General features: G+C 56.0%; 50 protein-coding genes and 1 tRNA gene. 24 read left to right on the top strand and 27 right to left on the bottom strand.

The window, feature by feature from the left end:
• Positions 1 to 132: 132 nt before the first annotated feature.
• Positions 133 to 207, bottom strand: a tRNA-Gly gene (locus tag ACEW72_RS12110).
• A gap of 191 nt (positions 208 to 398) precedes the next feature.
• Between ACEW72_RS12110 and ACEW72_RS12105 the strand changes: the two genes are divergently transcribed.
• Entirely contained in the window at positions 399 to 1,307 is a 909-nt protein-coding gene (locus tag ACEW72_RS12105) for a tetratricopeptide repeat protein (RefSeq protein ID WP_373476644.1), read from the top strand.
• Entirely contained in the window at positions 1,304 to 1,915 is a 612-nt protein-coding gene (locus tag ACEW72_RS12100) for an LON peptidase substrate-binding domain-containing protein (RefSeq protein ID WP_373476643.1), read from the top strand. Before ACEW72_RS12105 ends, ACEW72_RS12100 begins: the two co-directional genes overlap by 4 nt.
• 17 nt (positions 1,916 to 1,932) lie before the next feature.
• Here ACEW72_RS12100 and ACEW72_RS12095 read toward each other — a convergent pair whose 3' ends face one another.
• The 6 genes from ACEW72_RS12095 to ACEW72_RS12070 all read right to left on the bottom strand — a co-directional run bounded on the left by ACEW72_RS12095 (position 1,933) and on the right by ACEW72_RS12070 (position 6,056).
• On the bottom strand, positions 1,933 to 2,553 hold the full coding sequence (locus tag ACEW72_RS12095) for a MarC family protein (protein WP_373476642.1): 621 nt from the start codon (positions 2,551 to 2,553) through the stop codon (positions 1,933 to 1,935).
• Positions 2,550 to 3,236: a hypothetical protein gene (locus ACEW72_RS12090; RefSeq protein ID WP_373476641.1), complete on the bottom strand. Its 687-nt coding sequence runs from the start codon at positions 3,234 to 3,236 to the stop codon at positions 2,550 to 2,552. The genes ACEW72_RS12095 and ACEW72_RS12090 overlap by 4 nt, the downstream gene beginning before the upstream one ends.
• A gap of 4 nt (positions 3,237 to 3,240) precedes the next feature.
• Positions 3,241 to 4,137: a bifunctional methylenetetrahydrofolate dehydrogenase/methenyltetrahydrofolate cyclohydrolase FolD gene (gene folD / locus ACEW72_RS12085; RefSeq protein ID WP_373476640.1), complete on the bottom strand. Its 897-nt coding sequence runs from the start codon at positions 4,135 to 4,137 to the stop codon at positions 3,241 to 3,243.
• The gene (locus tag ACEW72_RS12080) at positions 4,134 to 4,436 is read right to left on the bottom strand and encodes a YggT family protein (RefSeq protein ID WP_373476639.1); all 303 of its coding nucleotides are present in this window, start codon (positions 4,434 to 4,436) and stop codon (positions 4,134 to 4,136) included. Before ACEW72_RS12080 ends, folD begins: the two co-directional genes overlap by 4 nt.
• Positions 4,437 to 4,506: 70 nt before the next feature.
• Positions 4,507 to 5,397, bottom strand: a complete 891-nt coding sequence (gene argB / locus ACEW72_RS12075) for an acetylglutamate kinase (RefSeq protein WP_373476638.1) — start codon at positions 5,395 to 5,397, stop codon at positions 4,507 to 4,509.
• Positions 5,398 to 5,399: 2 nt separating this feature from the next.
• Complete coding sequence (locus ACEW72_RS12070) at positions 5,400 to 6,056, bottom strand: queuosine precursor transporter (protein ID WP_373476637.1); 657 nt, start codon at positions 6,054 to 6,056, stop codon at positions 5,400 to 5,402.
• 85 nt (positions 6,057 to 6,141) lie between these two features.
• On the opposite strand from ACEW72_RS12070, the gene ACEW72_RS12065 reads away from it, so the two are divergent.
• Positions 6,142 to 7,404 carry a NupC/NupG family nucleoside CNT transporter gene (locus ACEW72_RS12065; protein ID WP_373476636.1) on the top strand — a complete coding sequence of 421 codons (1,263 nt, stop codon included), beginning with the start codon at positions 6,142 to 6,144 and terminating at the stop codon, positions 7,402 to 7,404.
• 36 nt (positions 7,405 to 7,440) lie between these two features.
• Here ACEW72_RS12065 and mutS read toward each other — a convergent pair whose 3' ends face one another.
• Positions 7,441 to 10,047: a DNA mismatch repair protein MutS gene (mutS, locus tag ACEW72_RS12060; RefSeq protein WP_373476635.1), complete on the bottom strand. Its 2,607-nt coding sequence runs from the start codon at positions 10,045 to 10,047 to the stop codon at positions 7,441 to 7,443.
• 104 nt (positions 10,048 to 10,151) lie between these two features.
• Between mutS and ACEW72_RS12055 the strand changes: the two genes are divergently transcribed.
• Positions 10,152 to 12,413: an NADP-dependent malic enzyme gene (locus tag ACEW72_RS12055; RefSeq protein ID WP_373476634.1), complete on the top strand. Its 2,262-nt coding sequence runs from the start codon at positions 10,152 to 10,154 to the stop codon at positions 12,411 to 12,413.
• 26 nt (positions 12,414 to 12,439) lie between these two features.
• On the opposite strand, the gene ACEW72_RS12050 is transcribed toward ACEW72_RS12055, so the two are convergent.
• Complete coding sequence (locus tag ACEW72_RS12050; protein WP_373476633.1) at positions 12,440 to 12,913, bottom strand: outer membrane protein assembly factor BamE; 474 nt, start codon at positions 12,911 to 12,913, stop codon at positions 12,440 to 12,442.
• A 112-nt stretch (positions 12,914 to 13,025) separates the two neighbouring features.
• Between ACEW72_RS12050 and ACEW72_RS12045 the strand changes: the two genes are divergently transcribed.
• From ACEW72_RS12045 to ACEW72_RS12035, 3 genes are read left to right on the top strand one after another with little or no spacing between them, the layout of a single operon-like run.
• Positions 13,026 to 13,550, top strand: a complete 525-nt coding sequence (locus tag ACEW72_RS12045; RefSeq protein WP_373476632.1) for a ubiquinol-cytochrome C chaperone family protein — start codon at positions 13,026 to 13,028, stop codon at positions 13,548 to 13,550.
• Positions 13,544 to 14,074, top strand: coding sequence for a DUF177 domain-containing protein (locus ACEW72_RS12040; protein ID WP_373476631.1), 531 nt, complete (start codon positions 13,544 to 13,546; stop codon positions 14,072 to 14,074). Before ACEW72_RS12045 ends, ACEW72_RS12040 begins: the two co-directional genes overlap by 7 nt.
• A gap of 6 nt (positions 14,075 to 14,080) precedes the next feature.
• A complete protein-coding gene (locus tag ACEW72_RS12035; protein ID WP_373476630.1) occupies positions 14,081 to 14,683 on the top strand; it encodes a CDP-alcohol phosphatidyltransferase family protein in 603 nt (200 codons plus the stop codon).
• On the opposite strand, the gene ACEW72_RS12030 is transcribed toward ACEW72_RS12035, so the two are convergent.
• The 7 genes from ACEW72_RS12030 to ACEW72_RS12000 are packed head-to-tail and all read right to left on the bottom strand — an operon-like array spanning position 14,680 to position 21,096.
• Positions 14,680 to 16,140: an NAD(P)/FAD-dependent oxidoreductase gene (locus ACEW72_RS12030; protein WP_373476629.1), complete on the bottom strand. Its 1,461-nt coding sequence runs from the start codon at positions 16,138 to 16,140 to the stop codon at positions 14,680 to 14,682. The genes ACEW72_RS12035 and ACEW72_RS12030 overlap by 4 nt on opposite strands.
• The gene (locus ACEW72_RS12025; RefSeq protein ID WP_373476628.1) at positions 16,133 to 16,810 is read right to left on the bottom strand and encodes a TVP38/TMEM64 family protein; all 678 of its coding nucleotides are present in this window, start codon (positions 16,808 to 16,810) and stop codon (positions 16,133 to 16,135) included. The genes ACEW72_RS12030 and ACEW72_RS12025 overlap by 8 nt, the downstream gene beginning before the upstream one ends.
• A gap of 46 nt (positions 16,811 to 16,856) precedes the next feature.
• Positions 16,857 to 17,339, bottom strand: coding sequence for a single-stranded DNA-binding protein (gene ssb, locus ACEW72_RS12020; protein WP_373476627.1), 483 nt, complete (start codon positions 17,337 to 17,339; stop codon positions 16,857 to 16,859).
• 39 nt (positions 17,340 to 17,378) lie between these two features.
• A complete protein-coding gene (locus ACEW72_RS12015; RefSeq protein ID WP_373476626.1) occupies positions 17,379 to 19,232 on the bottom strand; it encodes a ferrous iron transporter B in 1,854 nt (617 codons plus the stop codon).
• Positions 19,229 to 19,471 (bottom strand): ferrous iron transport protein A, encoded by a 243-nt coding sequence (locus tag ACEW72_RS12010; protein WP_373476625.1) that lies wholly within the window; start codon positions 19,469 to 19,471, stop codon positions 19,229 to 19,231. The genes ACEW72_RS12015 and ACEW72_RS12010 overlap by 4 nt, the downstream gene beginning before the upstream one ends.
• 48 nt (positions 19,472 to 19,519) lie before the next feature.
• Entirely contained in the window at positions 19,520 to 20,185 is a 666-nt protein-coding gene (locus tag ACEW72_RS12005) for a COQ9 family protein (protein ID WP_373476624.1), read from the bottom strand.
• A 38-nt stretch (positions 20,186 to 20,223) separates the two neighbouring features.
• Positions 20,224 to 21,096: a DMT family transporter gene (locus tag ACEW72_RS12000; RefSeq protein WP_373476623.1), complete on the bottom strand. Its 873-nt coding sequence runs from the start codon at positions 21,094 to 21,096 to the stop codon at positions 20,224 to 20,226.
• Positions 21,097 to 21,169: 73 nt separating this feature from the next.
• Between ACEW72_RS12000 and ACEW72_RS11995 the strand changes: the two genes are divergently transcribed.
• From ACEW72_RS11995 to ACEW72_RS11985, 3 genes are all read left to right on the top strand, one after another.
• A complete protein-coding gene (locus ACEW72_RS11995; RefSeq protein ID WP_373476622.1) occupies positions 21,170 to 22,264 on the top strand; it encodes an alkene reductase in 1,095 nt (364 codons plus the stop codon).
• A 5-nt stretch (positions 22,265 to 22,269) separates the two neighbouring features.
• Complete coding sequence (locus ACEW72_RS11990; protein ID WP_373476621.1) at positions 22,270 to 23,061, top strand: sterol desaturase family protein; 792 nt, start codon at positions 22,270 to 22,272, stop codon at positions 23,059 to 23,061.
• A 76-nt stretch (positions 23,062 to 23,137) separates the two neighbouring features.
• Entirely contained in the window at positions 23,138 to 25,075 is a 1,938-nt protein-coding gene (locus tag ACEW72_RS11985) for a DUF3604 domain-containing protein (RefSeq protein ID WP_373476620.1), read from the top strand.
• Between the two features lie 26 nt (positions 25,076 to 25,101).
• Here ACEW72_RS11985 and ACEW72_RS11980 read toward each other — a convergent pair whose 3' ends face one another.
• From ACEW72_RS11980 to ACEW72_RS11935, 10 genes are all read right to left on the bottom strand, one after another.
• Positions 25,102 to 25,614, bottom strand: a complete 513-nt coding sequence (locus tag ACEW72_RS11980) for an MmcB family DNA repair protein (RefSeq protein ID WP_373476619.1) — start codon at positions 25,612 to 25,614, stop codon at positions 25,102 to 25,104.
• Between the two features lie 81 nt (positions 25,615 to 25,695).
• Positions 25,696 to 26,418 (bottom strand): cell wall hydrolase, encoded by a 723-nt coding sequence (locus ACEW72_RS11975; protein ID WP_373476618.1) that lies wholly within the window; start codon positions 26,416 to 26,418, stop codon positions 25,696 to 25,698.
• Positions 26,419 to 26,585: 167 nt separating this feature from the next.
• Positions 26,586 to 26,930 (bottom strand): DUF1491 family protein, encoded by a 345-nt coding sequence (locus tag ACEW72_RS11970; RefSeq protein ID WP_373476617.1) that lies wholly within the window; start codon positions 26,928 to 26,930, stop codon positions 26,586 to 26,588.
• Positions 26,927 to 27,394, bottom strand: coding sequence for a PTS sugar transporter subunit IIA (locus tag ACEW72_RS11965; protein ID WP_373476616.1), 468 nt, complete (start codon positions 27,392 to 27,394; stop codon positions 26,927 to 26,929). Before ACEW72_RS11965 ends, ACEW72_RS11970 begins: the two co-directional genes overlap by 4 nt.
• 90 nt (positions 27,395 to 27,484) lie before the next feature.
• Entirely contained in the window at positions 27,485 to 28,060 is a 576-nt protein-coding gene (gene hpf / locus ACEW72_RS11960; protein WP_373476615.1) for a ribosome hibernation-promoting factor, HPF/YfiA family, read from the bottom strand.
• Between the two features lie 12 nt (positions 28,061 to 28,072).
• Complete coding sequence (gene dnaQ, locus ACEW72_RS11955; protein ID WP_373476614.1) at positions 28,073 to 28,783, bottom strand: DNA polymerase III subunit epsilon; 711 nt, start codon at positions 28,781 to 28,783, stop codon at positions 28,073 to 28,075.
• 31 nt (positions 28,784 to 28,814) lie between these two features.
• Positions 28,815 to 29,414: a dephospho-CoA kinase gene (gene coaE / locus ACEW72_RS11950; protein ID WP_373476613.1), complete on the bottom strand. Its 600-nt coding sequence runs from the start codon at positions 29,412 to 29,414 to the stop codon at positions 28,815 to 28,817.
• Positions 29,411 to 30,220, bottom strand: a complete 810-nt coding sequence (locus ACEW72_RS11945) for a shikimate dehydrogenase (protein ID WP_373476612.1) — start codon at positions 30,218 to 30,220, stop codon at positions 29,411 to 29,413. The genes coaE and ACEW72_RS11945 overlap by 4 nt, the downstream gene beginning before the upstream one ends.
• Positions 30,217 to 30,813 (bottom strand): nucleoside triphosphate pyrophosphatase, encoded by a 597-nt coding sequence (locus ACEW72_RS11940; protein WP_373476611.1) that lies wholly within the window; start codon positions 30,811 to 30,813, stop codon positions 30,217 to 30,219. Before ACEW72_RS11940 ends, ACEW72_RS11945 begins: the two co-directional genes overlap by 4 nt.
• A complete protein-coding gene (locus tag ACEW72_RS11935) occupies positions 30,810 to 31,640 on the bottom strand; it encodes a pyruvate, water dikinase regulatory protein (RefSeq protein ID WP_373476610.1) in 831 nt (276 codons plus the stop codon). Before ACEW72_RS11935 ends, ACEW72_RS11940 begins: the two co-directional genes overlap by 4 nt.
• A 299-nt stretch (positions 31,641 to 31,939) precedes the next feature.
• On the opposite strand from ACEW72_RS11935, the gene hemE reads away from it, so the two are divergent.
• Positions 31,940 to 32,971, top strand: coding sequence for a uroporphyrinogen decarboxylase (hemE, locus tag ACEW72_RS11930; RefSeq protein WP_373476609.1), 1,032 nt, complete (start codon positions 31,940 to 31,942; stop codon positions 32,969 to 32,971).
• Positions 32,972 to 32,989: 18 nt separating this feature from the next.
• The gene (locus ACEW72_RS11925; RefSeq protein WP_373476608.1) at positions 32,990 to 33,433 is read left to right on the top strand and encodes a CopD family protein; all 444 of its coding nucleotides are present in this window, start codon (positions 32,990 to 32,992) and stop codon (positions 33,431 to 33,433) included.
• A 36-nt stretch (positions 33,434 to 33,469) separates the two neighbouring features.
• Here ACEW72_RS11925 and ACEW72_RS11920 read toward each other — a convergent pair whose 3' ends face one another.
• Entirely contained in the window at positions 33,470 to 34,339 is an 870-nt protein-coding gene (locus tag ACEW72_RS11920; RefSeq protein ID WP_373476607.1) for an OmpA family protein, read from the bottom strand.
• Positions 34,340 to 34,694: 355 nt separating this feature from the next.
• On the opposite strand from ACEW72_RS11920, the gene rho reads away from it, so the two are divergent.
• The 12 genes from rho to ACEW72_RS11860 all read left to right on the top strand — a co-directional run bounded on the left by rho (position 34,695) and on the right by ACEW72_RS11860 (position 48,851).
• Positions 34,695 to 35,951 carry a transcription termination factor Rho gene (gene rho / locus ACEW72_RS11915; protein WP_373476606.1) on the top strand — a complete coding sequence of 419 codons (1,257 nt, stop codon included), beginning with the start codon at positions 34,695 to 34,697 and terminating at the stop codon, positions 35,949 to 35,951.
• 18 nt (positions 35,952 to 35,969) lie between these two features.
• On the top strand, positions 35,970 to 36,698 hold the full coding sequence (locus tag ACEW72_RS11910; protein WP_373476605.1) for a YjbE family putative metal transport protein: 729 nt from the start codon (positions 35,970 to 35,972) through the stop codon (positions 36,696 to 36,698).
• Between the two features lie 142 nt (positions 36,699 to 36,840).
• On the top strand, positions 36,841 to 37,101 hold the full coding sequence (locus ACEW72_RS11905; RefSeq protein WP_373473297.1) for a DUF6489 family protein: 261 nt from the start codon (positions 36,841 to 36,843) through the stop codon (positions 37,099 to 37,101).
• A gap of 9 nt (positions 37,102 to 37,110) precedes the next feature.
• Positions 37,111 to 38,403, top strand: coding sequence for a tRNA uridine-5-carboxymethylaminomethyl(34) synthesis GTPase MnmE (gene mnmE, locus ACEW72_RS11900; protein WP_373476604.1), 1,293 nt, complete (start codon positions 37,111 to 37,113; stop codon positions 38,401 to 38,403).
• A 65-nt stretch (positions 38,404 to 38,468) separates the two neighbouring features.
• Positions 38,469 to 40,349, top strand: a complete 1,881-nt coding sequence (mnmG, locus tag ACEW72_RS11895; protein WP_373476603.1) for a tRNA uridine-5-carboxymethylaminomethyl(34) synthesis enzyme MnmG — start codon at positions 38,469 to 38,471, stop codon at positions 40,347 to 40,349.
• A complete protein-coding gene (gene rsmG, locus ACEW72_RS11890; RefSeq protein ID WP_373476602.1) occupies positions 40,346 to 40,993 on the top strand; it encodes a 16S rRNA (guanine(527)-N(7))-methyltransferase RsmG in 648 nt (215 codons plus the stop codon). Before mnmG ends, rsmG begins: the two co-directional genes overlap by 4 nt.
• 14 nt (positions 40,994 to 41,007) lie before the next feature.
• A complete protein-coding gene (locus ACEW72_RS11885) occupies positions 41,008 to 41,787 on the top strand; it encodes a ParA family protein (RefSeq protein WP_373476601.1) in 780 nt (259 codons plus the stop codon).
• The gene (locus ACEW72_RS11880; RefSeq protein WP_373476600.1) at positions 41,784 to 42,713 is read left to right on the top strand and encodes a ParB/RepB/Spo0J family partition protein; all 930 of its coding nucleotides are present in this window, start codon (positions 41,784 to 41,786) and stop codon (positions 42,711 to 42,713) included. The genes ACEW72_RS11885 and ACEW72_RS11880 overlap by 4 nt, the downstream gene beginning before the upstream one ends.
• A 177-nt stretch (positions 42,714 to 42,890) precedes the next feature.
• Positions 42,891 to 43,385: a DUF4402 domain-containing protein gene (locus ACEW72_RS11875; protein ID WP_373476599.1), complete on the top strand. Its 495-nt coding sequence runs from the start codon at positions 42,891 to 42,893 to the stop codon at positions 43,383 to 43,385.
• A 185-nt stretch (positions 43,386 to 43,570) separates the two neighbouring features.
• A complete protein-coding gene (locus ACEW72_RS11870) occupies positions 43,571 to 44,425 on the top strand; it encodes a molecular chaperone (protein ID WP_373476598.1) in 855 nt (284 codons plus the stop codon).
• Between the two features lie 32 nt (positions 44,426 to 44,457).
• Complete coding sequence (locus ACEW72_RS11865) at positions 44,458 to 47,160, top strand: collagen binding domain-containing protein (protein WP_373476597.1); 2,703 nt, start codon at positions 44,458 to 44,460, stop codon at positions 47,158 to 47,160.
• Between the two features lie 458 nt (positions 47,161 to 47,618).
• Positions 47,619 to 48,851: a sensor histidine kinase gene (locus ACEW72_RS11860; protein ID WP_373476596.1), complete on the top strand. Its 1,233-nt coding sequence runs from the start codon at positions 47,619 to 47,621 to the stop codon at positions 48,849 to 48,851.
• Positions 48,852 to 49,453: the final 602 nt, after the last annotated feature.

The following is a 49,453-nucleotide window of genomic DNA, read 5'->3' as shown; positions in this document are numbered from 1 at the left end:
GTTGGGAAAACGGTGAATTTTTGCGCCACCTACCGGCGACAACTCCCAAAGTTTTTCTACACAAATCCTACACAGGCAATAAATGCATGATTTTATCTATTTATATCAATAGATTATTCAAATCCAAAGATTTGGAGCGGGCGAAGGGATTCGAACCCTCGACCCCAACCTTGGCAAGGTTGTGCTCTACCCCTGAGCTACGCCCGCTCTGGCGGTCGGGATAAGTGATTTCCCGACAGGTGAGGCGCGCCGTTAGCATGGGGGTTTTGGTCCCGCAACCCCCAATTATTTGCTTTTTATGCAATTGAGTAATTGCCTGTCTTGAAACGGGCGCGACTTTGCGCGCATAGGGCTATATCGATTCCGCCTGAAAAGCATGGAGAAGTACATTGGCGACGATGGGCCTGACCACCGAAGAACAAAAAGCTGTAGAGCAATTCCGCGAACAGGTGGTTACACCTTCAATGGACAAGCTCGTCATACTTGATTTCTGGGCCGAATGGTGCGGGCCATGCAAACAATTGACGCCATTGCTGGAAAAAGTGGCGACTGATTATGCCGATCGTGGCGTCGTTCTGGCCAAAGTGAATGTCGATGAAAATAAATTCATCGCCGCGCAATTTCAGGTCCGGTCGATCCCAACCGTTTACGCCATTTTTCAAGGGCAGCCTGTGGCCGACCTGACCCCGGCCCGCACAGAGCCGCAGTTAACGCAAATGTTGGACCAGATTTTGGAAAAACTGCCGGTTACGGCGGGTGAGGCCGCGCAAGACCCTGCGGCGCAAATCGCGCCTTTGCTCGACGCGGGCGAAGAATTGCTGGATCATGGTGGCGCAGAACAGGCTTATGGTTTGTTTATCGATGCCCTCGGTATCGCACCCGAGCATCCTGCTGCTTTGTCGGGCTTGATTCGTGCACTGGCCGCATTGGGCCGCGCAGATGAGGCGCAGGACATATTTGACAGCCTGACCGCCGAGCAGAAAGACGATGCCGCTTTAGTGCGGGCAAATTCGGTATTGAGTATAGCCGCAGCCGCGGTCGCGCCGGATGAACTGGAGGCATTGAGAGCCGCCGTCGCGGCGCACCCGGACGATCATGCCAAGCGGATTGAACTCGCCAATGCGTTGATGGCGGCAGGATATCGGGACGAGGCCGCGGACGACTTGCTACACATCATTTCCAAAGACCGCACATGGAATGACGGCGCGGCAAAGGCACGGCTGCTCGAAATTTTTGCAATGATCGGGCTGGAAGACCCTTGGGTTTCGGCCACTCGCCGCAAATTATCGGCTGTTTTGTTCGGATGACCATCCGCCGGATCTCTATCTTTCCCTTGCCCGGGGCGATCTTGTTTCCGGGTATGCAATTGCCTTTGCATATATTCGAGCAACGTTATCGCGATCTTGTCGGAGACTCATTAGCACGCGACCGGATGATCGGGATGGTCCAGCCCAAAGGACAAGGCGCAGATCTATTCGAAGTCGGCTGTTTAGGCCGGATTGGCGATGTAGAAGCGATGGAAGACGGCCGTTACAATGTCATATTGGAGGGTCTCCAGCGTTTTTCTATTAGCAAAGAGCTGAATACAACCACCAGTTTTCGGCAGGTGGAGGCGGTTCTTTGGGAGGAAGACGAGGCGTCGGACGCACTGTCCATCGCCGAGCGCGCTTCGCTTGAAATCGAATCACGGCGCTTTGCCGATATTCAGGGATATGCCGTCGATTGGGCCGCAGTGGGCCAGTTGGACGATTATTCGCTGGTCAACGCCATCGCGCAAATCGCGCCCTTTGATTTTGCCGCAAAACAGGCGTTGCTGGAGGCGCGGGGCCTATCGATGCGTGCCGATTTGATCGTGCAATTGATGCAGTTTTTCGGACGGCATGATGGTTTGGATGATCGCGTTACGTTGCAGTAGCAGCCGGGAGAGTGTGGCTACAGAAAGCTTTCACGCAAACCATCTATGACAAATTGCGCCGCCAATGCGGCCAGCAATACGCCCAAAAGACGGGTAATCACCGCCTCAGTTTGCGCGCCTAGAACCCGCATCAATGGCCCGGCGGCGAGCAACGCCAGCAAGGTCAGCGCCAGTACGGCCGCCAATGCGGCCAAGATAATCCCGGCCCGGTCGAGCCCTTCATTTTGGGACATTAAAAGCATGACCGACGCAATCGACCCTGGCCCAGCAATCATCGGCATGGCCATCGGGAATACCGAAACATCCTCGATTTCCGGCGTGTCGATAATCTTTTGCGCCCGTTCTTCACGGCGTTCGGTGCGCTTTTCGAACACCATTTCGATGGCAATCAGGAACAGCATGATGCCGCCGGCAATCCGGAAACTGTTGAGCTCAATATGCAGCGCCGCCAGCAATTCTTCGCCAAACAGCGCGAACACAAGCAAAATCAGAGACGCCACAAATATTGCACGAAGGGCCATGTTGCGGCGCTGCGCGGCGCTGGCTCCCTTGGTCAGGCTGGCGTAAATCGGCGCGCAACCAGGCGGGTCGATGACGACAAAAAAGGTAATGAACGCAGAGAGGAAAAGGTCGATCATTTGGGTGCTGCGACCTGGTCCAGTATGACGGTCTCAGACGCCTGCCCGTTCCAAAGCTTCACCTCGACCGAGCGACTGCCGTCGGGCTGTACGACCCATGTATAGCTGAGCGACTGGTCTCGCGAATATCCGCTTTTCATTTGCGCGCCTTCGGCGGGGGCCTGCAACAGAGCCGGGGCCTTGCCTTTGCAACTTGCCACTTTGGTCTCGATCATTTCCTTGGGCGCGCGCTCCGTCGACAAGGCATCGCCATGATCGACCACCCATTTCCATTCGCCATCGCCGCGTTCATTCTTTTGAATGAACTGCCATATGTTAGTGAAATAGCCAAATGTGCCGTTCGGACGCTGCCACGCGCCGGTGGCTGCGCCGGTTTTTCCGTCACACGACATGAATGCTTTGTGCGTCTGCCACTTGACCGCAGCAGGCGGGTCAGCGCGGCCTTTGAGCCAAGCTTGCGCCAGATTTGGTTGCGGGTCGAACATCACCGCATCTTTTGCCGCTGTTTCGCGGAAGGCGGTCCACTGGCCCTTTTCCTGCGCCAGACGGGCAAAGGCTATTTCGGCAGAAATGATGGCACTTGGATTGGCGATACGTGGTTCGAACCCTGCAGGTGCCTGCTGTCCGCCGGCACAGGCCGACAGGGTCAACATGACCGTACCAATTACGCCAAGCCATTTCATCGCGTTAAAAACCTTGTGGGTGGGCAAGGCCCGCACGGCGGTGCGCCGCGACAAGCGTGTTGCGTAACAAACAGGCGATAGTCATCGGACCAACCCCTCCTGGTACCGGTGTGATCGCGGCAGAATGCGCCATCGCTTCGGTAAAGGCAACATCGCCAACCAGACGGCCCTTGGTTTCACCCTCTGCAGGCGCCAGCCGATTGATGCCGACATCAATGACGACCGCGCCATCCTTGATCCAGTCGCCCTTGACCATTTCCGCACGGCCCACAGCCGCGACAATGATGTCGGCGCGACGGACCACATCGGCCAGATCCTGCGTCCGGCTGTGCGCGATGGTGACCGTACAATTTTCGGCCAGTAAAAGCTGCGCCATCGGCTTGCCCACAATGTTCGAGCGACCAATGACAACCGCATTTTTGCCGGACAAATCACCCATCCGGTCCTTGAGCAGCATGAGACAACCCAAGGGAGTGCAGGGAACAAAGGCGTCTTCGCCCACGGCAAGCCGGCCAGCGTTGACGACATGGAAACCGTCGACATCCTTGGCTGGATCCAACGCGGCAATGACGGCCTTGTCATCCATGTGAGGGGGCAAAGGCAATTGAACGAGGATCCCGTCGACGTGGTCATCGACGTTCAACCGTTCAACAAGGGCAATGAGATCCGCCTGTGCAGTGTCTTCGGGAAGGCGATATTCGAAACTGTCTATTCCGGCCTCGACCGTCGCCTTTTTCTTGGACTCGACATAAACCTGACTGGCGGGATCATCGCCTACCAAAACGACGGCAAGCCCGGGCTTGCGTCCGCTTTGCGCGATAAAGTCCGGCACTATCGAAGCGATGCGTCCACGTAAGGCAGCTGCAAATGCCTTGCCGTCAATGATTTCGGCGCTGCTCACATACCCGCCGAAGCAATGTCGTTGGCAAGACCCAACAACAGCATTTGCAGGATACGCAGGCCGATCAGCAACACCATTGGCGAAAAATCAATCATGCCAGTATCCGGCATGATCTTGCGGATTGGCTTAAGAAACGGGTCCAAAATCATGTTGAGCGCATGCCAGATAGAGGACACGATATTGTTCGACAGACTAACCACATTGAAGGCGATCAACAGGCTAAGGATGAATTGTACAATGACGACGGTCGACAAGATCGTCATCAAATAACCAATGATCGAAATAAGCGCGAGAAGCATGGTTTTCTCCGATAGAAGACAGACAAGTGCGATTAGCCGAGGCGACGCGCTGTATCAACACCCTAAAACACTATTTGTGGATAAGCGTCCCAGCGCCCTTGTCGGTGAACATTTCGATCAGCATCGCATGGCCCGCGCGGCCGTCCAAAATGACTGCAGCATCCACCCCGGCCTCCACCGCATTGACGCAGGTTTCGATCTTGGGGATCATGCCCCCACTGATCGTACCATCGGCCTGCAATGCCCCGATCGCCTCCGGGTCCAGATCGGTCAGCAACTGCCCTGCCTTGTCCAGCACGCCTGCGACATCGGTCAGCAGGAACAGGCGCGATGCCCCCAACGCACTTGCCACCGCACCTGCCATAGTATCGGCGTTGATATTATAGGTGTGCCCATCTTCGCCCACGCCAATAGGGGCTATGACCGGAATCATGCCCGCGCCGCTGATCGTGTCGATGACGCTGCGGTCGACCTTTTGCGGCTCACCGACAAAGCCTAGATCGATATTCCGCTCGATATTACTATCTGGATCCTTCTGCGTCCTCTGCACTTTGGTCGCGGTGACAAAGCCGCCATCCTTGCCCGAAATCCCCAGTGCCCGACCACCAGCAGCGTTGATCCAGCCGACAAGTTCCTTGTTGATGGCCCCGGACAGCACCATTTCGGCAACCTTGGCGGTTTCGGCATCAGTTACGCGCAGGCCATCGACAAATTCACTTTCGACGCCAAGCTTTTTGAGCATCGCGCCGATCTGGGGTCCGCCGCCATGCACGACGACCGGGTTGATACCGACGGCCTTCAGCAGCACAATATCCGCCGCAAAGTCCCGCGCCAAAGCCGCATCCCCCATCGCATGGCCGCCATATTTCACGACAAAGGTCTTACCCGCATAACGCTGTAAATAAGGCAAAGCCTCGGTCAGCGTTTCCGCTTTGGCAAGATTGATCGGGTCGATGCTCATGGTCAGGCAACCTCATCCAGTTTCCGGCCAATACGCACGACAAGTGCGATAACCAGCGGGACCATGACCGCCGACAGGACAATCTTGGCGATCATTTGCCCCATCATGAGGTCTGCAATTGGGCGGACGCCATAAAACGAGACCGTGATAAAAATCAGCGTATCGACAATTTGCGACAGCGCCGCAGCAATGAATCCGCGTATGGCCAGAAACCGTCCCGAGGTTCCTTTAAGCCGCGCGAAGAGCCAGACATTGAGCGATACCGACACGCCATAGGCCAATATGCCTGCCGCCATCATCCGCCCGCTTTGACCGACAATGATGGGGAATGCTTCCTTCGCGGGTTCATACATGCCTGCATCGGTGGGCAGTTGCAGCACGAAATAGGACAGGCCAATGGCGATAAACAGCGGTACAAAGCCGAAGCGAACCAACCTGTCGGCAATTTCCCGCCCATGCAGTTCGGCAATCGCGCTCGACACCGCGATAAGGGTCAGAAAAGGAAAAATCCCGGCTTCGACGGCCAAGGGTCCGATCGACACTTGCTTTGCACCTAGAAAGCCACCCAGAGGAACCATGCCGCCATAAAACACGGCAAAAACAAAGAGCGAGCGTGGAATAGCACCCAAAGAAGTGCTCGATTTGGTCTGTTCAGTCATGGACACTGACTAGCGTCTATTTTTATTGGCGCAAGACTGCGCTTGACGCTAGGTGAGGTCTAAATAACTCAGGGTCGGGGATATTATGCAGATTTTGATGAGCCTTGCAGGCATGGTTGTAATTTTGGCCATCGCGGTTTTGCTGTCGTCAAACCGCCGCGCCATCAAATTTCGTGTCGTCGGCGCCGCCTTCGCACTGCAGGCCAGCCTTGCCGCGCTTGTTCTTTATGTCCCCTGGGGCAAAACGGTTCTGGGTTTTATGTCGAACGGCGTGTCCAATCTGCTCGGTTATGCCGGCGAAGGAACACGGTTCATTTTCGGGCCGTTAGCTTCGCCCGAAATTGGCGGGAACAGCTTTGCCATAGCGGCCTTGCCGGTCATCATCTTCTTCGCGTCGTTGATTTCGATCCTCTATTATCTGGGTATCATGCAATATGTGATCCGCTGGATCGGCGGTGGATTGCAGAAGATTACCGGCATTTCGAAGGTTGAAAGCCTATGCGCGGCGGCCAATATCTTTGTTGGCCAATCGGAATCGCCGTTGGTTATCCGGCCCTATCTGGCAGGATTAAAGCCCGAACAATTATTCTGCGTCATGACCGTCGGCATGGCAGGCGTCGCTGGCACTATCCTTGCGGCCTATGCCTCCATGGGCATCCGCATCGACTATCTGCTCGCCGCCGCCTTCATGTCGGCGCCGGGCGGTATCTTGATGGCCAAGCTGATGATGCCCGATGTCCCGCCCATGCCCATTAGCGAAGGCGATCCGGCACTCGCCAATCCGCATCCGGATGACGAACCCGTCATGGTCCATGATGACGAAGAAAAGCCGGCCAACATCATTATGGCCGCTACCCAGGGTGCACAAACCGGCGTCAAGCTTGCGGTGGCAGTAGGCGCTATGGTGCTGGCTTTTGTCGCTCTGGTTGCTTTGGCTAACGGTATATTAGGTGGAATTGGTGGCTGGTTTGGTCAGCCCGAACTTAGTTTCCAACAAATTGTTGGCTATGTATTTGCCCCACTCATGTTTCTATTGGGCGTTCCTTGGAACGAAGCCATCCAGGCAGGTGGACTTTTCGGCACCAAAATCGTTCTGAACGAGTTTGTTGCTTTCATTGAACTTGGGGCAGCCAATACGCTGTCGGCCTCTACCGTTGCCATCGTAACCTTCGCGCTATGCGGCTTTGCCAATATCCTCTCCGTCGCGATCCAGATCGCCATAACCGGCGGATTGGCGCCCAACCAACGTCCAATAATCGCAAAGCTCGGCCTCAAAGCCTTGGCGGCAGGATCGCTATCCAACCTGATGAGTGCGGCACTGGCTGGGCTTTTCCTCAGCCTGGCGTAATTGATTTCACCTCCGGTAACTGCGTTACAAGCAAAGTTACGCCTCTCCAGCTGCACGCTTTAGGTCGTAGAGCAGATCAAGCGCAGCCCTTGGACTCAGCGTATCGATGTCGAGGCCCGTCAGTTTTTCGCGCAAGACATCGACCTTGGCTTCGGCGGCATCCAGCGCTGCGCTAAACAATGGCAGGTCGCCGAGGCCAGCCGCCAGCCCGCCGGTTTCGGCACGCCCTTTTTCGAGTTTGGCCAGCACCGTCTGCGCGCGCGCAATAACGGGCGGCGGCAGTCCGGCCAGTTTCGCGACGGCAATCCCATAGCTGCGATCCGCCGGACCATTTGCCAGTTCATGTAACAAGACAAGATCGCCCTTATATTCCTTTGCGCGCACATGGTGGAGCGAGAGCGCATCGAGGCTGTCGGCGAGCCGGGTCAGTTCGTGATAATGTGTGGCAAACAAGCAGCGACAGCGGTTGGATTCGTGAATGCCCTCCACTACGGCCCAGGCAATGGCAAGTCCGTCATAAGTGGATGTGCCTCGCCCAACCTCGTCCAGAATCACAAAGCTGCGCGGGGTCGCCTGCGCCAAAATGGCGGCGGTTTCGACCATTTCGACCATGAAAGTCGACCGGCCCCGCGCCAGATTGTCGGACGCCCCGACGCGGCTGAACAGTCGGTCAACCAACCCCAGCCGGGCCAAAGTCGCAGGGACATAGCTGCCCGATTGCGCCAACAAAACGATGAGCGCATTTTGCCGCAGGAATGTTGATTTGCCCCCCATATTGGGGCCGCTAACCAGCCACAGGCGGCGGTCCGGGGCAAGGGTGCAATCATTGGCGATAAAGCGGTCGCCTGACTTGGCGAGCGCGCTTTCCACAACCGGATGGCGGCCGCCTTCGATGTTTAACTCTGCTGAATCGATGAAAACCGGACGGCACCAGCCGCCTTCTGCCGCACGTTCGGCGAGCGCTGAGGCAACATCGATCCGCGCCAGCGTATCGGCGCTCGCTGAAATCGCCTCCCGGCGATCAAGCACATGGGTGATCAATTCCGCCAGATGCGCCGCTTCTGCTACTAGCGCGTGGCCTACGGCCTGCGTGATGCGGATCGCCTCTTCATGTAGTTCGGGCGAATTGAACCGCACCGCACCGGCCATTGTCTGACGATGGGTGAATCCGGTTCCGGGGGCCATCAGCGTATCGCCGTGTTTGGCCGGCACCTCGACAAAATAGCCCAACACAGCGTTGTGGCGGATTTTTAGTGCAGCGATTCCTGTTGCGTCGCGATATCTGGCCTCCAGCTGGGCAATGGCTTGACGCCCATCACGCCCCGCCAGCCGCAGGGCATCGAGCGCCGCATCATAACCTTCAGCGATATACCCCCCCTGTCCGGTATCGGTCGGCGGCGCAGCGACCAGCGCGCGGGTGAACAGATCGACCATTGCCCCATGCCCGTCGAGCGTGGGCAGCAATTGATCGAGCAAATCGGGCCGGTCGTCCATCGCGCCCAGCCGCTCGCGCAAATTGCGTGCGCCCGACAGCCCATCGCGGATTTGCCCTACATCACGCGGGCTACCCCGTCCTGCAACCACGCGGCCCAACGCCCGGGCAATGTCAGGCAACTGGCGTAGCGTGGTACGGATGGCCTCGCGCAACAATGGCGTATCGTTGAACCATTGTACCAGCGATAATCGGGCTTCTATCTTTTCTTTGTGCATCAAAGGCGCGGCGAGATCCGCTGCCAACTGCCTTGCCCCCGCGCCGGTAATCGTGCGATCTATTTCAGCAAGTAACGACCCGGCCCGTCCGCCCTTGGTCCCATTGTTGATTTCCAGACTGTCGCGGGTTGCCTGATCAATTAGCAAATGGTCATGCACTTCGCGGCGCAAAGGCAATTTCAAAAAGGGCATTTTGCCCTGACCTACATGGTCGAGATAGGCGAGCAAGCCCCCCGCAGCGGCCAGCTCGGCACGGCCCAAAGGACCAAAAGGTTCGAGCGTGGGCAGCATGAAATGCCGTTTCAAACGATCTTCGCCCGACAGGCTGTCAAATTCGGCTACTGGGCGAAGTATCGCGCCGAACGGGGCACTTTCAAATCCTTCGGCAGCAACAATTTCACTAGCCGCCAACCGCGCCAATTCGGCTTCCAAGGCACCGTGCGGCACGGTTACCAGCTCAAAATGGCCCGTCGATATGTCGGCGGCCGCAATACCGATGGCATCGCCGACCAAAGCCAGCGCGACCAACATATTCGACGCCCAACTGTCGAGAAGGCTATCCTCAGTCAGCGTCCCTGCGGTGACAAAGCGGATGATGTCGCGCGCGACCAGTGTTTTGGACCCGCCGCGTGCCTTTGCCGCCTCTGGACTTTCGGTCTGTTCGGCTATCGCAACGCGATGCCCGGCCTTTATCAAGCGCGCTAGATAGCCTTCTGCCGCGTGGACCGGAACACCGCACATGGGAATGGGCCGTCCGTCATGTTCACCGCGTGAAGTAAGCGCAATGTCGAGCGTCGCCGATGCCTTGCGCGCATCGTCAAAGAACAGCTCGAAAAAATCCCCCATCCGGTAGAAGAGAAGGCAGTCGTCTGCCTTGGCCTTCAGACCCAAATATTGCACCATCATCGGTGTCGGTTTGCCATCCCCTGCCATATTCGATGTGCGTTAGCGAACGATAGGCGTCGGGGCAATGCTTGCCCTTGCTTCATCAGCGCGTTAGGGATGGGTCAGGTTATGAAAAAGGGCGAGTGCAAAGTATGAACGACAGTGACGTCCAACTGACCGCACAAGAAGCCCTTGATTTCCATTCACAGGGACGCCCCGGCAAAATCGAAATTGTGGCGACTAAGCCAATGGCGACACAGCGCGACCTGAGCCTTGCCTATTCGCCCGGTGTCGCGGTTCCGGTCCAGGCCATTTATGATGATCCGTCGACCGCCTATGACTATACCGCCAAAGGCAATCTGGTAGCGGTCATTTCAAACGGCACCGCAATTCTGGGCATGGGCAATTTGGGCGCGCTCGCCTCCAAACCCGTCATGGAGGGCAAAGCGGTCCTGTTCAAACGCTTTGCCGATGTGGATTCCATCGATATTGAAGTGAATACCGAAGATGTCGACCGCTTCATCGACGCGGTCGAACTGTTAGAGCCTACCTTTGGCGGCATCAACCTTGAAGATATTGCTGCACCATCCTGCTTCATTATCGAACAGACCTTGCGCGAGCGCATGAACATTCCGGTGTTCCATGATGACCAGCACGGGACCGCTATCATTGCGGCGGCCGGGCTGATCAACGCATGTGAGCTGACCGGCCGCTCGCTAAAGGACGTCAAGGTCGTTTGTAATGGCGCAGGTGCGGCGGCAATTGCCTGCACCGAGCTGATCAAGGCAATGGGCGTTCCGCATGACAATGTTATCATGTGTGATCGTACTGGTGTCATTTATCAGGGTCGCACCCAGGGGATGGACCAGTGGAAATCGGCCCATGCGGCAAAAACCAGCACGCGCACGCTGGCCGAGGCCATTGTCGGTGCCGATGTATTCCTCGGCCTGTCGGCGGCCAATGCACTCAGCTCCGATATGGTCAAAACCATGGCCGACCAGCCCATTATCTTTGCCATGGCAAACCCTGATCCCGAAATTTCACCCCCGGTTGCGCGTGCTGCCCGCCCCGATGCAATCATCGCGACTGGCCGGTCGGATTTTCCCAATCAGGTCAACAATGTCCTGTGCTTCCCCTTCCTGTTCCGCGGCGCACTCGATGTCCGGGCGACGACAATTAACGAGCCTATGAAAATTGCGGCGGCCAATGCATTGGCCCAGCTCGCGCGTGAAACAGTGCCCGAAGAAGTTGCCGCAGCCTATGGCGGGATGTCGCATAAATTTGGCCGTGACTACATAATTCCATCGCCCTTTGATCCGCGGTTGATGGAGATTGTTGCCTCGGCAGTTGCCAAAGCGGCAATGGATTCAGGCGTAGCGCAAAAGCCTATCGCCGACATGGTGGCTTATCGCGCCGAATTGCGCGCGCGCCTTAACCCCACCACATCAGTGCTAACACAGGTTTATGAAGCCGCACGCGCCAAGCCGAAGCGCGTCATTTTTGCCGAGGCGGAGGAAGATGTTGTTCTGCGTGCGGCGGTTCAATTCAAACAGGACGGCTATGGCATCCCTGTACTTGTGGGTCGGGATGCACGAGTCAAAGAAATGCTTCGAGAGCTGGGCGCCGATGCCGAGGATTATGAAATCCACAATAGTGCACAAAGTCCGCTGGTCGAAAAAATGGTCGACCGCTTGTATATCCGACTGCAACGACGCGGCTTTTTACGGCGCGATATCCAGCGCATGGTCAACCGCGACCGAAATATTTTTGGCGCGCTTTTGCTGCAAATGGACCAGGCCGATGCCATGATTACGGGCGTCACACGCACATTTGGGCAAACATTGCGTGAATTGCGTCGTGTTCTCGATTCCAAAAAAGGCGAGATACCGTTCGGCATTCATGTCATGGTTGGAAAGACGCACACGGTGTTTATCGCCGATACAACAGTAAACGAACGGCCGAGTGCCGAAGAACTGGCACATATCGCCGAAAAAACTGCTGTGGTCGCGCGGCGTATGGGGCACATCCCCCGGGTTGCCTTTTTATCCTTTTCGACATTTGGAAATCCGCACGGGACATGGCTTAATAACATTCGCGACGCCGTGGCTTTACTCGATGCCCGACGGCCAGACTTTGAATATGAAGGCGACATGCCGCCCGATGTCGCGCTTAATCCGGCGTTGATGAAAAATTACCCCTTTTGCCGCCTTTCCGGTCCCGCCAATGTGTTGATTATGCCGGGATTGCAATCCGCCAATCTGTCGGCGAAATTATTGCGCGAATTGGGCGGTGATCGCGTTATCGGACCAATGCTGATCGGCATGGAACGCCAGATTCAGGTTGCGACAATGGCTTCAAGCACCAGTGATCTTGTTACTTTGGCAGTGCTGGCCGCAGCAGCAGTCACGGAATAACAATCCGCCGTTAAAAGGTATGGACCCTAATTCGGACTGTTCGGTGTGCTGCCTTGGCCGCTGCCAGCGCCGACTGAACCGATATTCCCGAAAACTTCTTCAAAGAAGCTTTTGTTACGTCCCAAGGTAGGCGTTTTATCCCCTTCAGGGCTGATGTTAGAAATCAGTTCTTTTCCGGTTTGCGAGACCGAAGCCACATTTCCGGACTGGTCGAAGCGAACCTTCAACACGAATTGAGACGTTGCGTTTGGCTGGGCAAAAGCAAGCTGACGGGTGTCGCGGGCATAATAATACCAGTCATTTGTGTCGAACTGGCCGACAAATGTAGGCCGGCCAAGCGAAGCCTGAACCGATTCCTTGTTATCAACACCCGGCTGTACGGAAGCCAATAATGTCTGGTCACCAATATAACCCTGATGCGCGCGCAGGCGGGTACAACCGGACGTCATTACCACACTGGTAACAAGCGCGCCCAGGACCATGATTTGCGACTTGGACATAAACTTCTCCGCTATTGCACGAAACTAAGGCTTTGCCATTGCATCCTTGGCACGCAAGATCAATATGCAATGGCAGATGAATACTGAATGAGTAGAATGGAAAAGCGGGCACATGAATTTTTGGAATAAATTATTTGGACCAACGCAGGCTGACCCGAAACTCGATCTTATCCCGCTTTATAACCAGATCGTCGCCAATGCCCGCACGCCGCATTGGTATGAAGCAGGGCAGGTGCCAGATAGCATTGATGGCCGTTTCGACATGATCGCGGCGCTGTTTTCTGTTGTTTTGCTGCGGCTTGAACAAGATAGCGCGCAGGCCCAGAATATGGCCCATCTGACCGAGGTTCTGGTTGACGACATGGATGGGCAATTGCGCGAAGTTGGCATAGGCGACATGATTGTCGGCAAACATATCGGCAAGATCATGGGCGCGATCGGCGGTCGGATTACCGCATTCCGTGAGGCGTTTGCCGATACCCGGCAGCTAGATGACGTAATAACGCGCAATATCTATCGCGGTGCGACAGTTGATAAAGAGGCAATAGCCCATGTCAGACACAGCCTCATCGTATTCGAACAGGCTTTGGCAAAAGTTTCGACAGATGATTTGGCGGCAGGCAAAGCTATATGGTGACGAGCAACGAATTTAGCCATGAGTTGAAGATATCTGAATTGGGCGGGCAAATGCGGAGCATCCATTTGTCCGCCGACCCCGTATCCCGCGCAGCATTGGCAAAACGCTTCGATCTCGCGGCGCTAGAAAGTCTCGATGCTGATGTGACGATCACCACGGTCGGGACAGATATTGTCGCAACAGGCCAACTCACCGCAAAACTGGACCAGATCTGCGTCGCAACACGTGAACCTGTTCCGGTAAATATCTCGGAAAAGATATCCATACGGTTCATTCCCGAACCGCATGTCGACGAGGAAGCTGAATTTGAGCTCGCCGCCGAGGATTGCGATGTGATGTTTCACGATGGCCAGTTGATCGACCTTGGCGAAGCCGTCGCGCAATCGCTTGGTCTGGCGATTGACCCTTATCCACGCAGTTCCGACGCCGACGTCTTGCTAAAAGCGGCAGGTGTAAAAGGTGAGGATGAATCCGGTCCGTTCGGCGTGCTTGCCTCGCTAAAGGAAAAGCTCGCAAAGAAATGACGCGCAATGTTTGACTCGCAACTGCGCCGTTTGGTCGATAGGCCATTGAATGTGGTGGCGGTTCGCGTGGCACGCGCAGGCTTGTCGGCAGATTCCCTTACATTAGCAGGCGCTTTGGTCGCTATTGCCGCCGCGCTGGCCATATTCGGAAACCATATGACGCTTGCGATCGCGTTTATTGCTGCCAACCGGGTACTAGATGGCCTGGATGGCGCGGTCGCGCGCATCAATGGACCGACTGCATGGGGCGGCTATCTCGACAGTCTGGCAGACTATGTGTTTTACGTTTCGGTTCCCGTGGCCTTCGGCCTTGCCACCCCCGCGCACCTTGTCCCAGCTCTAATATTGATTGCAAGCTTCACACTTACAGCAGTGAGCTTCCTCGCTTATGCCGCGATTGCCGCAAACCAGATGAAAGACGAATACGGCCCGGATCGAAAGGCTTTCTTATATTCCGCAGGCCTTATGGAAGGCGGAGAAACAATACTGTTTTTCCTGCTGTTTTGTGTATTCCCCGAATATTTTCCGGAACTTGCGTTGGCTTTCGCCGCTCTTTGCATCGCGACAATAACCCAGCGTATTGCTATTGCCGCCAAACATTTCAATTAACCCCGCCGCCAGCGGAACCAGCGTTCGGCCCATTTGAGCAAACCCAACGGTTTGCGGGCAAGGCCGTATTGGCCGGCCGCATATTTGGTGGCTTCGGACCAGGTGGGATAGGGGTGGATGGTTGCCAATATCTTGCGAAGGCCCAGTTGGTGCTTCATCGCAAAGGTGATTTCGGTCAATATTTCCCCGGCATGTTCGCCGATAACGGTCGCCCCCAATATCCGGTCGCTGCCGGTGGCGGTCAGGATTTTGACGAAACCCGCCCGCTCCCCTTCGGCAATGGCGCGGTCAAGATCATCCAGATCATAACGTGTCACATCAAAGGCAACGCCTTGCCTGGTCGCTTCCACCTCGGTCAGTCCCACCGCGGCCAGTTCGGGTTCTGTGTACGTGACCCGCGGCAGAACGCGGTAATCGGCGCGGTATTTCTTGAACGGACGGGCGAGTGCATTAACGCTTGCATACCAGGCCTCGTGCGATCCGCCATGGGTCAGTTGCTGTTTGCCCGCGACATCGCCCGCACACAGGATATGCGGTATGTTGGTCTGCAAAAATCCGTCGACCGGCAATTTGCCATCGATGACCAACCCCAATTCTTCAAGGCCGAAGCCCGCAATGCGCGGCTGGCGGCCCACAGCGATAAGCACATCATCATAGGCAAGCGCCCGTTCGCCCTGTGGCCCTTCTACGATCAGGGATTTGCCCGGTTCAAAGCGGGCCGCTTTATGTCCGGTTAGAATCTCTACTCCATCGGCATGCAAGCGTTCGGTCACCAACGCCGCAGCGTCAGCCTCTTCCTTGAGCAACAGCCGTTCAGCCATTTCGACCAATGTCACCTGCGACCCCAGCCGCTGGAAGGATTGCGCCAATTCGCATCCGATTGGCCCGCCGCCCAATATGACCAGCCGTTTCGGTGCTGCCGGACGTTTGGCAAATTCGTCCCACAAGGTTTCGCTGGTCAGATAACCGCTGCCATCGACGCCCGGTAAAGGCGGGATCAGCGGCGCGGCACCGGTCGCTATCACAAAGGATTGCGCGGTCAGCCGTTCTTTCCCGTCAATTTCGACGGTCCAAGGGTCGATGAAACGGGCGTAACCCTTCATACAATCAACGCCAAGACCGGTGAAGCGTTCGACACTGTCATGCGGTTCGATTGCCGTTATGACGTCGCGGATCCGCTGCATGACCACGGGGAAATCAATGGTCGGGGCGGACGTTTTGATGCCAAAGCGCGCCGCGTCCGAAACCAGATGCGCCACCCGCGCGCTTTTGATGAGCGCCTTGGACGGGACGCATCCGGTGTTGAGGCAATCGCCACCCATGGCATGCGCCTCGATCAAAGTGACCTTGGCTTGGGCAATCGCAGCGATATAGGCCGACACCAGACCAGCGGACCCCGCGCCGATGACGATCAGGTTGCGGTCAAACCGCTTTGGCTTGGTTCCTGAATTAGCCACGACGCCGGTTCACAAATGCAATCAGGCCCTTGGCCGCCCAAGGGAACAGCGCCAGCAATATGAAAGACCCAATCAGCATTGGCGACAATAGGCCGGCGGTCGATTCAATCTGGCTGATCTGGGTACCGGCGTTCACAAAGACAATGGTGCCAGCAAGCATCCCCAATTGGCTGACCCAAAAAAAGGTCCATGTCCGGATTCGGGTGAGCCCCATCAAAAGATTGATGACGAAAAAGGGAAAGACCGGAATCAGGCGCAGGGTGAACAGATAAAAGGCCCCGTCCTTGGCCAAGCCGTCGTCGATGGCCTTTAGCCGTTCGCCGAATTTCGACTGGACCCAGTCGCGCAGGACATAGCGCGACCCCAGAAAGGCGAGCGTCGCGCCGATCGTCGAGGCGAATGAGACAAGGATCGTTCCAAGCACAAGCCCGAAAAGCGCCCCTGCAATCAGCGTCATGATCGCCGCGCCCGGTATGGAAAGCCCGGTGACCGCGACATAGATCAGGAAGAAACCGGCAATATACAGCGCCGGTTGTGCATTTTTTGCCGCAAGGATTTCGGCCTGTTGCGCCTTGAAATTTTCGAGGCTGAGATACTGGCCGAGATCAAAGACAAAATAGGCCACCAATGCCGACAGCGCCAATAGAACCAACAAAGCCTTTTTCATCATTGTCCCTGTTCGATCAACATGGCAGTCCGGTTAGCGGCTTCTATTTTCAAAACGGAACGTCGTCGTCGAGGTCATTGTCAAAATCACCGCCGCCAAAGCCGGATGAACCCCCGCTCCAATTGCCGCCGCCTTGACCGGACTGACCACCGCCCTGGCCGCCACCGCCAGAACCGCCGCGTGCTCCATCGAGCATCACCAGCTTGCCGTCGAAACCGGCCACCGATATTTCGGTGGTATAGCGGTCATTGCCGGATTGATCCTGCCATTTGCGGGTGCGTAGCTGACCCTCGATATAAACTTTGCTGCCCTTTTTCAGAAACCGCTCGGCCACGCCGACCAGTCCGTCGCTTTGCAGGACGACGCTATGCCATTCGGTGCGCTCTTTCTTTTCGCCGGTGGTGCGGTCTTTCCAGTCTTCGGACGTGGCGATACGTAAATTGCAGATGCGTCCGCCATTTTGGAAGGATTTCACCTCTGGGTCCGCGCCCAGATTGCCGACGATTATTACTTTATTGACGCTACCCGCCATGTTCCTGCCCTCTAATTTTCATATTGATATTGGCTGTTGCTATAAGCCGAAGGAGACCGCTGTCCAATAGGTTATGCCCGCCGCCACATAGGCGAGGGCAAAAAGATAGCTGACCATGAAAATCGGCCATTTCCAGCCATTGGTTTCGCGCCGCGTCACCGCGATTGTGGAAATACATTGCGGGGCAAAAATGAACCACGCCAAAAAGGCCAAGGCGGTGGCCAACGACCATTTGGCGGCTAATTTGGGGCCCAGGCTCATCGCGGCCTGCTCTTCATCGGTGGCATCAATGGCATAAGCGGTGCCAAGTGCGGAAACCGCAACTTCACGCGCAGCCATTGCCGGAATAAGCGCAAGAGCGATATCGTGATTGAAACCGATCGGGCGAACAACAGGTTCAATTACATCGGCGATATGCCCTGCAATCGAATATTCGACCTGGCTTTCGCTGCTGCCGACAGGGACTTTGGGGAAGCTGAGCAGCGCCCATAATATAATGGACGCCACAAAAATTATGGTGCCCGCGCGGCGCAGGAATACCCAGGCACGCTGCCACAAGCCAAGCGCAATGTCGGTAAGACGTGGCATTTGATAGCGTGGCATTTCGATCAGGAAACTGCTGCTGCGGCTTTGCGTTACAAAACGCTGGATAACCGCCGCCGCCAGCATCGCACCAACGATGCCGAACAGATAAAGCGCCAAAAGCACCAGCCCTTGCAACCCGATTCCAGGGCCAATGCTCTGCGCCGGAATGAATGCGCCGATAATCAGGGTATAGACCGGCAGACGCGCCGAACATGTCATCAACGGTGCGATCAAAATCGTCGCCAGCCGTTCTTTCTGGTCCATGATGCTGCGCGTCGCCATGATGCCGGGAATGGCGCAAGCAAATGAGGACAGCAGCGGGATGAAGCTATGTCCCGACAGGCCAACGGCCGCCATCATGCGGTCCATGACGAAGGCGGCGCGAGTCATATAGCCGGTCGCTTCGAGCAATAATATAAAGAGGAACAATATCAGGATCTGGGGCAGGAACACCACCACCGAGCCGACCCCTGCAATGACCCCGTCGGTCAGGAAAGACCGCAATAGGCCATCGGGCATCTGCCCGTTAATAGCGTCCGTAAGTAACGCAAATCCAGCTTCGATCCAGCCGATGGGGGCTTCGGACCAACCGTACACTGCCTGAAACATCACAAACAGTAGCCCCAGCAAAATGGCCACGCCGCCTATCGGGTGCAGCAATATGGCATCAAGCCGCCTTGTCCATTGCCGTCCTTGCGTTTCGTTGAGGATGGCGCGCTTGGCGATCCGGTGGGCGCGTTCGGTGATCTGTTTACGGTTTTCCGGCGCATCGGCCTCGGATGGTCTGGGTTTTGAAAGCGATTCGGCCAACATGATCAGCAGCCGGTCCAGACCGCGCTTGCGAACTGCGACTGTCGACACCACCGGAACGCCCAATTCATCCGCCAGCACATTGGGGTTGATTTCCAGCCCGTCACGTTCCGCAAGGTCAACCATGTTAAGGGCGATAACGACTGGAAGTCCTTGCCCGATTAGTTCAATCGCAAAACGCAAATGATTGTCGAGATTGCCTGCGTCGACCACGATGACCAATGCATCGGGGCGGCGTTGCCCGGGAAATTTGCCGAGCACGACATCGCGGGTGACCGCCTCGTCCAGACTGTCGGGTTGCAAGCTATAGGCGCCGGGCAGATCAAGCATCTCGACCGGACGGCCATCGGGCAACGCGGTGCGCCCTGATTTACGTTCCACCGTCACGCCGGGATAGTTGGCGATTTTCTGGCGCGCGCCCGTAAGCGCGTTGAACAGCGAACTTTTGCCGCTGTTCGGATTGCCGACCAGCGCAACCAGCGGCGGCGTTCCGCTCACAGTGTCAACTCACAGAAAATGGCCGAAGCGACCTTGCGCCGCATCGCAATCCGCATGCGACCCACGCGTACCGCTATCGGGTCGCGCCACAGCAATATTCCTTTGTGCAATGCCTCGACCTCAACGCCCTCTTCCAGCCCGAGTGAACGCAAACGATGGCCTTCGCCTTCGGGAATCGCAGCCCAATTTATGGTCTGCACCCTTGCATTGCGGTTAAGCGGGAGGTCGTCTAATTGCACAGGTGGTATTTGCAACCGATTCGCAATAACATCAAGTGCTATTCGTTTTCAGGCAGGATAACGCAGGCGCCCGATGAAGCGTGAGAGGCTGGGGACATAGTCCTTACGTGCGCGCGCTTGTGCCTTTACCTTTTCAAACTGCATCACATTGTCGATCCGCCGGTCAAGAAAGGCGCGGGTGTCGTCACAATCAGGGCTTTCGTCATTAACGAACACGCTGAGCGTGCTGCCATAGACGGCGGAAAGTGTCGCCCTTTTGGTATAGTGGTTGAAATCGCTGGCGGTGTCCCCTGCCAGACGCCACATCCGGTCAGCCGAGCGCCAGCCGATTTTCGCCGCACGCACGAGATTTTGCGGCATCGCCATGATCGCCATTGCGCGGCGTAGCGCTTCACGGTCGGGGTTCATAATCTCCAGCCGCGTCGCCAATAATGCGGTGATGCGGTCGCGGATTTTCATCGCGTTGAGCTTTTCCGCAGGCAAACGGCGCGCCAGTTCGAGATCGACCGACTCGATCCAGCCATCAACCATCGCCATGGCGTCTCCCTTGAACGCCAACGAGGCGACATCCGGGTCAAGGCCCAGCTCCGCCGCAGAAGATTCCACCGCCGCCGCGCTCCACCCGTCAAAGGCCGCGTTACAAGCGATGCGGGGGGCCAATGCGGCGCGAATTTCATCCAATGTTGGATCTTCAGCAAGGGTCGGTTCGGTCATATCGGAAATGTAGGCGCTCGCGGGGGCGAAGAAAAGCCCTATTGCTTTCGCACCAGCACCAAAGCCGCCATAACCAAAAGGCTGCCGGTAAAATCGAGCATGGTCATCGCTTCGCCAAAGGCAAACCAACCCGCCGCCGCCGACAATGCCGGTTGCAGTAGCAACGCCAGCCCGATGACAAGCGGGGTGAAATGCGGCAGGGCATAAGTAAGGCAACCCTGCCCCAGAAATTGCGAGGTAAAGGCGAGCAACAGCACCGGCCACCAGACGGTCGGAAATATCTGCTCGCCTGCAAACAATGCCGCAGGCAGCAGGACAAGCGCAGCGACCGTGCTGGCCATGGCCAGAGCCCCCCAGCTTTCGGTATTTTCCCGTACCTGCATCATCATCAACAAATAGACCGTGTACGTCAGCCCGGCGCCAAGGCACAAAAGATCGCCTGCGAAATGGACGGGCGACAGTTCGAGGCTTTGGCTCATCAGCAGGGCTGCACCAACAAACGCCAGCACCACGGACACGATCTGCCACTTCCCGGGTAGCTTCCGCGCCACCACCACCCCGTAAATCACCAGCAGCAGACTGGCGCAATTGGCGAAAAGCGTGGCGTTGCCCAGTTTGGTCTGGAAAATACCGATATGCCAGGCGATGATGTCGATCCCGAAAAACACGCCGGCAATAAGGACGAAAACAAAGGTCTGCGGCCGCACCGTCGACAGGCGAAACCCGAATCGATGGCCGACCAGAAACAGGAAGGGAGTGGCCAGCGCCAAACGCCAGAACCCCGTCGCAATCGGCCCGCTATCGGCATAGCGCACAAGCAGGGGGCCAAAGGCAATGGCGATATTTCCGGCGATCAGCGCCAGAAAAGCCAAAGCTTTGGGGCTTATCTGATGGAAAATCTTTGTTGGCATAAACCCCCGTTGCAATTTGCAACGCTTATCCGCATCTTGGCTGCAAACCAAAGCCTTAATGACAGGAAGATTTATGACTGCAACTTTGTTCGATCCCATCCAGCTAGGCGCAATTTCAGCGCCCAACCGCGTGCTGATGTCCCCACTGACCCGCGGGCGCAGCAGCACCGGCCATGTGCCCGTTTCCGAATTGAAGGCTGAATATTACAGCCAGCGCGCCAGTTCGGGCCTGATCATTGCCGAAGCCACCGGCATTTCGCAGGAAGGTCTGGGCTGGCCATCGGCACCGGGTGTGTGGAACGATACGCAGGTCGCGGCGTGGAAGCCGATAACCGAGGCGGTGCATGAAGCGGGCGGGCGCATCATCCTGCAATTGTGGCATATGGGCCGTCTGGTCCATCCGGATTTTCTGGGCGGGGCGCAACCGGTATCGTCATCGGCGACCACTGCGCCAGGCGACGCGCACACCGCCGAGGGCAAAAAGCCCTATACCGAGGCCCGCGCACTTGAAACATCCGAGATTCCACGCATTGTCGAGGAGTATGTCAACGCCGCCAAAAACGCGATAGCGGCCGGATTTGATGGCGTACAGATTCACGGCGCCAACGGCTATCTGATCGACCAGTTCCTGCGCGATAATTCAAATTTCCGGACCGACCAATATGGCGGCCCGATCGAGAACCGCATTCGTTTGCTTCGCGAAGTAACGCAAGCCGTGGTCGATGCCGTCGGGTCCGACCGCACATCCGTGCGCCTGTCGCCCAACGGTGAGACCCAAGGCGCAGATGACAGCGACCCCGTAGCCTTGTTCACCGCCGCCGCCGCCGCGTTACAGGATATCGGTATCGCCTTCCTCGAACTGCGCGAAGTAAAGCCATATGGCAATTTCGGCCGGACCGACGTGCCCCGCGTTTCCCCGCATATTCGCGAGGTATTCAAGGGGCCGCTAGTCCTGAACCAGGAATATACACGCGAGCTGGCCGACGCCGATCTCGCTTCGGGCCTTGCCGACGCAATCAGCTTTGGACGACCCTATATTGGCAACCCGGATCTTGTCGAACGGCTGCGCGTCGGGGCGGAATTGACGCCGGATAATTACAAGACATGGTATTCACCTGGCGCGGAAGGCTATACCGACTATCCGTTCCTTGAAAGCGCGGACGCGTAAAGGCCATGATCGAGGCGGGGCTGGGCCTTTATGCGATAGCCATCCCCGCCGCGATGCTGGCGCTGATGTCAGTGACGGAATGGCTGTGGCCCCGGCGCAATCTGGTCCTTGGCCGCACCCCACGCTGGCTTACCCATGTGCTGTTCTTCCTGACCAATGCCGTTGTTGGCCGGATATTGTCTATGGTCGTGGTGGTTGGCAGTGCCGCGGTCTGGGCCGATACACACGATTTTGGCCTCTTTAACCAGACAGTCTGGCCTTGGTGGGCGGAGGCATTACTGGCCTTCATCCTGCTTGATCTGGCCGTTTGGGCTCAGCATCTGTCGATGCACCGGTCGGGATTTTTGTGGGCCATGCACAAGGTCCACCATAGCGACCGCGATCTGGATGCAACAACGGCGTTGCGTTTCCACCCCTTTGAACTGATTGTTTCTACATTGTTCAAATCGGCCTGTGTCGCCTTGCTGGGGGTGCCGGTGTTGGTCGCGTTGGCCTTTGAACTTTGGCTGAATTGCAACGCACTTTTCAACCACAGCAATATTCGCCTGCCGCACCAAATAGACCGGATTATACGCGCTATTCTTGTGACACCCGACATGCATTTGGTGCATCACAGCACCAATGTCGCCGAACAGAACCGCAATTTCGGATTTGCCTTGACTTGGTGGGACCGGTTATTTGGGACCTATGCCGATGAATCGGCGATGGGCCGTGACCATCAAACAATCGGACTGACCGAAGCGGAGGACAATCGTCCCGCGCGCTATCTGTGGAGTATGAAGCTGCCCATGACGTAGCGTCATCTGGAACCCCCCCGTAAGCTATTGACGCATCCGGAAATCCGGCGCAGTTTTCCGGTGGGGAGAGCGATATATGGCCAAAAAGCGCGTTATTATTCTAGGGACTGTGGCGGTCATCGCTATCGGGGTCGGGTTGACCTATGGTTGGCGTCAGTGGCAGGAAAAAAGCGTCTTTGCCGATTCACGCTCAGCGCAATTGGTGTCGGATAAGGAGGTTACTTCGGGTCCGGCGATGAAGCTGTTGTGGGGCGACACCCATTTGCATACCGCCAATTCCATTGATGCCTTTGGTTTTGGTGTAAAGCTGGGGCCGGAAGAAGCGCTGCGTTTTGCCCGGGGGGAAGAAGTCACTTCCACCTGGGGGTTAAAGGCGAAGCTGGAACGACCGCTCGATTTTCTGGTCATTGCCGATCACTCCGGTGGGCTGGGCGCGACAAAAGCTTTGTATGACGCGCCGGGTTTCCTGATCCGCGACCCGACACTGCGCCGCTGGCACGACGAAATGCACAAGGGGCCCGAAGGTATGCAGCGGGTCACGGCGGAGCTGATCGATCGGGTCGGCCGCAATGATTTGCCAAAGTCGCTCACCGACCCCGAGCGCCAGCGCAAGACATCCACCAGCATCTGGACCGGCCAAGGCACCTTGGTCGAACGCTATAATGAACCGGGCAAATTCACCGCGTTCATGGGTTTTGAGTATACGTTGATGCCCGGCGGCAACAATCTACACCGCGTCGTCATGTTCCGCGACGGCAAAAGCCGCACCGACCAAGTGCTCCCTTATGATCCCGGGCAGGGCGACACGCCGATCAGCCAGCTGTGGGATTATATGGACAATTATGAAAAGCGTACCGGTGGCAAAGTGCTCGCCATTCCACATAACAGCAACCTGTCCAACGGCCTGATGTTCGAACTCGTCGGGCCGGGTGGCGGACCGATGACCGCCGATTATGCCCGCCGCCGCGCCGCCCGCGAACCGGTGGTGGAAATCACCCAGATCAAGGGCGATAGCGAGGCGCATCCGTTCTTGTCCCCCAATGACGAATTTGCAGGCTATGGCACAGCCGGTTGGGAATTGGGGAATCTGACGATGCAGGCGGCCAAAAAGCCGCAGGATTTCGCAGGTGAATATATTCGCGAGGCATTGAAGCGCGGGCTCGCCATCGAAGCAAAGACCGGCGTGAACCCTTACAAATTTGGTGTCATCGGGTCGACCGACAGCCATACCGCCCTTGCGACAGCCGATGAAGACAATTTTTTCGGCAAGCATTCCGGCGGCGAACCTGATGCAACGCGCGCATCCGAAGCCCAGAATCTTGGCACCCGTGAAGGACGCTTTGGCTGGCACTATCTCGCTGGTGGCTATGCCGCCGTGTGGGCGACCGCCAACACCCGTGCGGCCATTTTCGATGCGATGATGCGAAAGGAAATTTACGCCACCACTGGCCCGCGCATGACGGTCCGCTTCTTTGGCGGATGGGATTTCAGCGCTGGAGATTTCTCCGGAAACTGGGTGACGGCAGGCTATAAGCGCGGCGTACCGATGGGCGCAGACCTGAAGCCCGGCAAGGGAGCGCCAAGCTTCCTTATCTCCGCCCTCAAAGATCCGATGGGGGCCAATCTTGACCGGGTGCAGATGGTCAAAGGCTGGGTCGACGGATCCGGCCAGATGCAGGAAAAGATTTTCGATGTCGTCTGGGGCGACGCCGACACGCGCCCACGCGGGACCAATGGCAAGGTTCCGGCGGTAGGCGACACGGTCGATATCTCCAAGGCAAGCTATTCCAACAGCATCGGCGACCCCGAATTGCAAACGGTGTGGAGTGACCCCGAATTCGTCGCGAGCCAGAAAGCCTTTTATTATCTGCGCGTCCTCGAAATTCCCACCCCCCGCTGGGTTCTGTTCGATGCCATCCGTTATGGCGCAAAATTATTGCCCGGTACCGAGTTGAAATCGCAAGAACGGGCTTATTCGTCGCCGATCTGGTATAATCCGGCTAAGGTTGGGTGAGTTTTTGGGATAAGGAGCCCATAAGCTCACTCCACCTCGATCTCCGCAAATCGCGGGTCGGGATCGGCGATGCCCATCAAGCGGCGCATCGCGAGGCGGGCGAGGCGTTGGGTTTCCGTCTTGCGCCGGGCCGCCGCCAAGGGGACGAGCGCGGCGGGGCGGGCTATTTCGGCGTCATAGGCATCCGCGATGATGAGACCGGCGCGTTCGGGCATGAACGCATCCCCATGCAAAGGGCCGATGTCGAAACCTGCGGGGACGGCCCAGAAAAAGCGGTCACAAAAGTCGAGATATTCCGGCCATTTCTGGTCCCCCAACAGGTCAGCCCGGGCGCATTTGATTTCGACAATAATAATCTCGCCCTTGGCATTGATTCCCATCAGGTCTGCGCGCCGGTTGTTGCGTAACGACACCTCGGGCTGGACCATGATCTGGTTCCGCAGGAAAAGACGTGACACGCCGCGCGCCACCGCCGGGGCACCGCCCAAAAATACCTTTGGAGAGGGTTTCAAAGGGATGAGGGTTTCAGCATCTTCCATAGCAAAGCCCTAGAACGTATGCGGAACAAAATAAAGGCCCCTTTTCGGGGCCTCTATCTTTTCATGCTGTTTCGCCTACGATCAACGATAGAAAATATGGTTGTCGATTGACCCGATCCGCGTCAGCCGCCAGCCCGGCGACACATGGCGGGCGTGGAAGAATAAAGCGCCTTCAACCGGGCTTTTCCAGCTATCATTCAGCGCAATTCGGCTAATTGCAACGGCAGTGCGCCAATGCGTACTTGAAGTGGAGATGGGAGGCATGCCTCCACCACGGACAAAAGAAAATTGGCTTTTCTGATACACCACGCCGCAAAGCGTTTTCGGAAAGCGCCCCGACTGGGCGCGGGCGATGACGACGCGCGCGACGGCCAATTGACCGGCAAGCGATTCGCCCTTGGATTCAAAATAGATGGCGCCGGCAAGGCAGCGTTCTTCGCTATCCAACGGTTCGGATATGTCCTGCATGCGGACCAGTTCGGTTAGCGAGGAAGCGGAAACGCCTTTGTCGCGAACGTCGTCAGCGAAATTGGACTCGATTTCGGAGGTGTCTTCACCACCATTTCCGGGAATGAAGATGATATCACCATTTTCACCCAGCTTTGTCCGGACTTCACCATTTTTCAGGCGGTCGACATTTTGCTGGTCTGCCGCAATTTGGGCGGCGTCAATGACGATGGTTGTAGCGCCGAGCGCTGTGCTTTGGTCGTTACCAAAAGCAAAACCTGCATCAGCGGTCAACACGGCCGATACAAGGGTACAAGAAATGGCCACAACAGATGCAGCCCGAACAAATTTCAACATGTAACATACTATATTGCGGCGGCAGCAGCGGATGAGCGTCTAATATTTTGCCTTAGCTCTTCGTTTGTTGCATCCGACTCGCGTGTTTGCCCGGTCACCCCATTTGTGCCCCGCATGACAACCTTCGCTTCTCGATGCCGGCCCATTTATTGTGCGGCGCAGCACAGTCAAGAGTCGGCGGCCAAAAGTCCGTCCAACCGTTCTGTCGACGCGACGTCCAGTTCCAAAACCCATAAATCAGGGTCACGCCGGGTGCGTGTTTTCCAATATTTTGTGATCTCCGCATCTTCAGCCAAAAGTGATAGTGTTACGCGGTGCCATGTTAATGAGCCGTCCAGCGCGGGATAGCGTTCAAAAAGGACTGGATCGCGTCCCTTTATCTGGCCGACAAGCAGGATTGCGCCCGAAGTCGGGTCGCCCTTGTGCAATAATGTGGCAAAGCCACCATCGGCTTCGGTGAGTTTTTGTAACGCCGAAATTCGAAGCTGGCTGGTTAGCCGTGGCTCAGTCAAGCCGCGTCGCGCTCTTCAGACAAAGTTAGCAGGGCGAACATTGCATCGGAATCGGCGGCGCCTCGCAATTGGGTCCGGAACTTCTCATCCCGAAACAGGCGCGAAACCTCCGCCAAAGCGCGCAAGTGCGATGCCCCGTCTTGCGCTGGTGACACCAGCGCACAGACTAGATCGACAGGTTCATCGTCGACAGCATCATAATCAACAGGCTTGGCAAGGCGTGCAAATACCGCGACCGGCATATCAATGCCCGACACCTTGCAATGCGGAATAGCCGTGCCGCCGCCAAAGCCCGTCGGGCCCAGCCGTTCGCGTTCAACCAAACCGTCAAGAACGGCGTCAGCATCCAGCATATAATTTTCTGCGGCTATGATCGAAAGGCGTGCCAATACATCGGATTTGCTGGTGCAAACCAGATTCGCGACAACGGCCCCTTCGACGAGCCTGGTGGAAATTCGAATCATATCTTGTTCAATTACAATCGACCCGGGGCCGCGTGGCAAACCCCAAATATCTGAATAAGTTTACATATCTGTTAAGATTTTAGCCGAATTCTAAGGTACGGATTTTGGTTCAACCCACCCGATCGTGCCGTCTTCGCGGCGGTAAACCATATTATGGCGGCCAGTGCCAGTGTTTTTAAACAACAGTGCCGGTGTGTTTCGCAAATCCATTAGCATCACAGCATCCGAAACGGTGGATTCAGGGATGTCCACACTCATTTCCGCAACGATGACAGGCGCGTCAGGGGGCGGCACATCTTCAGTGAAATCGCCGCCATCAAATACTGTATAGGCCGCTTCTTCTTCGCGCAGCGCGTGGGCGGACTGGGCATGGCGGTCCTGAAGGCGGCGCATATAACGGCGCAACTGCTTTTCAATCCGGTCTGCTGCCTGGTCAAGCGCGACATGCGCGTCCTGCGCCTCGCCCCGGCCTTTCAGCACCAGCCCTTGCATCACATGCATGACGATATCGCTTGTAAAGCGTTCGTGCGGACCACGGCCAAATGTGGCGTGCGACGACAGTGCCTTGGAAAAATATTTACCGGCGATCGCATTCAGCCGCTTTTCGACATGGCTCTGTAACGCTTCACCGGTTTCGACCTGATGCCCTGAAACCCTGATATCCATAGCCTAACTCCTTCATTTAAGCGCCGACCCGGTTTCGAGCCAAAGCGCATCCTTGATTTTACTGATAAATTCGCTGTGCCGTTCCAGTTCCTGTGCGGAGGCGCTGTGCGGGCGCGGTTCGCGATAGGGTTTTGAAATTTCGGACAGGAGGGTCTGGGCACCGGTCGTCACCTGATCCGCGCCGCCATTATCGACCAGGCCAAGACCAATTTGCCGCCCGCCGGTCAGTTCTATGTAAAGATGCGCCAATAATTCGGCGTCGAGCAATGCGCCATGTTTGACCCGGTGGCTCCGATCAATGCCATAGCGCGTGCACAAGGCATCAAGGGAGAGCTTTGCTCCCGGATGCTTGACCCGCGCCAGCGCCACCGTATCGACCATCCGCCCCATATCCACAGTGGCCTGACCGCAAAGCTGCAATTCGGTATTGAGAAAGCCGAAATCGAAACTGGCATTATGCGCAACAAGCGGACTGTCACCCAGAAAAGCGAGCAATTCCTCCGCCTTGTGCGCGAACAGCGGTTTGTCCGACAAAAATCTGTCCGACAGGCCGTGCACCTGTTCAGCGGCGGGCGGCATCGGACGTTGTGGGTTGAAATACGCGTGGTAAGTTACGCCCGTCATCACCCGGCCGACCATTTCGATGCACCCTATCTCCACAATCCGATCCCCAGTCAGAGGATCAAAGCCGGTCGTTTCGGTATCGAAAATAATCTCACGCATTCTGTCTATGAATGTGAGCCTGTTTTCAATGTTATGCAAGACCCGCGCGCAGCTTTTTGACAAGGTCGCGAACATTGTGCCGGGTTTGCTCCAGCGACTGGCCGGTTTCGATCACATGGTCGGCCAGCGCCCGCTTGTCCGCATCGTGCATCTGCAACGCGACAATCTGGTCAAATTTTTCCGCCGTCATCCCTGGTCGCGCCAGCACCCGTTCGCGCTGGAGCGCATAAGAGGAGGATACCACAACGACGCAGTCGACGCCCTTATGGCCGCCCTTTTCGAACAGAAGCGGAATGTCGAACAGCACCAAATCCACGTCCGCATGGTCGCGCAGAAAAGCAATGCGCTGCTCCGCCACGGCGGGATGGATAATCGATTCCAGTTTCGCAAGTCTGTCCCTGTCCCCGAACACTGCCGCGCCCAGCGCCTTGCGGTCCACGCCGTCTGCGCCCGTCGTTCCGGGGAAAGCCGACTCAATCGCAGGAACCAGCGCACCGCCCGCCTTTTGCAGTTCGTGCACCGCCGCGTCTGCGTCGAACACCGGCACACCTTCATCGGCAAACATCGCCGCCACCGTCGATTTGCCCATGCCGATCGACCCCGTCAGCCCGATGATGAGCGGCCCGTTCATTTCAGCAGCAGCGCCCGCAAGGTGTTTTCCTCATCATCAGGTGGAGCAATTCCAAAGAAGAGTTCAAAGGCAATCGCCGCCTGCCCCACCAGCATTTCCAGACCGTCGACCACCTCCAGCGCCCGGGCCCGGGCCTGTTTGAGCAGGGCGGTTTCGATAGGAGCATAGACCAGATCGTAAACCAGCGCATGATCCGGCAATGGGGCAAGATCAATCTCCAGCGGCTCCTGCCCCTTCATGCCGAGCGGACTGGCATTTACCAGCAACGCCGCGTCGGGAAGGCGCGCATCCAAGGGCAGCACCCGCCCCTTCAGCCCGAAATGCGCGAGCAATCCTGCGGCCTTCAGGCTATTGCGGGCGAGCAGGACGACATCGCCAATATCGGCCTGTGCCAACGCGAACAGCACCGCCCGCGCCGCGCCGCCCGCGCCGATCACAACGGCAGTTTCACCCGCCAACGGCATATCGGCAATCGGCCCGTAAAATCCGCCCGCATCGGTATTGGTCCCGACCAGCGCACCCCCATCACCCCGGAAAACCGTGTTGATCGCCCCAATGGAACCGCGCACATCGCCGGGGTCCGTGATATATTCGAGCGCGGTGATCTTGTGCGGAATGGTGATATTGCACCCGCGCCATGCGGGGTCCGCCGCCCGTGCCTTGAAATAGCTCTCCAGATTTTCAGGAAAGATATCCTGCGCGTGATAGTCCCCCACCAACCCCAATTGGTTCAGCCAGAACCGGTGGATCAGCGGAGATTTGGAATGCGATATCGGATGTCCGATGACTTCGGCATATTTGGTCATGTCGGCAAAAGACCCCGTATCCGCAAATAGTCAAGCACTGGCAGGAGCGGCAGGCCGATGATCGTGAACTGGCTGCCGCTGAAGCTTTTGAATAATTGCGCGCCTTCCGCTTCGATCCGGTAACAGCCCACGCAATGACGGATCTGTTCCCAATATTCTGTCACATATTGATCGATAAACGCCGCGCTCAAGGGGCGCACCGCCATCTGCGCGCTATCGACAATCCGCCAAACCGGCTCTCCTGCTTCGCAGATAACCGCCGCGCTGATCAGGCGGTGGGTCTTGTCCGACAATTGCATTAGATGCGCGCAGGCGTCGGCGGGGCTTTCGGGCTTGTCCAATATCTGTCCGTCTGCGGTCACCACAATCTGGTCACAGCCGAGCACCAGTGCCATAGGATATTTGCGCGAAACTTTGCGCGCCTTCGCTTCGGCAAGCGCATCGGCAATGTCGCGGGGTTTGGCTCCGGTTGCGACAAGCGATTCCTTGATGCTGGATTCGTCCACCAGCGCGGGCACCGCCTCCAGCGGAACGCCCGCTGCGCGCAACATCGCGATCCGCCCCGCGCTTTGCGACGCCAGGATCAGCGTCACGGTGTTTGGGCCTGCTGTAACTCGCGTTCATTGAACAGGTTGATTATCGCCGCCGCCGTTTCTTCGATCGAGCGTCGCGTGACATCAAGCACCGGCCAGCCATTGTCGGCAAACATCCGCCGGGCATGCGCCACCTCGGCCTTGACCTTTTCTTCATCCACATAGTCGGTGTCGGGCGACTGGTTGAGCGATAACAGCCGGTTGCGGCGCACCTGTACCAAGCGTTCGGCGCTGGTCACCAGCCCGATGACCATCGGATGTTTCAGCGTGAACAGAATGGGCGGTGGTGGTGATTCAGGCACTATAGGAATATTCGCTGTCTTGTAACCGCGGTTAGCAAGATAGATGCTGGTCGGCGTTTTGGAGGTGCGTGACACACCCGCCAGCACAATATCCGCCTCTTCCCAATTTTGCGCGTTTATCCCGTCGTCATGTGCGATGGTGAACTGGATGGCATCTACGCGGGCAAAATAGGCGGCGTCCATAGCGTGTTGCCGACCGGGTCGGGCCTTTGCCTCTTGTCCCAACATGTTGGACAACGCATCGCTGACGGCATCCAGCGCCGCCACCGCCGGCAAGCCCAAGGCGCGGCACCGGTTTTCGAGCTTGCGTCGTGTGTCACGGTTAACAAGCGTGAACAAGACTAACCCGGGATTTGCAGCCACATCGATCATGATGCGGTCTAAATGGCTTTCCGAACGGACCATCGGCCAGAAATGCTTGACGACATTTTCCACGCCGTCAAACTGTGCAAGCGCGGCTTTTGCAATATTTTCCAGCGTCTCACCCGTTGAGTCTGAAAGGAGATGAAGATGATAACGCGCCATGATGTACAGTCTTGTTGGTAGGCTGAGGATAAATCAAGGGACAAAGTTTATGTGCGGTTTTCATGCTTGCTATTCGTGATTAACCTCCCGATTCGGGCACAGGGTTTCCACAAGCGCAAAATACTCTCCACAGGTTGTGAATAACGGGGACTAAAGTTGCGACTCCGTTACAATCAGATGAACGTCTGTGGTCAAGCTGTTGGCAATATCCGCAAAAGCTTTTAAGGCTTGCGCTATCAACAGCCCATCATCTTTCATCATCCTTATATAAATATATATTTGATTGGATTCTTATCTCGATGTCAGCGCCAAATTCGAAGAAACTGCTTAACGTCCTATCAGGCCACCAAGAAGCAGTACCGCCAATGTGGTTGATGCGTCAGGCTGGGCGTTATTTGCCGGAATATCGCTCATTACGTGCGGAAAAAGGTGGGTTTCTTGAACTTGCATATGATAGCGAGGCGGCGGCTGAAATTACCCTTCAACCCATTCGCCGTTTTGGTTTTGATGCGGCGATCCTGTTTTCCGATATTCTCGTTGTTCCGCACGCCATGGGTCAAGACCTTTGGTTTGAAACAGGAGAAGGTCCACGTCTCGCCCCACGCTTGGCCGAAGACAGGCTGGAAAATTTCACGCCTGCTCCAGAGCGCCTTGCACCGGTGCTAGACACCGTTCGCAAGGTTGCCGCTGCCTTGCCCCCCGAAACGACGTTTCTAGGGTTTGTCGGCAGTCCCTGGACCGTGGCGACCTATATGGTCCATGGACAGGGCAGTAAGGACCAGTCCGAAGCACGACGCATGGCCTATTCGGAACCTGAACGTTTTGGTTCCTTGATCGATGCAATAATTGCGACCACTGTCGATTATCTTGCCGGTCAAATCGATGCCGGCGTTGATGCGGTACAGTTATTTGACAGCTGGGCCGGATCATTGTCTCCGGCACAATTTGAAAAATGGGTTATCGCCCCGAATGCCGAAATTGTCCGCCAGTTAAAGGCGCGTCATCCTGATACACCGATTATCGGTTTTCCGAAAGGTGCAGGCGGAAAGTTGGCCGCATATGCCGAAGGAACAGGGGTTGATGCGTTGGGATTGGATGAAACTGTAGATCCGCATTGGGCGAACCGTGAATTGCCCAAGGGATTGCCAGTACAAGGCAATCTCGACCCCCTTGCGCTGATTTCCGGTGGAGCTGATTTGACGAATGCGGTCGATAATATCCTGTCGGCTTTTGCCAACCGGCCACATATTTTTAATCTGGGGCATGGGATTCTACCAGATACTCCTATTGAACATGTTGAAAAGCTGCTTACTCTGGTCCGCAAGGGATAAACCGGGAAAGCCGCCATCATGACGGACATTATCGCAATGCTCTATTTCTGGCTTAAATCCGCCCATATCATTTTTGTCATTTTCTGGATGGCGGGTCTTTTCATGATACCCCGCTTTTTCGTCTATCATCAGGAAAGCGCCGAAGGTTCCGAAGAATCCGCCAAATGGGTGGATCGGGAAGCCAAGCTGATCAAGATCATTCTAAACCCGTCGCTCATCGTTGTCTGGGTGGTGGGTTTGGTGCTCGCGTGGCATATCGGCGCGATGGCCGACGGATGGTTTCATGCCAAGCTGCTGTTCGTGCTTGGTCTCTCGGCCTATCACGGCTGGACGGTTAGTTACGCCAAAAAACTGGCACGAGGAGAGCGCACCCTGACCGGTAAACAATTGCGTCTGTTCAACGAAGTGCCTGGGATAACTGCTGCGATTATCGTGATTTTAGTAGTTGCAAAGCCGTTTTAAGCGGGGTGGGCGTTAACCCACCCCGGTTCTTTATTCTTAAATTCCGTCCAGACTTTTGCTCACCAATATATTGACTGATACGCGCCGGTTTTGCGCTTTTCCTTCTTCGGTATCGTTGCTGGCAAGCGGATCGGATTCTGCCATTCCGGTTGGTGTCAGCATACGATAGGGTTTCCAGCGGCAGGCTTGTTGCAGATAATTGATAACGCTCCTTGCGCGCTTTTCGCTTAATTGCTGGTTATATTCTTCGTCGCCTACAGAATCGGTATAGCCTACAACCAACATCAACGCATTTTCGGTCGCTTCAGCGGTTGCCGCGGTTGAGCAGAGTTCTTCTTTGGCTTGCACCGAAAGCATTGCCTTACCAGTGTCAAAATAGACATTGGCGGTGCTCTTGATATTATATTTGTCAATATCGCCCATGCGTCCACGTAGTGCTTCTGTTGCGGCTGTCTGTTCGTCAAATTGCTGCGCGGTGCCGTTCCGGATCATCGTTGCAGTTTTCATATCGTTGTTCTTGAACGTAATGTGGCTTGCAACCAGTCCGGATGCGGATTGCAAAGTCTTCACGGTGACAGGAAGACCGTTGAGCAATCCATTTGCAGCGATTTTTGCGCGGTTTCCGCTCAAAAATCCGCCACCTGATTTAATCTGGGTTGCGTCAGTAACAATGATAGTGGTGTTAGCGCCTGCGGCAGTAGTCACTTTTATCTTTTCACCGCTCCTCGCAGAAATGATGCCCTTTATCTCTGGTCCTTTCGCCAAGGTGGCAAAATCTTCAATGGGCGTTCCATCGACGATAATTGTGGGATCCGATTGTTGTTGTGCCGACGCTAATGTTGATGTTGTGGCACACAACAGCCCAAGCAGGACGGCTTGTCCCGCCCTTTTGGAATTAATTCGCATAAATACTCCTTCACTTGAATATGGTCGTTTATTTTTATTTCCCGATCGCAGGCCTTCGCTCTTGTACCTTTCTGGTACATGAACGCATACAACCAGACCATAAGCTCTGCGGTTAACATGCCTTCATAATGCGGCAAACCGTTGCGGCGGGGCTTGCAACCCAATAGAGTTGACGTGCATCATCATAGTGACTATTCAGGGATTCAAGCCCGTCCTGGGCGTGAGGCGCGATCCGTTTAAGAAACGCGCTACCGATTTTCCTTTTTCACCGGTTGCCTTTTTGAAACCGGTTCACTCATCGGGCCGCTGGCCCATCCTTCATCAGGACTTTACAGGTCCGACAACGGAATTATCTATGCATTTGAAAGAGCTGAAAAGCAAAAACCCCGCCGATCTTGTATCGATGGCTGAAGAATTAGGTGTCGAAGGCGCTTCTACATTGCGGAAGCAGGACCTGATGTTTGCCATTTTGAAAGAGTTGGCCGAAGATGGCGAACAGATCATGGGTCTGGGCACCATCGAAGTTCTACCCGACAGCTTCGGTTTCCTGCGTTCGCCCGAGGCCAACTATCTGGCTGGGCCGGATGATATCTATGTTTCTCCAAATATGGTGCGGCAATTTGGCTTGCGTACCGGCGACACGGTCGAAGGTGAAATCCGCGCACCCAAGGATGGCGAGCGTTATTTTGCGCTGACCAAGGTTATGAAAATCAACTTTGACGACCCAGATGCCGTCCGGCATCGCGTCAATTTTGACAATCTCACGCCGTTATATCCTGATGAAAAGCTGACGCTTGATTCGTTGGACCCCACCGTTAAGGACAAGTCGGCGCGCGTCATCGACATCGTCAGCCCGCAAGGCAAGGGTCAGCGCGCCCTAATCGTGGCCCCACCACGCACTGGTAAAACCGTGCTGCTACAAAACATAGCCAGGGCGATCACTGACAACCATCCCGAGGTGTTCTTGATCGTCTTGTTGATTGACGAACGGCCCGAGGAAGTGACCGACATGCAACGTTCGGTGAAGGGGGAAGTTGTGTCCTCCACCTTTGATGAACCCGCGACACGCCACGTTCAAGTAGCTGAAATGGTCATTGAAAAGGCAAAGCGCCTGGTCGAGCACAAGCATGATGTTGTCATCCTGCTCGACTCTATCACGCGTCTGGGCCGCGCCTATAACACAGTGGTTCCCAGCTCCGGCAAGGTACTGACCGGCGGTGTTGATGCAAACGCGCTGCAACGGCCCAAGCGCTTCTTTGGTGCTGCGCGGAATATAGAAGAAGGTGGTTCGCTATCGATCATCGCAACCGCGCTGATCGATACCGGCAGCCGCATGGACGAAGTTATCTTCGAAGAATTCAAGGGCACCGGCAACTCGGAAATCGTGCTTGATCGCAAGGTTTCCGACAAGCGAATCTTCCCGGCGCTCGATGTTGGCAAGTCCGGCACGCGCAAAGAAGAGTTGCTGGTCGAGGAAGGCAAGCTCAAGAAAATGTGGGTGCTACGCCGTATTCTCATGCAGATGGGTACCATTGACGCGATGGAATTCCTCCTCGACAAGATGAAGGATTCCAAGACAAACGAAGATTTCTTCGATTCGATGAACCAGTAAGGCATAAGGTCGGACACTATGTTTGAATTTCTGATTGCAACGGCCAGTACGGCTACATCTTTGGGTGGACCCGCCGAAATTTGGGCCGCTATCGTCAAGGATTTCTCTAATATCGGCGAACCGGCGGCCTTTGCGGCCTTCATTCAGGTGTTGCTGATCGATCTGGTACTGGCGGGCGACAATGCGATTGTGGTCGGTGCCCTTGCTGCCGGATTGCCCCCTGAACAGCGCAAGAAGGTAATTCTGATCGGTGTGCTGGCGGCGTTAGTGTTACGTATCATTTTCGCCCTGATGGTCACATGGTTGCTAGGCATTGTTGGACTGGTATTGGCGGGTGGCTTGCTATTGCTGTGGGTCGCGTGGCGGATGTACCGCGATATTGCGGGCCATGCGGGTGAATCTGCCGGATCTCCGGAAATCGCCGGTGATGAACATTCGGGTATCAAATCCACTAAGACCTTTGCAGGTGCTGCTTGGGGTGTAGCCGTTGCCGATGTGTCGATGAGCCTCGACAATGTTCTTGCCGTAGCTGGTGCCGCGCGTGAACATCCGGGCATCCTGATCGTCGGTCTGATCTTTGCCGTCGCCTTGATGGGTGTTGCGGCCAATATAATCGCCCAGTATATCGAGCGTTACCGCTGGATTGGGTGGGTCGGTCTGGTCGTCATCGTCTATGTCGCGGGCAAGATGATCTGGGAAGGCTGGCACGAGGTTCAGCCCCACGTAATGGCGATGGCCGGTATGTAAGAAAAAAGGGCCCCCGATGTGGGGCCCTTTTTCGGTCCGGCGTTTATGCGCGCTAGTCCCGTCTCTGCTCGGCAATTGCGTGATCCGGCTTTCGCTCTATAGTGGCCGCTGTTCGAGGGAAGAGGAAGGAGGGCCAGCGCCCATGAAAATGAATATAGAGATTGATTGCTCACCCGAAGAAGCACGCGCCCTGCTGGGCTTGCCGGATGTTACCGAAGCGAATGAGGCCTATGTCCAGAATATCACCAAGCTGATGAAAGGTGCGGGCGGGATCGAGCAATTGCAGGAACTGGGCAAGCAGATCGCGCCGATGGGGCAAATGGGACTGCAATTGTTCCAGCAACTTATCGAAACCGGGGCGAAAGCCGCCTTTTCGGGCGTGACGCCGAAGGACAAAAAGTAAACCCCAGCCATGCGCGCCACGGACACGATTTTCGCGCTGTCGAGTGGCGCCCCGCCCGCGGCGATTTCGGTTATGCGGATGAGCGGACCGGGCGCCTTTGCAGCGGTCGAGGCCTTGGCCGGTCGCGTACCGGAACCAAGGCGTGCTTCGCTGGCCGTTCTCCGCGACAGTAAAGGCGAAGAACTGGATCGCGCCCTTGTCCTGACCTTTCCGGGTCCAAACAGCGCCACAGGCGAGGATTTGGCCGAACTGCATCTACATGGCGGCAAAGCGGTCGTGCGTGCGGTGGAAGCCGCATTAACCGCACTGCCGGGCTTGCGCCGCGCCGAGGCGGGCGAGTTTACGCGTCGGGCGTTCCTCAATGGCCGGATGGACCTGAACGAGGCCGAGGGTTTGGCGGATCTGTTGTCGGCGGAGACTGAATGGCAACGCCGTGCAGCGGGCGCCATGATGGGTGGCGCGTTCACACGGCGGATTGAAGCGTGGCGGCAGGAGGCGCTGGCTTTGTCCGCCCTGACCGAGGCCGAGATCGATTTTTCCGATGAAGGCGATGTCGAAACGCAGAATAAAGACACAATTACAACAGGATGTATCTGCCTTCATGACGCCATCGACCGACTTGTCAAATCCCCCGGCGTAGAAAAGCTGCGCGACGGATTGCGGATCGTTCTGGGCGGCCCACCCAACAGCGGTAAGTCAACATTGCTCAACGCGCTGGTCGCACGCGATGCGGCGATTGTGTCCGATATAGCCGGGACCACCCGTGATGTAATTGAGGTACCGGTATCGATCGACGGCATCGCTTTCCTTTTTCTGGATACGGCCGGATTGCGTGACGAAACCGACGACCGGATCGAAGCGATCGGAATCGAGCGCACCAAGGCAGCGATGGACAATGCCGATATTATCCTGTGGCTAGGGGAGGAGGGCACCGGCCCCGATCATCCCCATCTGATCGAAGTAGAGGCGAAGTCCGACGATCCCACGCGCAAGCGGAAAGGATCGCACGCACTTACCGTTTCGGCCGTCGCTGATGAAGGGATGACCAATCTGATTGTGGTGCTTACCGAAACGGCGAAAGCGCTACTACCGCCGCCCGACCAGTTTGCGGTCAATGCGCGCCAACGCACTTTGTTGGCGCAAACGGCATCGGGGCTGTTGGAAGCAGCAGAGTCGCACGACTGGCTGATCATCGCCGAACATCTGCGTCAGGCACGACTCACACTCGACGCCTTGACCGGGCGCGCGCATACAGAGGATTTGCTGGATACGCTGTTCGCGCGTTTCTGCGTCGGAAAATAATGTGTTTCACGTGAAACACCTCCAACCACTTTGACCCCGCCTCCCTACTCCGCTATGCGCGCAATATGCGGTGCGATGTCGACATATTGGTCATTGGCGGAGGCCATGCGGGTACTGAAGCTGCCGCTGTGGCGGCACGGATGGGTGCCCGTGTGGCTCTGGTCAATTTCGACAGGACGACGATTGGTGCCATGTCGTGCAACCCCGCCATCGGCGGGCTAGGCAAGGGACATCTCGTCCGCGAAGTGGACGCCTTTGATGGCCTGATCGCGCGCGCCGCCGATGATGCGGCCGTCCATTACCGGATGCTCAACGCCTCCAAAGGTGCAGCTGTCCAGGGCCCCAGAATTCAGGCCGACCGCAAATTGTTCAAGGCTTCAATCCAGCGGCAGTTGGCGGCTTTACCTAATTTGACGATAATCGAAGGCGAGGTCGCGGCTTTGCGCTTTGCACCGGATAACAGCCGTCGGGTTGTGGGCGTTGATCTGGCGGATGACAGCAGCATCGCCTGTTCCGCCGTGATATTGGCCACCGGTACTTTTTTGGGCGGAAAGCTGTTCCGCGGGGAAGAGCGTCTCGAAGGAGGCCGGATTGGCGAATCCTCAGCGCTTAAGTTGGCGGATCAGATCAGGGGTTCCGGGTTGCCCATGGCACGCCTGAAAACAGGAACTCCGCCACGGCTGGATGGCCGCACCATTGACTGGGCGAAACTGGATGTGCAGCCGTCCGATGACAGCTCCTGGACAATGTCGCCGCTCACAAAACACCGCCATGTTCCCCAGCTTTTCTGTGCCATCAGCCGGACTAATAGCGCGACGCATGATATCATCCGCAGCGGGCTGGACCGTTCGCCGTTATTTGGCGGGGATATCGCAGGGCAGGGGCCGCGTTATTGTCCTTCGATCGAAGACAAAATATTTCGCTTCGGCGACCGCGACGGACATCAGGTGTTTCTGGAACCAGAAGGCCTCGACAGTTTCCTGATCTATCCTAACGGAATTTCGACATCATTGCCGACCGATATCCAGATGGCCATGGTCCGGTCGATGACCGGTCTGGAGCAGTGCGAGGTTGTCGTTCCGGGCTATGCGGTTGAATATGACCATATCGACCCGCGTGCTCTGGATACCAATCTGGCGGTGCGCGGTTTTGACGGGCTCTATTGTGCAGGCCAGATTAACGGCACGACGGGTTACGAAGAAGCCGCGGCACAAGGCTTAATCGCAGGTATGGGTGCGGTATCGCGCCTTTTGGGTCGGGACATGCCCGCGCTCGACCGGTCCAACAGCTATCTGGCGGTAATGGTCGATGACCTGATTTTGCAGGGCGTCACGGAACCTTACCGGATGCTTACGGCACGCGCCGAATACCGGTTGAGGCTGCGCGCTGATAATGCCAGTACGCGGCTGACAACGATGGCGCTTCAGGCGGGTTGTGTAGGGGAAGAACGCGCGAGTTGGTTCACTAAGCGACTATCAGAAAAGCTCGCTCTTGAAGCCGATTTTTCCAAAAGCTATTCAGCCGATCAACTGCTCCGCCATGGCCTGGATGTGAAGCGGGATGCAGGTCGTATGTCGCTCTATGAATGGCTCCGCTTCCCGTCGGTGACGGTTCGCGACCTATTGCCTGTTTCACGTGAAACAGTCTGTCAGTGGGATGACACTTTACTGGATGAGCTCGAACAGGACGGGCGCTATGCCCCCTATCTTGATCGGCAGGAAAATGAAATTCGGGAAATTTCGGCGAATGAGAAGGTGCTGTTGCCGGACTGGTTAGATTATCGGGCGATAGCTAGTCTGTCGAACGAGATGGTTGAGCGACTGGAAGCCGCGCGCCCAGAAAATCTTGCAGCGGCGGCACGGGTACGCGGTGTCACACCCGCGGCGCTGGTTGCGATCATGGTACACGCCAAGAGGGCGCAACAGATAAGCGATGTTGCGGCGTGACCGAGGAGGAAGCCCGCCAGTGGCTCTGGGATCATTTTGCCGTTTCACGTGAAACAGAGGAGAAGCTCGAAGCTTTTATCGCTTTTCTGAAACGCGAAGCGGAGAGCCAGAATCTTATTTCCGCCTCCACCTTTGATCATATATGGGACCGACATATCGTCGATAGCGCTCAGTTGTTGCGCTTTTGCCCGAGCGAGCCCGTTAGCTGGATCGACCTTGGATCGGGTGCAGGCTTTCCTGGTATCGTTGCTGCGTTGCTAAGTACACATGAAGTAACACTTGTTGAGTCACGCGGTCGCCGGATTGACTATTTGCAAAGGGCTATCGCCCTGCTTGATCTGGAGGATCGCGTCTGCATTGCCGGAATGCCGTTGGAGCGTGTGGAAACTGCCCCATATTCGGTCATTAGTGCCCGGGCTTTTGCCCCGTTGGACCGTCTGTTTGACCTTGCCGCACGATTTTCCACAAATAAGACGTTATGGCTGTTACCAAAGGGACGGAATGCCGCTAAGGAATGGGAACGGGTTCAACCGGTCTGGAGGGGTGAGTTCCGAATTGAGTCGAGTGTCACCGATCCGGAAGCCGGAATATTGGTCGGACATTTGGCTGGGCGACGCGAAAAAGGAACCGCTGCGGCGGAATAGAGGCATCACGGACGATGATTCGAATAGCGATAGCAAACCAGAAGGGCGGCGTTGGAAAAACAACAACCGCAATAAATCTTGCTACGGCATTGGCGGCGAGTGGTTGGCGTTGTGTTTTGGTGGATCTCGACCCACAGGGCAATGCGTCCACCGGGCTGGGCTTGAAACAGGCGGAACGTGTGCATAGCAGTTATGACTTACTGCTAGGCGATGTCTCATTAAAAGACGCGGCTATCCCGACAAAGATTCCCAACCTTGATATCGTTCCGGCAACCGTCGATCTTTCGGGTGCAGAGATTGAACTTGTCGAATATGAAGACAGGACAGGACGGCTAAAAACTTCCTTTGATAAGTCTGATGCCCATTGGGATATTTGCCTCATCGATTGCCCACCTTCCTTGGGCCTGTTGACGATTAACTCATTAGTCGCGGTGGATTCCATCCTGGTTCCGTTGCAATGCGAATTTTTTGCGCTAGAAGGTTTAAGTCAATTATTACAAACAGTTGAGCGCATTCAAAAGCGGTTTAACCCCAATCTTTCGATATTGGGCGTCGCGTTGACCATGTATGACCGCCGTAATCGTTTGACCGACCAGGTGGCGGATGACGTGCGAAGCTGTTTGGGTGGTTTGGTGTTTGACACCGTCATCCCGCGCAACGTCCGTCTTTCGGAAGCCCCCAGTCATGGATTGCCCGCGTTGGTCTATGACCATCGTTGTTCGGGGTCAGAGGCGTATATCAATTTGGCCCGTGAGTTGATCGGACGGATGCCGACGCGGGAGCTTGCAGCATGACTCCGGAAGAATCATTGGAAAAGGCACCCGTCAGGAAGAAAATGGGTTTGGGCCGCGGACTTGATGCTTTGCTGGGTGAGGCGATTCGCGATGATTCCCAAAGTTCGGCGACTAAATTAACCGGCAGTTCGCCGATAAGCGGTGTCGCGATGATCGCGGTCGGGGAAATCCGTCCAAATCCGGATCAGCCACGTCGCTATTTCTCTGATGAAAAGTTGGACGAACTGGCTGCGAGCATAGGCCGGCACGGCATTATTCAGCCGATTGTGGTCCGCCCCATGGGTGGCGCATATCAAATTGTGGCTGGTGAGCGCCGTTGGCGTGCGGCGCAGAGGGCGCAGATTCATGAATTACCTGCGATCATCAGAAACTTTGACGATGCGGAAACAATGGAAATCGCTTTGCTGGAAAATATCCAGCGGCAGGATCTGAATCCGATCGAAGAGGCCGAGGCTTATCGCAAGCTGACTGAATTATTTGGCCATAGCGCAACTGCTTTGGCCGACCTGGTGCACAAATCGCGCAGCCATGTCGCCAATATGATGCGTCTTCTTGAGCTTCCGGTTGCGATTCGTGAACTGGTTGTCGAAGAAAAATTGTCGATGGGTCACGCCCGGGCATTGTTGGGTACAGATGATCCCGTCCGGCTGGCGATGGTAGTTATAAAGCAAGGTCTATCGGTTCGTGCGACTGAAGCTTTAGTCAAAAGGGGGCGCTCACCCAAGCCCGGAGCATCATCTGCGCGCACGGCAGGTTCCGATAACGCAGATATCCACGCGGTGGAAACCCATTTGGGCGATTTGCTGGGGTTGAAGGTAAAAATCAACCAACGGAATTCAACCGGGGCGGGGTCGGTCACTTTTGAATATGGCAGCCTAGATCAGCTGGATATGCTGTGCCAGCGTCTGACTGGCGAAAAATTCTGACATTTTGCAAAGCGGAAACTGGCTTGTTTGCGGCGGACCCATGCAGGGGCCAGCGGCGCTTACTTATAAAGTTTTCGTTAACCATGAAGGGCAGCAAAGCCTTATGATTTGCTGTGCATAAGCAACGGTGAATGCAGTGGGGCATTCTAATCTGCTTATGTCACGAAGGACCAGTATATGTTGAACAAGTCGAAAATCGCCCTTGCTGGCGCAATCGCAGCTGCCGCTTTGGTTTCGACCGGCGCCAATGCCGCTACCCAGACCGCAACCGCCGAAGTTGATATTCTTGCCGCTGTGCAGCTTGCGCAGAATGATGGTTTGGATTTTGGTGTCGTAGCTTCGAGTGCTGCCGCCGGAACCGTTACATTGCCAAATACATCGAACGCACGCACATGTTCAGCAGGCGTTACCTGCGTTGGTACAGCACTTCGCGGACGCTTCACCGTAAGCGGTGCGACGTCGGGTTATGTAGTCGGCGTCACCGTTCCTGCATCGACCACTTTGACATCAGGCGCCAACAGCATCGCGTTGACGCTTGATCCGTCGATTACGTCATTCACGTCGACCGGTGCCGCCGAAGTTTTCTTCGTTGGCGGTTCGCTTGCCATTGCAGCAAACCAGGCCGCAGGAACCTACACCGGAACGTACAACGTTTCGGCTGACTACCAATAAACGTCGCGCCTTAGGGCGAAGGCGAGGAGAGCACCCCCGGCAGCATCCCTGCCGGGGGTTTTTCTTTGCCCAAAATCCGTTCGTTAGCCGGATGGTAACCATATTTTGGCATGCCGGAAGCATGGACCAGTGCGGACAGGCGACCAGGCCAATTTCCGCGCGCATTATGTGGATGGGGAATATTTATGCGCCAGTGGCGTTTTCAGGCATTTGCCTGCTTTGCTGCCCGGATTAATCTGGGCGCACTTTTGGTGGTCGCAATGACTGCCGGTACTGTAGCACCAGCGCACGCGGCCGGAGATCTTCTCATTGCGCCGACTCGGGTCATACTGGATGGCCGCCGGGGCACGGAAGTTATTCTGAACAACATCGGTGATGAAGAAGCGACCTACCGGATAACGCTCGAACTTCGCCGGATGAACGATCAGGGACGGCTTGATGATGTCGACGTGGTTGCGGCCAATGACATGGAAAAGGCAGTGCTTGATGTCATACGTTATGCGCCGCGCCGTGTAACGTTACCGCCCAATCAGCCGCAGTCGATCCGTATTGGCTTGCAAGCCATAGATGCCCTGCCCGACGGCGAATACCGCGCCCATATGCTGTTCCGCGCCATTCCCAAAACACCAGCCGCCGACGGCACCGCCGATAGCGCCAACAGTCTGCGGATACAGTTGATCCCCATTTACGGGATCAGCATTCCGGTGATTGTCCGTAAGGGAAATCTGCAAGGCACTGCGGCGTTGACCAATGTTCGTCTGGGCAAGGATAATGAGGGACCGACGCTTGAATTCGATATGGCGCGTCAGGGTGATAAATCGATTTTCGGCGAAATACACGTCACGAAACCCGGCGTGTCCGAGCCCATTTCGGTTGCCAAGGGGATTGCGATATATCCCGAGATTGCCAGCCGTATTGTGTCGCTCCCCCTTGCCCCAGAAGTAGCAGCAAAAATGCAGGGCGAGGTTGTGATCTCATATTACGAAGCCCCGGAAGCCGGTGGCGGGTTGATCGCACAGGTACGCACGGTTCTGCGCTGAAACAGGGGCGGAGGCTCTTTCTTTAGCCTGCTATGCACAGATTTCTTCAAAAGGCCGCAAAGGCATTTACGGCGATGGCCGTGGCAACGGGGATGTTCACTCTTCCCGTTGCTTCGGCGTATGCGGCGGCCTGGCAACCGAATGAGGATGATGCGCTGCTGTTCGATGTCCGCGTCGGCCAATGGCGCGTCGGCGACGGTGTCCGGGGTTATCAAACGGACTCAGGCGTCTGTGTGGATTTCGCCGACGTAATTATCGCATTTGATTTGCCGTTACGTCTGGACAAAAAGTCGCGCCGCGCAACTGGCTGGTTATTTGAAGAAAGCCGGACCTTCACGCTCGACCGTGAATCGCGCTTGGTACAAATCATGAACAAAACATCTGCAGTTGCCGAGAGTGATGTCCGCGATGTACCCGAAGGCTGGTGCGTGGATACGAAAACTCTCGCGGCCTGGCTTAATGTCGATATCAAAGCCGATTTATCCAATGCCCTGCTGATTATCAGCGCAGACCGCAAATTGCCTTTTGAACTGGCCGAGGAACGCAAGTCCCGTGCCGGCAAAGTGCGTCCGCAAAAGGAATTTGATCTTTCCAGCCTGCCACAAGCGCGTGATCCGTATAAAATGTTCCGCAAACCGTCGATCGACGTCGTGGCGTCTGTCGGCGCAGCCCACGACAAGCCGGTGGGCCGCAGAATCGAGGCACGCTATGAAATTTACGCCAGTGGTGAAATTGCCGGGGCGTCTTTTGATGCCCGATTATCCTCGGATGATCGGGGCATTGCCGAAAATTTGCGCGTCCGTGCGTATCGTACCGACCCGAATGGTGCCTTGCTTGGCCCGTTGAAAGCCACGCATTGGGCTTTGGGAGACGTTGCGACCAATGTTACGCCGCTGGGCATACAAACAACGGCCGGTCGCGGTGCGTTTGTGACAAACCGGCCGCTTAATCGCCCCGACAGTTTTGATCGCACGGTTTTTCGCGGAGAGTTGCCCAATGGATGGGATGCGGAGCTGTATCGTAACGAACAGTTGATCGGCTATGTCCAAAGTCGCGGTGATGGCCGCTATGAGTTTCTCGATGTCCAGTTGTTTTATGGCCAGAACCGCTTCGAAATTGTCCTTTACGGTCCACAGGGGCAAATCCGCCGCGATGTGAAAATGATCCCTGTGGGTCTGGGCTCCATACCGCCGCGTGAAACTTATTATTGGGCCGCGGTTCAGGACTCCGGGCGGGACCTCATCAATCTGGATAGCGTCGACCCGAGCGATTTTCTGGGTGTGCGTGGAGGATTTGGCCTTGAGAGAGGCCTTGACCCCAAGACGTCAGTCGCCGCGTCGCTTTTCACCTCGGTTTTACGCGGTAACCGGCAATATTATCTCGAAGGCTCGGTACGCCGCGCTATCGGCCCTACCTTATTGGAATTGGCCAGCGCAGCAAATTTGGCCGGGGGCTACGCTGTGCGTGGCCAGCTTTTGGCGCAAGTCGGTGAAACATTAGTGAGCGGAGAGAGTGCATGGCTGCTCGGTGGATATGAAAGCGAGCGCTATGATCGTGACGTGCGCCACTTTAACAGCATATCCTTCGATCACAGCTTGCGTTTCGGGCGCCATTATTTTCCGCTGCGCGCCGAGTTGCGCTATATTGACCGGACGGATGGCGGCCATCGGCTTGAAGCAGAGTCCAGATTATCATTTAATATCAAGAAGATAAATAGTAGCATCGAACTTGAATGGGTAAAGGATTACAGCCCGTTCGGTGGCGGACCCGAAACGCGCCTCGACACATCGTTGCGCTTGTCCGGCCGCATAGGCGGTCTTCGATTGCGCGGCGAGGCTACGCTTGGCCTGATGGGTGACCGGGGTTTCAGGGAGTCAAAGATAACCGGCGAATGGCGTGCGGGCGAGACTTCGGACTGGAAAGTTGAGGCCGGCTATTCAAACAGCGATTCCCGCGGCCGCCTCGCGCTCGGTCACACACGCCGCTTCCGTCATTTCGGACTCACGGGTCAGCTGGAGGTCGCCAGCGACGGTTCGGTTGCGGCTGGTTTGAACCTTGCATTCAGTATCGGGCCTGATCCACATAAAGGTGGAATGCGCTTCGCATCCGAAAAACTGGCATCCGCCGGGCAGGCTTTTGCCGTCGTGTTTCATGACGAAAATGCCGATGGCATCAGACAGGCTGGTGAAACCGTTCAGAAAGAAGTCGAATTGACCGCAGGTCTATCGGCGCGCGGTCCGCCAACCGATGCACAGGGCCGGACGGTGATTGACGGACTACAACCCTATGAACCGGTGTTGATTGGCATCGATGCATCAACCCTGCCGGATCCCTTCGTCCAACCGGCAACAGGCGGGGTGGTTGTAACTCCGCGTCCGGGCATTCCGGTTATTATCGAACTTCCGCTGGTTTCAGCGGGCGAGATTTCGGGTAATTTGCAACGCGAAGGCGGTAGGATACTGAGCGGTGTCGACATCGAACTGCTCGACCGGAACGGCCGCGTCGTCAAGACGACGCGCAGCGAATATGACGGGTTCTTTCTGTTCGAATTTGTCCCTTATGGTCGTTATAGCCTGCGAATAACGGCGATTTCGGCGAATGTCGTGGGCGTCGAAATGGCGCTGCCCACGGCGGCGGAACTTGGCAAGAATAGCGGCAGTATCGACCTGGGAATTGTGATCGCACGGGCAGCACAGCGCGTTGCCGGGTTGGCGCCGCCTGTGCAGGGGCCTTGAGATTTTTTCGCTAGAAGGAATAAGGCAAAAAGGAAGAAGGCGTCGCGCGTCTTTTGGGGCGGGGGTGGCTTTTTTATGTCGGGTAATCCAGAATGTTTGTTAAAAGCGGACTTTCGGGATACGACAACTTTTCAGTCGTTTGGATGGTTTGGGGCGTCTGTTAAAAGCGGCCATTCGTTCAGCTTTTGTTTCTGGGCCGGGAGCGGACTGTATGCTTCGGTGCTTGGATCGACAAATAGCATCTGTTTAGGCCCGTTAGAACGCTTGGCTGTTGCTGCTAACATCTCGGACGTTGAGCCTCCAAACTTATCGTGTTACATACCACCGTCCGTTCATCTGATTGCGGACAGCGCCCGCGTCAGCTAACACCGCTCTCAATTCGGCCTTGGCTCGCTCACCAATCGTCGCTCCAAGGCCCGTCGTTATCCTGATTCTTCGAGCACAAAGGTATGATCTAAATGCCCCGCAAAAAGGTCGAGCTTGAAACTAACGGCGCAGAGTTAATTGAAAATGCTGACGTCAAGGGACCGAGGCAAGGTTCATTCGCTCAGGCTGTCGATGCGGTCGGTACTGGATCAATGCTGGGATACCGGCTGGAACAACAAGCGGCGCTGTCCAACTTTGGTATGGAAGCCCTAAAGTCATCCAGTGTCGCCGATTTATTAGATGAAGCAGCCAAAACTGCTGCGCTCGGAATGCGCGCAAGCCTCTCGAAGATTCTCGAATATCGAAAAATCGAGAACGACCTGTTGATCCGTGCTGGTGTCGGGTGGCGCGCTGGTGTCATCGGGGAAGTTACATTTGGAGCCGATATGGAATCGCCAGCAGGATATGCTTTCCATACGGGATCGCCAGTTATCTCCAACCATCTTGAAGGCGAAGAGCAATTTCGCACGCCGCTGTTGATGATCGAACACGGTGTGAAACGAGCGATCAATGTTCTGATCACTTACGGGGGTGGGCGCTGGGGCGTCCTTGAGGTGGACAGTTCATCTGCCGGTGAGTTCGAGGCAGCCGATCTAGCATTTCTTCAAGGTCTTGCCAATTTTGTTGGCGTCGCGCTCGACCGCCAGGTGGCGGAGGACCGCCTTTCGCAAGCGCTCGATTATCAGAAGCTTCTAGTTCAGGAAGCAAGCCACCGGGTTAAAAATAGCTTAGCGATCCTCTCAAGCTTGCTCACGATGAAGGCGAAGTCGAGTAAAACACCCAAGGAGGCCGATGCGCTCAGCGACGCGTCGGACCGGGTTATCGCTGTCGCGCGGACGCATGATCGGTTATGGCGCGAAGCTGGGGGCGACACGATCGACCTGCGCGCCCTTCTTGCCGAACTCTGCGAAACGCTGTCGGAACAGCTCGAGCATCTCGATATCCGTTGCTCGTCGGAAGAAATAGAGGCGGCTCCCGACCACGCGGTTTCGTTTGCGCTGCTAGTGACCGAGTTGGTTACCAATGCAGCCAAGCATGCTTACGACGCAAATGGCGGTATTGTTCATGTTGCGTTGACCCACGATGGCGCGCTCCGGCAGCTTCAGGTCAGCGATGAAGGCATAGGTCTTGTGCCGGGCTTCAATATTGAAACTGTCAGCGAAGGCAGTCTGGGGATGAGTCTCATTCAAGCCCTAGCTCAAAGTCTCGGCGGGACAATTGAAATTGTTCATGGACGCGGTACAACTTTTAAAGTTCGATTCTGAGATATAATTGCGCCTAAGTGCATAACCGGGATGCAGATACGTGATAGGCTTCCGGACAGTCCCAACCAGCAGAAATCGCTAATTTCGAAGGCTTCTAATCGATTGAAAATCTTCAATGATAGCTATCATAGGTCCGCACGAGACGTTCGGCAAAATCTGTGTCTGGATTTGGGCGCGAATCTGTCATTACCAAAACTGAATCAACGGCTGCTATTGGCTTCGATCGCGTGAAAGCCGTCTGTCTGCACCCCACAACATTCCAGACGTTACGGATTGTTTTCGGACACCCTGAAACCGGACATTTGTCCCGGGTGACGGTCTTTCCAATCTCGGCGAATTCTGCGCTCTCTGCGTGAAACAAATAGCTTGTTTATATCGGGTTAACGCGGAGACGCGGAGAATGTGATGGTTGTGGAGAAAATTGTACTGTTCCCCTCTCCCCTTCATTATATCGGTGACTTGTAAGTCATTGATTTAACTAATGAAAAAAGACCATTTTTGTCCTGTGCAGGAACTGTGCAGAATTTTTTATTAGTAGACTGGTTTTTTGATCAGCAAAGTCGATTAGCGAAACCTAATTTTTTAGCGGATTCGTGACACGA

It is taken from the genome of Sphingorhabdus sp. (genome assembly GCF_041737645.1).
Lineage (GTDB): Bacteria > Pseudomonadota > Alphaproteobacteria > Sphingomonadales > Sphingomonadaceae > Sphingorhabdus_B.
Note: the sequence above shows the minus strand (reverse complement) of the source record. Positions and strands in the feature narration are given on the sequence as shown.

What these genes read in the sequence shown, in the direction of transcription:
- ACEW72_RS12065 (WP_373476636.1), top strand. Translation starts at nt 6,142, where the DNA reads ATGCAGATTTTGATGAGCCTTGCAGGCATGGTTGTAATTTTGGCCATC.
- hemE (WP_373476609.1), top strand. Translation starts at nt 31,940, where the DNA reads ATGTCAGCGCCAAATTCGAAGAAACTGCTTAACGTCCTATCAGGCCAC.
- ACEW72_RS11875 (WP_373476599.1), top strand. Translation starts at nt 42,891, where the DNA reads ATGTTGAACAAGTCGAAAATCGCCCTTGCTGGCGCAATCGCAGCTGCC.
- ACEW72_RS12040 (WP_373476631.1), top strand. Translation starts at nt 13,544, where the DNA reads ATGGTGACGAGCAACGAATTTAGCCATGAGTTGAAGATATCTGAATTG.
- ACEW72_RS11865 (WP_373476597.1), top strand. Translation starts at nt 44,458, where the DNA reads ATGCACAGATTTCTTCAAAAGGCCGCAAAGGCATTTACGGCGATGGCC.
- ACEW72_RS12055 (WP_373476634.1), top strand. Translation starts at nt 10,152, where the DNA reads ATGAACGACAGTGACGTCCAACTGACCGCACAAGAAGCCCTTGATTTC.
- ACEW72_RS11990 (WP_373476621.1), top strand. Translation starts at nt 22,270, where the DNA reads ATGATCGAGGCGGGGCTGGGCCTTTATGCGATAGCCATCCCCGCCGCG.
- ACEW72_RS12045 (WP_373476632.1), top strand. Translation starts at nt 13,026, where the DNA reads ATGAATTTTTGGAATAAATTATTTGGACCAACGCAGGCTGACCCGAAA.
- ACEW72_RS12095 (WP_373476642.1), bottom strand. Translation starts at nt 2,553, where the DNA reads ATGATCGACCTTTTCCTCTCTGCGTTCATTACCTTTTTTGTCGTCATC.
- ACEW72_RS11965 (WP_373476616.1), bottom strand. Translation starts at nt 27,394, where the DNA reads ATGATTCGAATTTCCACCAGGCTCGTCGAAGGGGCCGTTGTCGCGAAT.
- ACEW72_RS12005 (WP_373476624.1), bottom strand. Translation starts at nt 20,185, where the DNA reads ATGACCGAACCGACCCTTGCTGAAGATCCAACATTGGATGAAATTCGC.
- ACEW72_RS11945 (WP_373476612.1), bottom strand. Translation starts at nt 30,220, where the DNA reads ATGACCAAATATGCCGAAGTCATCGGACATCCGATATCGCATTCCAAA.
- ACEW72_RS11860 (WP_373476596.1), top strand. Translation starts at nt 47,619, where the DNA reads ATGCCCCGCAAAAAGGTCGAGCTTGAAACTAACGGCGCAGAGTTAATT.
- ACEW72_RS11885 (WP_373476601.1), top strand. Translation starts at nt 41,008, where the DNA reads ATGATTCGAATAGCGATAGCAAACCAGAAGGGCGGCGTTGGAAAAACA.
- ACEW72_RS11980 (WP_373476619.1), bottom strand. Translation starts at nt 25,614, where the DNA reads ATGGAAGATGCTGAAACCCTCATCCCTTTGAAACCCTCTCCAAAGGTA.
- ACEW72_RS11910 (WP_373476605.1), top strand. Translation starts at nt 35,970, where the DNA reads ATGTTTGAATTTCTGATTGCAACGGCCAGTACGGCTACATCTTTGGGT.
- dnaQ (WP_373476614.1), bottom strand. Translation starts at nt 28,783, where the DNA reads ATGCGTGAGATTATTTTCGATACCGAAACGACCGGCTTTGATCCTCTG.
- hpf (WP_373476615.1), bottom strand. Translation starts at nt 28,060, where the DNA reads ATGGATATCAGGGTTTCAGGGCATCAGGTCGAAACCGGTGAAGCGTTA.
- ACEW72_RS11920 (WP_373476607.1), bottom strand. Translation starts at nt 34,339, where the DNA reads ATGCGAATTAATTCCAAAAGGGCGGGACAAGCCGTCCTGCTTGGGCTG.
- ACEW72_RS11975 (WP_373476618.1), bottom strand. Translation starts at nt 26,418, where the DNA reads ATGTTGAAATTTGTTCGGGCTGCATCTGTTGTGGCCATTTCTTGTACC.
- ACEW72_RS12025 (WP_373476628.1), bottom strand. Translation starts at nt 16,810, where the DNA reads ATGATGAAAAAGGCTTTGTTGGTTCTATTGGCGCTGTCGGCATTGGTG.
- rho (WP_373476606.1), top strand. Translation starts at nt 34,695, where the DNA reads ATGCATTTGAAAGAGCTGAAAAGCAAAAACCCCGCCGATCTTGTATCG.
- ACEW72_RS12090 (WP_373476641.1), bottom strand. Translation starts at nt 3,236, where the DNA reads ATGAAATGGCTTGGCGTAATTGGTACGGTCATGTTGACCCTGTCGGCC.
- ACEW72_RS12050 (WP_373476633.1), bottom strand. Translation starts at nt 12,913, where the DNA reads ATGTCCAAGTCGCAAATCATGGTCCTGGGCGCGCTTGTTACCAGTGTG.
- ACEW72_RS11870 (WP_373476598.1), top strand. Translation starts at nt 43,571, where the DNA reads ATGCGCCAGTGGCGTTTTCAGGCATTTGCCTGCTTTGCTGCCCGGATT.
- ACEW72_RS11995 (WP_373476622.1), top strand. Translation starts at nt 21,170, where the DNA reads ATGACTGCAACTTTGTTCGATCCCATCCAGCTAGGCGCAATTTCAGCG.
- ACEW72_RS12070 (WP_373476637.1), bottom strand. Translation starts at nt 6,056, where the DNA reads ATGACTGAACAGACCAAATCGAGCACTTCTTTGGGTGCTATTCCACGC.
- mnmE (WP_373476604.1), top strand. Translation starts at nt 37,111, where the DNA reads ATGCGCGCCACGGACACGATTTTCGCGCTGTCGAGTGGCGCCCCGCCC.
- ACEW72_RS11925 (WP_373476608.1), top strand. Translation starts at nt 32,990, where the DNA reads ATGACGGACATTATCGCAATGCTCTATTTCTGGCTTAAATCCGCCCAT.
- ACEW72_RS11880 (WP_373476600.1), top strand. Translation starts at nt 41,784, where the DNA reads ATGACTCCGGAAGAATCATTGGAAAAGGCACCCGTCAGGAAGAAAATG.
- coaE (WP_373476613.1), bottom strand. Translation starts at nt 29,414, where the DNA reads ATGAACGGGCCGCTCATCATCGGGCTGACGGGGTCGATCGGCATGGGC.
- ACEW72_RS12035 (WP_373476630.1), top strand. Translation starts at nt 14,081, where the DNA reads ATGTTTGACTCGCAACTGCGCCGTTTGGTCGATAGGCCATTGAATGTG.
- argB (WP_373476638.1), bottom strand. Translation starts at nt 5,397, where the DNA reads ATGAGCATCGACCCGATCAATCTTGCCAAAGCGGAAACGCTGACCGAG.
- ssb (WP_373476627.1), bottom strand. Translation starts at nt 17,339, where the DNA reads ATGGCGGGTAGCGTCAATAAAGTAATAATCGTCGGCAATCTGGGCGCG.
- ACEW72_RS12080 (WP_373476639.1), bottom strand. Translation starts at nt 4,436, where the DNA reads ATGCTTCTCGCGCTTATTTCGATCATTGGTTATTTGATGACGATCTTG.
- ACEW72_RS11985 (WP_373476620.1), top strand. Translation starts at nt 23,138, where the DNA reads ATGGCCAAAAAGCGCGTTATTATTCTAGGGACTGTGGCGGTCATCGCT.
- mnmG (WP_373476603.1), top strand. Translation starts at nt 38,469, where the DNA reads ATGCGGTGCGATGTCGACATATTGGTCATTGGCGGAGGCCATGCGGGT.
- ACEW72_RS12000 (WP_373476623.1), bottom strand. Translation starts at nt 21,096, where the DNA reads ATGCCAACAAAGATTTTCCATCAGATAAGCCCCAAAGCTTTGGCTTTT.
- ACEW72_RS12105 (WP_373476644.1), top strand. Translation starts at nt 399, where the DNA reads ATGGGCCTGACCACCGAAGAACAAAAAGCTGTAGAGCAATTCCGCGAA.
- ACEW72_RS12100 (WP_373476643.1), top strand. Translation starts at nt 1,304, where the DNA reads ATGACCATCCGCCGGATCTCTATCTTTCCCTTGCCCGGGGCGATCTTG.
- mutS (WP_373476635.1), bottom strand. Translation starts at nt 10,047, where the DNA reads ATGGCAGGGGATGGCAAACCGACACCGATGATGGTGCAATATTTGGGT.
- ACEW72_RS11905 (WP_373473297.1), top strand. Translation starts at nt 36,841, where the DNA reads ATGAAAATGAATATAGAGATTGATTGCTCACCCGAAGAAGCACGCGCC.
- ACEW72_RS11935 (WP_373476610.1), bottom strand. Translation starts at nt 31,640, where the DNA reads ATGGCGCGTTATCATCTTCATCTCCTTTCAGACTCAACGGGTGAGACG.